Origin of the sequence: Hymenobacter montanus, assembly GCF_014699115.1 — a bacterium.
Lineage (GTDB): Bacteria > Bacteroidota > Bacteroidia > Cytophagales > Hymenobacteraceae > Hymenobacter > Hymenobacter montanus.
In genome coordinates, this window is sequence record NZ_JACXAD010000008.1 from 57,672 (window position 1) to 115,342 (window position 57,671).

The 57,671-nt window shown below is 59.4% G+C and carries 43 protein-coding genes (2 of these 43 cut by a window edge); 28 read left to right on the forward strand and 15 right to left on the reverse strand.

The window, feature by feature from the left end; all coding sequences use genetic code 11:
- The 3 genes from IC235_RS08900 to IC235_RS08910 all read left to right on the forward strand — a co-directional run.
- Nucleotides 1-7, forward strand: partial view of a transposase gene (locus tag IC235_RS08900; RefSeq protein ID WP_191004822.1) — the 3' end only. 170 nt of this gene lie to the left of the window's left edge; the window shows 7 of its 177 coding nt (coding positions 171-177); its start codon lies off the left edge, out of view; it ends in the stop codon at nt 5-7.
- Between the two features lie 578 nt (nt 8-585).
- Nucleotides 586-2,619 carry a right-handed parallel beta-helix repeat-containing protein gene (locus tag IC235_RS08905; RefSeq protein ID WP_191004823.1) on the forward strand — a complete coding sequence of 678 codons (2,034 nt, stop codon included), beginning with the start codon at nt 586-588 and terminating at the stop codon, nt 2,617-2,619.
- 1,046 nt (nt 2,620-3,665) lie between these two features.
- Nucleotides 3,666-6,206 carry an outer membrane beta-barrel protein gene (locus IC235_RS08910; protein ID WP_191004824.1) on the forward strand — a complete coding sequence of 847 codons (2,541 nt, stop codon included), beginning with the start codon at nt 3,666-3,668 and terminating at the stop codon, nt 6,204-6,206.
- 415 nt (nt 6,207-6,621) lie between these two features.
- Here the strand turns inward: IC235_RS08910 and IC235_RS08915 are convergent, their stop codons facing one another.
- The 5 genes from IC235_RS08915 to IC235_RS08935 all read right to left on the reverse strand — a co-directional run bounded on the left by IC235_RS08915 (nt 6,622) and on the right by IC235_RS08935 (nt 17,775).
- Entirely contained in the window at nt 6,622-7,224 is a 603-nt protein-coding gene (locus IC235_RS08915) for a T9SS type A sorting domain-containing protein (RefSeq protein ID WP_191004825.1), read from the reverse strand.
- Nucleotides 7,225-7,249: 25 nt separating this feature from the next.
- Nucleotides 7,250-9,445: a beta propeller repeat protein gene (locus IC235_RS08920; protein ID WP_191004826.1), complete on the reverse strand. Its 2,196-nt coding sequence runs from the start codon at nt 9,443-9,445 to the stop codon at nt 7,250-7,252.
- A gap of 1,345 nt (nt 9,446-10,790) precedes the next feature.
- Nucleotides 10,791-13,274, reverse strand: coding sequence for a T9SS type A sorting domain-containing protein (locus IC235_RS08925; protein WP_191004827.1), 2,484 nt, complete (start codon nt 13,272-13,274; stop codon nt 10,791-10,793).
- Between the two features lie 605 nt (nt 13,275-13,879).
- A complete protein-coding gene (locus tag IC235_RS08930; RefSeq protein ID WP_191004828.1) occupies nt 13,880-14,602 on the reverse strand; it encodes a WD40/YVTN/BNR-like repeat-containing protein in 723 nt (240 codons plus the stop codon).
- 635 nt (nt 14,603-15,237) lie between these two features.
- On the reverse strand, nt 15,238-17,775 hold the full coding sequence (locus tag IC235_RS08935; RefSeq protein ID WP_191004829.1) for a T9SS type A sorting domain-containing protein: 2,538 nt from the start codon (nt 17,773-17,775) through the stop codon (nt 15,238-15,240).
- A 766-nt stretch (nt 17,776-18,541) separates the two neighbouring features.
- Between IC235_RS08935 and hisS the strand changes: the two genes are divergently transcribed.
- The 5 genes from hisS to IC235_RS08960 all read left to right on the forward strand — a co-directional run bounded on the left by hisS (nt 18,542) and on the right by IC235_RS08960 (nt 25,356).
- Entirely contained in the window at nt 18,542-19,963 is a 1,422-nt protein-coding gene (gene hisS, locus IC235_RS08940; protein ID WP_191004830.1) for a histidine--tRNA ligase, read from the forward strand.
- A gap of 158 nt (nt 19,964-20,121) precedes the next feature.
- On the forward strand, nt 20,122-21,615 hold the full coding sequence (gene hutH / locus IC235_RS08945; RefSeq protein WP_191004831.1) for a histidine ammonia-lyase: 1,494 nt from the start codon (nt 20,122-20,124) through the stop codon (nt 21,613-21,615).
- Between the two features lie 372 nt (nt 21,616-21,987).
- Nucleotides 21,988-23,709: a T9SS type B sorting domain-containing protein gene (locus tag IC235_RS08950; RefSeq protein WP_191004832.1), complete on the forward strand. Its 1,722-nt coding sequence runs from the start codon at nt 21,988-21,990 to the stop codon at nt 23,707-23,709.
- 156 nt (nt 23,710-23,865) lie between these two features.
- Entirely contained in the window at nt 23,866-24,204 is a 339-nt protein-coding gene (locus IC235_RS08955) for a YbaB/EbfC family nucleoid-associated protein (RefSeq protein WP_191004833.1), read from the forward strand.
- A 21-nt stretch (nt 24,205-24,225) separates the two neighbouring features.
- The gene (locus IC235_RS08960) at nt 24,226-25,356 is read left to right on the forward strand and encodes a glycosyltransferase family 2 protein (RefSeq protein WP_191004834.1); all 1,131 of its coding nucleotides are present in this window, start codon (nt 24,226-24,228) and stop codon (nt 25,354-25,356) included.
- Nucleotides 25,357-25,803: 447 nt separating this feature from the next.
- Here the strand turns inward: IC235_RS08960 and IC235_RS08965 are convergent, their stop codons facing one another.
- Nucleotides 25,804-26,022, reverse strand: a complete 219-nt coding sequence (locus IC235_RS08965; protein WP_191004835.1) for a PspC family transcriptional regulator — start codon at nt 26,020-26,022, stop codon at nt 25,804-25,806.
- 244 nt (nt 26,023-26,266) lie between these two features.
- On the opposite strand from IC235_RS08965, the gene IC235_RS08970 reads away from it, so the two are divergent.
- From IC235_RS08970 to IC235_RS08980, 3 genes are all read left to right on the forward strand, one after another.
- On the forward strand, nt 26,267-27,994 hold the full coding sequence (locus IC235_RS08970) for a tetratricopeptide repeat protein (protein WP_191004836.1): 1,728 nt from the start codon (nt 26,267-26,269) through the stop codon (nt 27,992-27,994).
- A gap of 72 nt (nt 27,995-28,066) precedes the next feature.
- A complete protein-coding gene (locus IC235_RS08975; protein WP_191004837.1) occupies nt 28,067-29,050 on the forward strand; it encodes a pyruvate dehydrogenase complex E1 component subunit beta in 984 nt (327 codons plus the stop codon).
- A gap of 333 nt (nt 29,051-29,383) precedes the next feature.
- Complete coding sequence (locus IC235_RS08980) at nt 29,384-29,950, forward strand: DinB family protein (protein ID WP_191004838.1); 567 nt, start codon at nt 29,384-29,386, stop codon at nt 29,948-29,950.
- Between the two features lies 1 nt (nt 29,951).
- Here IC235_RS08980 and IC235_RS08985 read toward each other — a convergent pair whose 3' ends face one another.
- Together IC235_RS08985 and IC235_RS08990 are read right to left on the reverse strand one after the other, a co-directional pair.
- Nucleotides 29,952-30,380: an acyl-CoA thioesterase gene (locus IC235_RS08985; protein ID WP_191004839.1), complete on the reverse strand. Its 429-nt coding sequence runs from the start codon at nt 30,378-30,380 to the stop codon at nt 29,952-29,954.
- Nucleotides 30,381-30,464: 84 nt separating this feature from the next.
- Nucleotides 30,465-31,199, reverse strand: coding sequence for a class I SAM-dependent methyltransferase (locus IC235_RS08990; protein WP_191004840.1), 735 nt, complete (start codon nt 31,197-31,199; stop codon nt 30,465-30,467).
- 288 nt (nt 31,200-31,487) lie between these two features.
- Between IC235_RS08990 and IC235_RS08995 the strand changes: the two genes are divergently transcribed.
- Nucleotides 31,488-31,670: a DUF2256 domain-containing protein gene (locus IC235_RS08995; protein ID WP_191004841.1), complete on the forward strand. Its 183-nt coding sequence runs from the start codon at nt 31,488-31,490 to the stop codon at nt 31,668-31,670.
- 98 nt (nt 31,671-31,768) lie between these two features.
- The gene (locus IC235_RS09000; protein WP_191004842.1) at nt 31,769-32,161 is read left to right on the forward strand and encodes a hypothetical protein; all 393 of its coding nucleotides are present in this window, start codon (nt 31,769-31,771) and stop codon (nt 32,159-32,161) included.
- A gap of 471 nt (nt 32,162-32,632) precedes the next feature.
- On the opposite strand, the gene ffh is transcribed toward IC235_RS09000, so the two are convergent.
- Nucleotides 32,633-33,997, reverse strand: a complete 1,365-nt coding sequence (ffh, locus tag IC235_RS09005) for a signal recognition particle protein (protein WP_191004843.1) — start codon at nt 33,995-33,997, stop codon at nt 32,633-32,635.
- Nucleotides 33,998-34,043: 46 nt separating this feature from the next.
- Entirely contained in the window at nt 34,044-34,688 is a 645-nt protein-coding gene (locus tag IC235_RS09010; protein WP_191004844.1) for a hypothetical protein, read from the reverse strand.
- Nucleotides 34,689-34,721: 33 nt separating this feature from the next.
- Here IC235_RS09010 and IC235_RS09015 point away from each other — a divergent pair, with 33 nt between their 5' ends.
- Nucleotides 34,722-36,032 (forward strand): glycosyltransferase family 4 protein, encoded by a 1,311-nt coding sequence (locus tag IC235_RS09015; protein WP_317173549.1) that lies wholly within the window; start codon nt 34,722-34,724, stop codon nt 36,030-36,032.
- Nucleotides 36,033-36,227: 195 nt separating this feature from the next.
- Here the strand turns inward: IC235_RS09015 and IC235_RS09020 are convergent, their stop codons facing one another.
- Both IC235_RS09020 and IC235_RS09025 read right to left on the reverse strand, forming a co-directional pair.
- Nucleotides 36,228-37,127, reverse strand: a complete 900-nt coding sequence (locus tag IC235_RS09020) for a hypothetical protein (RefSeq protein ID WP_191004845.1) — start codon at nt 37,125-37,127, stop codon at nt 36,228-36,230.
- Nucleotides 37,128-37,172: 45 nt separating this feature from the next.
- Nucleotides 37,173-38,645 (reverse strand): MBOAT family O-acyltransferase, encoded by a 1,473-nt coding sequence (locus IC235_RS09025; protein WP_191004846.1) that lies wholly within the window; start codon nt 38,643-38,645, stop codon nt 37,173-37,175.
- A 184-nt stretch (nt 38,646-38,829) separates the two neighbouring features.
- Between IC235_RS09025 and pseB the strand changes: the two genes are divergently transcribed.
- The 13 genes from pseB (at nt 38,830) to IC235_RS09090 (ending at nt 54,238) form a co-directional block, all read left to right on the forward strand.
- Complete coding sequence (gene pseB, locus IC235_RS09030) at nt 38,830-39,849, forward strand: UDP-N-acetylglucosamine 4,6-dehydratase (inverting) (RefSeq protein ID WP_191004847.1); 1,020 nt, start codon at nt 38,830-38,832, stop codon at nt 39,847-39,849.
- A gap of 17 nt (nt 39,850-39,866) precedes the next feature.
- A complete protein-coding gene (gene pseC, locus IC235_RS09035) occupies nt 39,867-41,075 on the forward strand; it encodes a UDP-4-amino-4,6-dideoxy-N-acetyl-beta-L-altrosamine transaminase (protein WP_191004848.1) in 1,209 nt (402 codons plus the stop codon).
- 227 nt (nt 41,076-41,302) lie between these two features.
- Nucleotides 41,303-41,509 carry a class I SAM-dependent methyltransferase gene (locus IC235_RS09040; protein WP_191004849.1) on the forward strand — a complete coding sequence of 69 codons (207 nt, stop codon included), beginning with the start codon at nt 41,303-41,305 and terminating at the stop codon, nt 41,507-41,509.
- Nucleotides 41,509-42,243: a cytidylyltransferase domain-containing protein gene (locus tag IC235_RS09045; protein ID WP_191004850.1), complete on the forward strand. Its 735-nt coding sequence runs from the start codon at nt 41,509-41,511 to the stop codon at nt 42,241-42,243. The genes IC235_RS09040 and IC235_RS09045 overlap by 1 nt, the downstream gene beginning before the upstream one ends.
- The gene (locus tag IC235_RS09050) at nt 42,240-43,157 is read left to right on the forward strand and encodes a class I SAM-dependent methyltransferase (protein WP_191004851.1); all 918 of its coding nucleotides are present in this window, start codon (nt 42,240-42,242) and stop codon (nt 43,155-43,157) included. The genes IC235_RS09045 and IC235_RS09050 overlap by 4 nt, the downstream gene beginning before the upstream one ends.
- 95 nt (nt 43,158-43,252) lie before the next feature.
- A complete protein-coding gene (locus IC235_RS09055) occupies nt 43,253-43,996 on the forward strand; it encodes a crotonobetainyl-CoA--carnitine CoA-transferase (RefSeq protein ID WP_191004852.1) in 744 nt (247 codons plus the stop codon).
- Between the two features lie 207 nt (nt 43,997-44,203).
- The gene (locus tag IC235_RS09060) at nt 44,204-45,793 is read left to right on the forward strand and encodes a GNAT family N-acetyltransferase (protein WP_191004853.1); all 1,590 of its coding nucleotides are present in this window, start codon (nt 44,204-44,206) and stop codon (nt 45,791-45,793) included.
- A gap of 12 nt (nt 45,794-45,805) precedes the next feature.
- Complete coding sequence (locus IC235_RS09065) at nt 45,806-46,483, forward strand: HAD family hydrolase (protein ID WP_191004854.1); 678 nt, start codon at nt 45,806-45,808, stop codon at nt 46,481-46,483.
- A 121-nt stretch (nt 46,484-46,604) separates the two neighbouring features.
- The gene (pseI, locus tag IC235_RS09070) at nt 46,605-47,648 is read left to right on the forward strand and encodes a pseudaminic acid synthase (RefSeq protein WP_191004855.1); all 1,044 of its coding nucleotides are present in this window, start codon (nt 46,605-46,607) and stop codon (nt 47,646-47,648) included.
- Nucleotides 47,648-48,955: a glycosyltransferase family protein gene (locus tag IC235_RS09075; protein WP_223847164.1), complete on the forward strand. Its 1,308-nt coding sequence runs from the start codon at nt 47,648-47,650 to the stop codon at nt 48,953-48,955. Before pseI ends, IC235_RS09075 begins: the two co-directional genes overlap by 1 nt.
- 75 nt (nt 48,956-49,030) lie before the next feature.
- A complete protein-coding gene (locus tag IC235_RS09080; protein ID WP_223847176.1) occupies nt 49,031-51,235 on the forward strand; it encodes a LamG-like jellyroll fold domain-containing protein in 2,205 nt (734 codons plus the stop codon).
- Between the two features lie 27 nt (nt 51,236-51,262).
- On the forward strand, nt 51,263-52,660 hold the full coding sequence (locus IC235_RS09085; protein ID WP_191004857.1) for a DUF7033 domain-containing protein: 1,398 nt from the start codon (nt 51,263-51,265) through the stop codon (nt 52,658-52,660).
- Nucleotides 52,661-52,747: 87 nt separating this feature from the next.
- On the forward strand, nt 52,748-54,238 hold the full coding sequence (locus IC235_RS09090; RefSeq protein ID WP_191004858.1) for an oligosaccharide flippase family protein: 1,491 nt from the start codon (nt 52,748-52,750) through the stop codon (nt 54,236-54,238).
- 89 nt (nt 54,239-54,327) lie between these two features.
- On the opposite strand, the gene IC235_RS09095 is transcribed toward IC235_RS09090, so the two are convergent.
- The 3 genes from IC235_RS09095 to IC235_RS09105 form a co-directional block, all read right to left on the reverse strand.
- On the reverse strand, nt 54,328-55,368 hold the full coding sequence (locus IC235_RS09095) for a methyltransferase domain-containing protein (RefSeq protein WP_191004859.1): 1,041 nt from the start codon (nt 55,366-55,368) through the stop codon (nt 54,328-54,330).
- Nucleotides 55,369-55,585: 217 nt separating this feature from the next.
- Entirely contained in the window at nt 55,586-56,269 is a 684-nt protein-coding gene (locus IC235_RS09100) for a DUF937 domain-containing protein (protein ID WP_191004860.1), read from the reverse strand.
- Nucleotides 56,270-56,736: 467 nt separating this feature from the next.
- On the reverse strand, nt 56,737-57,075 hold the full coding sequence (locus IC235_RS09105) for a tetratricopeptide repeat protein (protein WP_191004861.1): 339 nt from the start codon (nt 57,073-57,075) through the stop codon (nt 56,737-56,739).
- A gap of 83 nt (nt 57,076-57,158) precedes the next feature.
- On the opposite strand from IC235_RS09105, the gene IC235_RS09110 reads away from it, so the two are divergent.
- On the forward strand, nt 57,159-57,671 hold the 5' portion of the coding sequence (locus IC235_RS09110) for an electron transfer flavoprotein subunit beta/FixA family protein (RefSeq protein WP_191004862.1). 228 nt of this gene lie beyond the right edge of the window; the window shows 513 of its 741 coding nt (coding positions 1-513); its start codon is at nt 57,159-57,161; its stop codon lies off the right edge, out of view.

The window sequence follows — 57,671 nt, forward strand, 5'->3', positions numbered from 1 at the left end:
CACCTGACGGTCAAGACTCTGAACAACCACCGCCTGGCTTATTCTGAACTACGCAGGCCAACAATACACCGTGCCATTCGCCTTACTTAAAGGGGCAGAAAATATCGGCTGGAGATTTTTGGGCTCCTTTAGCAAATGGGCCACCTTGGTAACGGAGTGCATGTACGTTAAGCATATAATTCTTTGATTGATAATTAGTTGCAAATTTATAAAGGGGCGACTCTTAGCCTTTGGGTAGATAAGTTAACAACATGTTCTCTAGTGAGCTAGTCGGAATAAGGGTAACCTTAGAAAGGCATCGGGATTTATGCTATTCGAATCACCTGATGTACAATTATCCCGTTGCCACGGTGGCCCATTTACTAAAGCCCCCATTGATATTCGGTGGTTATCTTTAAAAAACCACATCCATCGCCGGCGACACGGCGAAGATGAAAGGCAATATAGATGACGTGATCAGGATTTTTACGGCTTTTAGGTTGCAATAATTATACATACTCGTAAACTTACCAGGCAAGCAGTATGGTTATTCCAATTTTATCGCTTTTATTTATGCTTATCTATCTTCTTAACTAGCCTTAATTTATGAAAATATATACTTCATCCCTCTTTCTTGGTATTGCTGTTACCAGGCTGGGCTTTGGCCAGTCCGCCTCAAGTACCCATTCCGATGATACGGCATTGGCCAATGGCAAGGCTTTCGCCCGTTTTGGATTTATTGTACTACTTATACTAACCACGTTTAGCAGTTATGGGACAAAGATTGTACTTGATGCTCAAGTTTTTAATAGCACCGATGTTACTACTATTGTGAGAAATGCAATAAATTCAAGCGCTGACACCATAGTGGTTAAAAATACTGGAAGCCCTTGGATAGTGCAGCCAATAACTATTTTTAATAAGTCTAACAAGACAATTATATTTGACTATGGTGTAACCTTGAAAGCCAAGAGCGGCGCGTTTGCCGACACCTATGCCACCTTGCTGAAACTCAATACTTGTGCTAACTTTAAAATTATAGGCTATGGTGCTACCTTCGAAATGATTAAGTCCGAATACTTAGATGGCGAATTTCGCCATGCTATAGATTTAACTGACTGCAACAATATTTCCATATCAGGCCTGTTAGTGAAAGATAGTGGAGGAGATGGCCTAATCCTGATGGGCTGGGAGGGTGGACAATACTTCTGCAACAATGTCAGAATCACCGATTGTGTTTTTGATAATAATAAAAGGCAGGGTTGTAGCATCATATCTGCCAAAAATGTATTCATAGAAAACTGCACATTTAGCAATACCAAGGGCACTCCCCCTGGGAGTGGTATCGACATTGAACCAGATAGTGAAGATGAATTTGTTGAAAACATTCAAATAAGAAAATGCAAATTCACCAATAACTTCGGTCCGGGCCTTAGTTTCGGTTTTTATAAACTTACATCAGCAAGTAGAATATCTGTTTCTGTGGATGACTGTTATTTTTCATATAATTGTGATCCATTGGCTGAGATTTATCAAGGGGCAGAGATCTCTTATACTGAACCCAAAAATGAGAACTTAACCGGGCTCATCACCTTTAATCGATGTTTTGTAGATGGTAGCTACCGGCCAGCCTTTGCAGCGAGTAAATCCGCACATAATATGCCCTTAATTTTTAACGACTGCGTATTCAAGAACGTATCTCAAAGCACGAATCTACCTTACAATTACCCTATCTGGCTTGAAGTACAGGATTACAGGGACCCTATCCAATATCTGGGAGGAATCACCTTTGCTAGAAGCACTTTGGAGTACAGGACCAATTACAAGTTTGCTTGGATAAATGGTTGGAACAACTCGCCCGGAGCCAAGGATATCAATATCGATTTAACAGTTATTCATCCCACGTTAAACACAGTGGCGAATAACAGCGCGGTATTTTCCAACGTACTTTCTCAAGTAAACGTGAATTTAAATATTAGGTATCTGAGTTCTATGCCTAGTAAAAGCCTCACGTTAACAAATACAGATAATGATACCATCTCTAAAAGGATTTGTACCAAGAAAAGCATTTCATTGTCAAGCCCTACCGCTAGCTCACTTCCTATTGCGTTAAATTACACAGTCACGGGGACAGCTTCTAATAGAATAGATTATCATCAATTGAAGGGTTTTATGCTTTTAAAGCAAAATACTACCCAAAGCTCAGATACTTTACAAGCCATAAACCCGCAATTAAATAGCAGCAATTTATCTGCTATACTTAGCCCGGTTAATAATAATGGCAACACAATAGCCACGAATGCTCAATTTATAGCCAAAATATCACCTACACGCTGCAATCCAACAACTATAACCAACACCAAGGTAGAAAGCAGCCAGCCGACTGAAGCGCTAATGCTCAAACTGCATCCCAATCCGGCCAGCCGGGAGGTGACCATCAGCCTGGAAGGCTTCAAAGGAGAGTCTGCCGTGCAGGTGAAGATGAGCGACATGGCCGGCAAGCCATTCCTGCGCCAGCAAGTACAACCGGGTGCGCCGGAGGTGACGCTGTCAGTAGGCCACCTGCCTCAGGGATTGTTCATCGTGACCGTACAGGGCAGCAAAACCGCCAAATCGGCTAAGTTGGTTATTACTAAATAGGTCTCTATTCAGGGACGATCAACGGTGCCAACCGCCTGACTCTAACGCAGGGTCAGGCGGTTGGGCTTAAATACAGCTAACCGAGTGGTAGGGATGGCTCCACAGAATGAGCTACACAACCCTACGGGTCTGAAAGGCTGCAAAAAAGCTGTGCTGGTCAAGTAACCGGTCGGCTTTGAGTCTTGAGAAGAATAGCCTCATCGGCAAGGCTTTCTCGTGCCCGGTTGCCCCATGCTGGCGGACGACTCCACCCGGTATGGAACCCGGGCTGATGCAATCAAAGACAAGTAGGCCCTATATATACGCTGAGTGCTTAGCGTATACATAGGGCCATTTACTAAAGTTTAGCCATTGCGGAGCAGCTTTCTGGCGTCTACTTGTTTGCTATCTAATGAGTAGCCGATAGACGTAGACGCCCTCAAGCAGGTTCGTGGCATTCATCGAGGCCTGTCTTTCCCCTCGTTGGGTGAGGGGAAGCTTGGCAGCATTTCTCCTTTGAGCGAGTAGAGGTTGATCTGCGCCGGGTGGGCCCGCTATGGGATGCGGTAACGAATCAGGGTGGTGCTACTGGTGGGGTTGGGCACATTCTGCCGGAGCGACCCACCGTCAACGCTTTCGGGGAAAGTTGGGGAGGAAGCGGTGCCCGGCTGCTGGAGGACACAACGCAGCCCCTAGCTCAGGCAACGGAGAAGAACCAGACAGCATCCGGTTTTAGAGCCTAAGCTTCTCGAAGCAGAAGAATGGCGAGGGTTGCTAAAATTTCTCATAATTTTTTCTGTCTGATAATCAGGCAATAATGAAACAACGAAGCCCACTTGGAGCATATTTTTGTAACAGTACCTTGCTTTACAAAGTACCTGCCCTACATTTGTTCTGTTGTTAGCCCAGTAGCTGACGTTAGCGTGTACCAAAGACCACCCGCTACCTCGCTACTACCCCTCACTCACCGGGGCCGGGCGCTGGGGTTAGCTCTCTCCGCCGCGGAACCGCGGCCGCGGCCGGACCAGAGCTCCACCCCCGCCCCAACCACATTACCCTCCTGCACCATGAAACCCTTCACTATTGCCCTCACATTGTCTCATTTTGGCCATTCTCTGCGCGGATTGGCCCTGGCTTCTTTACTACTGCCGCTGGGGGCCGCCGCCCAGACTACCGGTCCCGGCAGCGTAAGTGGTAGCCTGGTAGAAGAAGGCACGAGCCAGCCCGTGCCGTTCTCCGACGTGCTGCTGCTGCGCGCGGCCGATTCCACGTTTGTGGCCGTAGCTCAAACCTCTGAGCAAGGCACCTTCAAGGCTGCTTCGCTGCCCCTGGGCACTTACTTGCTGCGGGTGCAAGACCTGAACTACAAACCGTTGCGGCGGCGCTTTACCCTAACGGAGGCCGCGCCGGCCCTGCAGCTGCCCGGGCTGAAGATGAGCGCGGCCACCGCCACGAAGCTGGGTGAGGTGCTGGTTACCGGCACGAAAGCTACCGTGGTGGAGGAGTTGGGCAAGCGCGTGATTAACGTGGAAAAGGACCTGGGCAGCGTGGGCGGCACCGCGGCCAACGTGCTGCAAAACGTGCCCTCGGTCAGCGTAGACGTGAACGGAACCGTGAGCATGCGCGGCTCCTCCAACCTCACCATCCTGATCGACGGCAAGCCCGCTGGCACGGGCAACGGCGGCGCGGGCGGCCCACGCCTCGACCAGATTCCCGCCTCGCGCATTGCTCAGGTTGAAGTTATCACGAACCCTTCGGCGAAGTACGATGCCTCGGGCGGCGGCGGGGTGATCAACCTCATCACCAAAAAAGAAGCTAAGAACGGGACCAACGGCACCGCCACCCTGCTCGTGGGTACGCGGGACAAATACAGTGGCAACCTGAGCTTGAGCCGTAAGGTGGGCAAAGCCACCTGGTCGGCGAGCTATAACGGCCGCGACGTAACCTTCGGGAGCCGCGGCCGCTCGGAGCAAACCGCGCTCCTGAGCCTTGGCGAGCAGCCTCAAACCGTGCGCACTACGCAAGCAGGAACTGGTCGGGAGACTCATCGCAACCATTCCGTGGAAGTGGGCGTGCAGCTGGAATTACCGAAAGACCAAAGCCTGAGCTTGAGCGTGTCGCCGGGTACCGAGCAAAACCTCGAAGGCGAAGGCCAGGACCTGACCCAGCAAACCGGCAGCGCTCCCGTGCAGCGCGTCCGCGGCCAGCAGGACCTGGACGTGAAGGTGAATATCCTGGAATACAGCAGCGACTACCGCCGCACTTGGGCCGCGCACAAAGGCCGCGAGCTGACGGCCAACCTGGGCGGCGTGCGAATTGATGCCACCGCCCCCGTGGTTCAGCGGCAGTACGCGGAGCCCGGCTCGGTGCAAGTTCCGCAGCCCGGCGCCCGCCAGTTGCTCGCCGTGGTGGCCGACATCCAATACGGCAAAGTAGACTACACCCACCCGTTCGCCGAGGGCAAAGGCCGCCTGGAAGTGGGCGCGAAGTTCGAGCGCCAAGCCAACAAAGGCTCCAATAAATTCGGGTATGCCAGCGAAAGCCGCCCCGACGAATTTCAGGACGACCCCACCCGCTCGCTTACCTACACCTCGGAGCAGCTGGTGCCCGCGGCTTACGTAACGGTGCAGCGGCCCCTGGGAGCTAAGTGGAGCACTCAGGTAGGGCTGCGCTCGGAGTACACCCGCATGAGTGGCACCGTGGAAGGTGGCGTCGGCATCACCCAGCGCGGCAGCCTCAACCAGGACTACCTCAACTTCTTTCCCTCCGCCAACATCAGCCGGGAGTTGGGCCAGGAGCCCGGCCAGAACCGCTTGCAGCTGAGCTACGCCCGCCGTCTTAACCGCCCCAACTTCATGCAGCAACTGCCGCTCGACATCTACCAGGACCCGCGCAGCTACCGCCGCGGCAACGCCCGCTTACAGGCCGAGTTCAGCCACAACGTGGAGCTGGGTCACCAAATGAACTTAGGCCAGGCCACGATTACCAGCACCGTCTTCACCCGCATCACTACCAATTCCATCCAGCGCTTACGCTACGTCGACACCGTTGCCACCCGCCTCGCCGGCCCCGGCGCGGGCCTCGTGACGGCCGAAACCTACCTCAACTTCGGCACCACCACCAACATCGGCGCCGAGTTTAGCCTGAACCAGCCCCTGACCAAGTGGTGGCGCCTGAATGCCAGCACGTCCATCTACCGCGCCCAGATTGCCGCCAACAGCTTCGGCAACAACCGCCAGACCTTAGTGGGCACCGTGCGCCTGAACAACAGCTTCACCATCCGCCGGACCCTGGACATCCAGCTGAGTGGCAACCTGCGCTCCGCCTCGCTCACGGCCCAGGGTCGGCAACTGGCCCAGGGGCAAATGGACCTCGCCCTGCGCCAGCGCTTGTTCTCGGACCGGGCGGCCCTGACGCTGCGGGTGTCGGACCTATTCAACACCTTGGAGTACCGCAGCGAAATCGAAACCGACGCCCTCCGCAGCTACCGCTACGCCAAAGACGAAACCCGGGTGGGCTGGCTGGGCTTCACCTGGTACGTCGGGGCCAGCAAGCCGGGCAAGAAGATTGAGGCCGCGCCCCAGGGCGGGGGTGGCTTCGGCGGCTGAGTTAACGCTCTGACTACCCCTTGCTTTTCTCTCCTTCTTTCTGCAAAAGCCCCGCTGCCCAGATTAAGGGCAGCGGGGTTATTTTTTGAGCTAAGGCCTCTTGACTTGGTTATTTCGACCCCACGACCACCATTACTGCTTGGCTTAGATTTAGGCAACTTTGGCCTTGTCGGCACCACCGCAGCCGGCTTGGCCAACTACTATAAAGCACTGGTTACGGGCGCCTAACCGCACCACCCTGGCCGACGTTGCTTAAGTACCGCTTGGAATTGACGTACCCCTCTGCCGTTCGGGGCAACGTGCAGAACTACGGGCTCCTCAAATCCCTGTTGTAGCCGGTGCAACTGCTGTCGCAGGTCCTCTACTCGGCCGAAGAATTGGTTTGCTTCGACGCTCACTACGTCGAGCGGGCGGCTTATTCAACCTGCAGCTTCACCGCCAGCTGGCCGGCGCGTACCACGTATATTCCGGCGGGCAGCTGGCCCGCGGCCAAGGGTAGTACGGCCTGCCCTTGGGCGTCGGTGCGGGCGGTGAGCCGGACGCGCCCGACCGCATCTACGACCGTCACGGGCACCAGCGGGGCGGCACCAGTGAGTTGCACATCCTGGGCGCCCTGGGCTGGGTTGGGGGAAAGGGCTACTCCTCCGTCCGATGGGACGGTGATGGTGCGCACCGGGGAGTAGGTGGCCGTGCCGTCGAAGTCTTCCTGGCGCAGCCGGTAGTAGAGCACCTGGGCTCCGACATTGGCCGGTTCCGGGTCGGTAAACTCGTAGTTAACTGCTTGGGTGCTGTGGCCCCGCGCGGCGACTTGCCCGACCCGAGCGAACGTGCGCCCGTCGGGGCTGCGCTCCACAACGAAGAAAGCGCTGTTTTGCTCGCTGGCCGTGGTCCAGCGCAACCGGGCGCCCCGGCCCTGCCGCTCGGCGGTGAAGGCGGTTAGGGTAACGGGCAGCGGCACGATAGGATTCACGACGGTGACGGAGTTCCAGCTCACCCACACCTTGCCGTTGCGATCCACGGTAATCCCTTACACCCCGTGGAAGTTATAATTCGGGCTGGTCAGCGCTCGAAAGGTCACCCCATCGTCGTCGGAATAGTACAGGCGCGGTTGGGCGTCGCCGGCTTTGTAACCGAATACGGCGATCTTGCCGTCGCAGGAAGATACCAAGCGGGCGTTTATGTATTGGGCCGTGGGCGTCCAGCTCTGGCCCCCGTCCCGCGAGACTTTCACCCCGGCATAATCGCCGGCCGCCCACAGGTTCTCCCCGCGCACCGGGTCGGCGTGCAGGTCCCAGGCCCACACGTTCAGCGCGAAGGGATGGGTGCGCGCGGTCCAGTTCGTGCCCCCGTTGGTGGAGCGGTAGAAGGGCGCGTCCCGGGCAATGAAATACCGCACGTCGGGCTGCACGGCGTCGCGCTCGATGAAGCAGTCCGAGGGGCCGTAGCGAAACCCGGTCTGCAGGCCAGTAGTGGGCAGATCCTGCACTTGCGTGAACGACGCCCCGCCGTTGGTGGTGCGCCAGACCCCGGGATTGATCGAGCCCGGGGGGAATCGGGTCGCTATGAGCCGTGCCGGAGGCGAGCACGACCAGGAAGTCGTTGGCGTCGGTGAAGGACATGACCGACTTGGTGATGCCGTCGAGCGAGCGTGGCAGCCCGTTGCCGGTCTGGCTCACCACGTCCCAGCTCGCGCCCCCGTTGCTCGACTTCAGGATCAGGGTGGCACTGGCTCCTTGGTCGAGGCCGGCCAGCACCAGGTTCTGCGTGTTCGGGCCTTCCAGCACCCGGAAGGTGCCGTGCAGGCCATTATAGCTCTTGTTCGAACAGAACGTGGCTTGGCCGCTGCTGCCCCCGTCGGTGATGATGGCCGAGCCGATATCGCTGCCCGGCACGTAGATACGGTTGACATCGTAGCGGCTGACGCTGGCCAGGTAGGTTTTGACCCCGGCCAGGCCGCTGCCGTTGGGGAAGTATTGCCAGGACAGCCCCTTGTCCAGGCTATACATTGGGGCGAAGCCGCCGGTGATGATCCATTTGTTGGGGTTGCCCACCGCTTCGATGACCTGGTCGCTGCCGTAGTCGGGCGTGTTTCGGGCCGCCAGCGCGGCGGCCGTGGTCCAGATGGGCACGACCGATGTATTGAGCGTGGTCGGGCGCACGGTGAAGAGCTGGCCCCCGTTACCGGCTGGGCTAAAGCCATGCCGATCCGCGCTGGTGTTCCACGCGCTGGCTGAGCCGTCGGAGAAGATCTGCAGCCCGGTGGGGTAACCGAAATAGATGTTGTTGGTCGCCGCATCAGTTACCGAGTAGGTGGCGGCGTTGCCATAGTCGGTAGCTGTAATACGAGAGATGCCCCCACCACCACCGTTCGAGCGAGTCACCAGGCCGACACCGGCGAAAGTGCCGGTGGTGAAGCGGGCGATCATGCCCACCTCGCTCAGGCGACCCGAGCCGCCAACCAGATTAAAGTTATCGCCCCCGTCGGTGGAAACGTAAAGCCCATTGTCGGAACCCACCCAGATCTGGTTGGCAAAAGCCGCCACGTTGTGCAGGGTGCGCGCCCGATTGCTGTCGAAGTTATTCCCCCCAGCTTTGACCCAGTGGTCCCCGCCGTCGGAAGACTTCCACAGCCAGCCCTGCTGTCCCTTGCGCGGGCCAGCGAACCAGATCTCGTTGGGGTCATTCGAGCGAATCAGGATCGGCGAGGTGCCCCGGAAGCGCGGGGTCCCTTGGTAGATGTCATTGCTATCACCGAGGTCGGAGAGCAGCGCGTTCCAGCTACCACCACCATTGGTAGACTTCCAGAGCGCACTACCGGTGCAGTAGTATACCACGTCGGCGTTGTTCTTCTGCACGGCCATGCCCGTGCCGGCGATGTCGCCGCCGGGGATGCTCCAGTTCAGGTAGCTCCAGGTGGTGCCCCCGTTGTCGCTGCGCCAGGCCCCGTAGACGTCACCATAGCCATAGAGGCGCCCGTTGTCGGCCTGGGCAAAGCCACTAAACCACCCCCCGCAGTCCAGCGGGACGGCTTTGAACGTCTGCCCCCGGCTCGGCAAGCAGAGAAGCACGGCAGCCGTAGCCAAGATGAGCGCTGCTCTAACCTGCTCTTTTTTCGGCATCAGGCAACGCCAGAGGTGGCTGAGGCCGGCAAAAGTGGGGCTTATCAGCAGCAAACTTATCAGGGAAGAAGCCCATTCGGTAGACTGCTTGCCGATGAATAAATTTAAAAAAAGATGCATACAATATGTTTAAATAGCGAATGCATTTAGGGCGCTGAGGTATTAAGGAGACGCCTTTTTTGACTGGAGTAAGCACCAGCTATTGAACCTTGGGATTGTTTGGGAGAAGCGTAGCCCATTGAAGGCGACGAAATTAATAGGTTTTTTCTCATTTTATTTAGTTCCAATTTTTAGTTTATCAAAAAATCAGGCTGATATAGTGCAATCATTTGATAAATTTACCAGTATGCCTTCATATTATATTATAATATAAATATTATTTAGCAAATAATGTTTTTTCAGATAATTCACAGGAATAAACTACAAGCTTGCTATTCTTCATGGCGAGGGTTCTTAAGCAGGTATTGAGTCTTTTGGCTGGGAAGCCGTGGGGGACTAGATCATACCCCGCAGCACCTGATTCACCACCGATTCAGGTGCCCGCGCTAAGGCAGGCAGTGTTGACCAAAAGCCGCCCCAACCCATGCGCAGCAGCTTCTTGCGGCTTCGAAGAGAGCAAATGTTCCTTTCTGTGCTGGAAAAGACTTACCCCGGAACTAGCAACATTTTTCCACGCGCGTAAGACTGCTGCCGCAACTGAACAAGACCTTTCGAGCGCCTGACCGGTTTTTATCGACCCCGGGAGAGTCTTGTTCACCTCTGGTAGAAGCCTCACCACAACCAGGCAGGATGCGGCACACTCTTATTATAACTTTACCAGTATCAACAATAAATATTTATTTCCCGAATGAGGCCGGCCGCGTGATCGAAATCTAACAACATCCCATGTTTTTAGGCAGCCTAAATGCGTTTAGCAATGAAGGTATCAGCTCCCCTAAATAATTGTTATTCCAGCCTGAATGCGTTCGTTTGCTTTTTAGGCTGACACGGCCGGCATCACCTCGCAATAGGTTCAGAGCCATTTCGCGCGCCAGCACCAGGTTTCCGCCGCTTGTTAGTCACGCAGTCGATGCGCATCCTGCCTGACCCAGGGTCACGCCCAGGCGCCAATGGAGCTAATTCTCGACCGTTTAGTGCCCGCCCACAATGACCAGCATGTGGGTGGCACCCGGTTCCGGCGAGTTGATGAGGTAACAGCGTGTGGCCGGCAGAAGACCGGTGCCGGATAGCGCGTCGTGTCGACCCGCACCGGCACGGCCAGCCCCGGCCAACGCCCGGCCTGGTCTACCCAGCGCAGATCGGGCTGCAAGGTCACCCACCAGCGCGCGGACCTATTGTGGCTGATCCAGGCCGTAGCCGGGCGCCGGGGGCCATCTGCTCAAAGGCCCGGCCGGTCTCGATATGGTTATACAAAAAAGGGTCACCCACTCATTTGGGTGACCCTTTTAAATAAATGGCGCTGGCCTTATTTGGCGATCACCAATTTCTTAACGGTTGTTTCGGCGCCAGCTTGTACCTGGATAAAGTACATACCAGCCGGCCAGCTACCCGCATCGATCGTGGTCAGCTGGCTGTTCGCCTTCACCGTGCTCATCAGCTTGCCGGCCAGCGTCCTGACCGTGATCATGGCCCCCTCCTTTCCGGTGGTAACGCTGAAACTGCCTGCGGCCGGGTTCGGGTAAACCTGAACGGCCGAAGCGGTGGGGGCAATTGCGGCCTGCGCACTGGTCAACGTAGAAGGCGTCACGACCGTGACGGAGTTCCAACTCACCCACACCTTGCCGCTGCGGTCCACGGCCAGGCCTTGCACACTGTGGAAGTTATAACTCGGGCTGGTGAGCGCGGTAAAGGTCGCCCCGTCATCGCTGGAGTAATAGAGACGGGGTTGGGCGTCGCCAGCCATGGAGCCGAACACGGCAATCTTACCATTGCACGAAGAAACCAAACGGGCATTCATATACTGGGCGGTAGGGTTCCAAGTCTGTCCGCCATCACGCGATACCTTTACGCCCGCAAAGTCGCCGGCCGCCCACAGGTTACCCCCGCGAACAGGATCGGCGTGAAAGTCCCAGGCCCAGAAGGCGCCACCGTCTGGCTTGGCGAAGGGATGCGTGCGCGGGGTCCAGTTGGTGCCCCCATTGGTGGAGCGATAGAAGGGAGCGTCCCGGGAAACGAAGTACCGCACGTCGGGCTGCACGGCGTCGCGCTCAATGAAACAGCTTTGCGGATCGTAACGATGCCCGGTACTCAGGCCCGTCCTGGGCAGATCCTGCACTTGCGTGAAAGACGCCCCGCCGTTGGTGGTGCGCCAGACCCCGGGATTGATCGTGCCAGGAGTAATCGGCCCGCCTTGGCCCGTTCCGGAGGCGAGCACGACCAGGAAATCGTTGGCGTCGGTGAACGACATAACGGCCTTGGTCACGCCGTCGCGGGAAGGCGGTAGGCCGTTGCCGCTCTGGGGCACCACATCCCAGTTCGAACCACCGTTGGTGGAGCGCAGGAGCAAGGTTGAATTGGTGCCCTGATCGACGCCGGCCAGCACCAGATTCTGCGTGTCCGGTCCTTCCAGAATGCGGAAGGCGCTATGCAGGCTGGTGAAACTCTTGTGCGAACTCAGAGTAGCTTGGCCGCTGTTGCCGCCATCGGTGACGATGGCCGAGCCGATATCGCTGGCGGGGACGTAGACGCGATTGGCATCGTGGCGACTGATGCCAGGGAAATACGCCTTAACCGCGGCTAAGCCGCTACCGTTGGGAAAGTACTGCCAGGACAGGCCCTTATCCAGGCTGTACATCGGGGCGCCGCCCCCGGTGATCATCCATTTGTTGGGGTTGCCCACCGCTTCGATCACTTGATCCGTGCCGTAGTCGGGATGATTTTTGGCGGCCATCTCAGCAGCCGTGGTCCAGATAGGCACGACGGAGGTGTTGAGCGTGGTGGAGCGCACGGTGAAGAGTTGGCCGCCGTTACCCGCCGGGCTGAAGCCGTGCCGATCCGCGCTGGTGTTCCACGCGCTGGACGAGCCGTCGGAGAAGATCTGCAGGCCCGTGGGGTAGCCGAAATAGATGCTGTTGGTGGCCGCATCGCTCACCGCGTAAGTGGTGGCGTCGTTGTAGTTGCTGGCCGTGATGCGCGAAATGCCCCCGCCCCCGCCATTGCTGCGCGTGACCAGGCCCACGCCGGCGAAAGTGCCAGTGGTGAAGCGCGCAATCATGCCCACCTCGCTCAGGCGCCCCGACCCGCCGACCAGGCTGAAATTGTTGCCCCCATCAGTTGAGACGTACAGTCCGTTGTCGGAGCCCACCCAGATCTGGTTGGCAAAGGCGGACACGTTGTGTAGGGTGCGCGCCCGGTTGCTGTCGAAGTTACTCCCCCCGGCCTTGACCCAGTCGGTCCCGCCGTTAGATGACTTCCACAGCCAGCCCTGCTTGTTCTTGCGCGGGCCGGCGAACCAGATCTCGTTGGGGTCATTCGAGCGAATCAGGATCGGGGAGGTACCGCGGAAGCGCGGGGTGTTGTCGCCGATGTCGCTGAGTAGTACGGTCCAGTTAGTGCCGCCGTTGGTAGACTTATAGAGTTTGTCGCCAGTGGAGTAGTAGACGACGTCGGCGTTGTTCTTCTGCACGGCCATGCCCAGGCCCCCTACGTCGCCGCCGGGGATGCTCCAGTTCAGGTAGCTCCAGCTCGTGCCCCCGTTGTCGCTGCGCCAGGCCCCGAACACATCACCGTAGCCGTAGAGGCGCCCGTTGTCGGCCTGGGCAAAGCCACTAAACCACCCCCCGCAGTCCAGCGGGACGGCTTTGAACGTCTGCCCCCGGCTCGGCAAGCCCAGCAAGAGGACACTCACCGTTAGCGCCAGAATGGCCCCACCCTGAGCCTTATTCGGCGTTAATGAACGCCACAAGCGGGTGAAGATGGCAAAAGTGGTGCTTGCCTGCAGCCAACCCATCGGGGAAGAAACTAGATTAAAAGATTGTTTGCCAGTGGATAGTTTCAAGAATGGATGCATAGTAAATGTGGTTAAAGTGATGAAAGTAAAGAGGCGTCTTAGTTGAGCGGGGCAGGTGCCAATTTGGAGAACTGCTTGCCGATGAAATAAATTAATTCAAGAATTGCTGCATAGTAAATGTGGTTAAAGTGATAAGAATATGCTTTTTTTTGAGCAGCTGCCGTGATCAATTCATGGGATTGTCCGGGGTGTGCAGGTCACTGAAAGCGGTAAAAGTGAGTGTTTGTCATTTATTTTAATTGGTTATAGTTAATAATAAGTTGATTGCTGAAGGCAATATAGTGCAACTATTGTGATGTTTTCACGATTATGTCCGAATATTTTATCTTAATAGTATGATACATGGCCTAATAGTTAAATTTCAAATCCCATCTATATATGGGCAAATTATAATTGTATATTACCATCATTTAGGTCAAACCGAGCAAGCTCAGAGATCCTTTCTAGCTTGAATAAGCCCACTACTTCATGGCTTAGTAGGGCTATGCAAAAAAGCCACCCTCTCATTTAGACACCCTTTTTATCTACTGAGCGCTCCCCTTATTCTAAAGCCCGTTGTCGGAGCCGACCCAGATCTGGTTGGCAAAGGCAAAAGCCGCCACGTTGTGCAGAGTACGGGCCCGGTTGCTATCAAAGTTGCTGCCGCCAGCCTTGACCCAATCGGGGCCCCCGTTAGATGACTTCCAGAGCCAGCCCGTCAGGTTCTTGCGTGGGCCGGCGAACCAGATCTCGTTGGGGTTATTCGACCGGATCAGGATTGGTGAGGCACCGCGGAAGCGCGGGGTGTAATAGTCGCCCACCTCGAGCAGGCTCCAGGTGGCGCCGCCGTTGGTAGACTTCTGGAGCGCGTCGCTGGTGCAGTACACAATGTCAGCATTGTTCTTCTGCACGGCCATGCCCGTACCGTATATGCCGCCGTCGGGAATGCTCCAGTTCAGGTAGTTCCAGGTAGTGCCCCCGTTGTCGCTGCACCAGGCCCCGAACACGTCGCCGTAACCATAGAGGCGCCCATTTTCGGCCTGGGCAAAGCCACTACCCCCACAGTCCAGCGGTACAGCTTTGAACGTCTGCCCCCGGCTGGGAAAGGAGAAAAAGATAGCACTCGCCACCAGCGCCAAACTGGTCCTCAGCGGCCTTATTTTCGGCCTCAGTGCATCCCAGAGGCGGGTGAGGGTAGCCAAAGCGTTGCTTACCAGCAGCAAACCCACTAGGGAAGAAGGTAAGCTGCCGGATTGCTTGTCCGTGAATAGATGGAAAAATGGATGCATAATAAATGTAATTAAAGCGATGAGTATCTTGATAAGATATAGGCAGGTGCCTTTGTTGAGCGGGATAAGAGCCCCTGATTAAGCCTTAGAATTATCCGAGTAGAGCGTATGCTACTGAAAGCGGTGAAAGCAAGCGTTTGTTTCTCATACTAATTGATTTTAATTGCAAATTAGGTAATGGGCACAACGGCACAGGAGTAAAGATGGTTAATTGCTGAAGGCAGTTTAATGCAAGCTTCCTGATTTTCGCCAGTATGGATACATCTTGTAAATTAGCATTAACACTCATTGATCATAATTGAATTACTCTCACTTAGTAGCAATAAATTATACCATTACACTAACGCCAGTTAAACCCAAACAAGCAAGCTCTAAAAGAGTGGTCGGGATGCGTCTTGAACATCCTGCTGAGCTTGTCGAAGCAGCTTTACCGCGCAACTACTCAGATTCAATATTGCAATACATCTACTTCGATAAGCTCAGCAGGACCGTTCGGAGACTTTCCCTATACGCTCGCTCTAAGATTTTTTTTACGCTGTATCAGCACCTCATTCATTCCATAGTATAGCAGGGTTGTACAAAAAAAGGGTCACCCTACTTAGTGGGTGACCCTTTTTGAATAAATAGCGATCCCCTTATTTGGCGATTACCAGTTTCTTAACGGTTGTTTCGGTGCCCGCCTGTACTTGTACCAGGTACATACCCGACGGCCAGTTGCCTGCATCGATCCTCGTCAGCGTGCCCGTCGCCGGCCGGGTGCTGATCACCTTGCCGGCCAACGTCCTCACCGTGATCGTGGCCCCCTCCTTTCCGGTGCTCACGCTGAAACTGCCCGCGGCCGGGTTCGGGTAAACCTGAACAGCCGACGAGGGTTGTGCGCTCGGTGCCGGCGTGCCGGTCACGGTCGTGGCAGGGTTCACAACGGTGACGGAGTTCCAGCTCACCCACACCTTGCCGGTACGGTCCACCGTAATGCCTTGCACCCCGTGGAAGTTATAATTCGGGCTGGTCAGGGCGCGAAAGCTCACCCCATCGTCGTCGGAGTAATAGAGGCGGGGGTTGGCGTCGCCGGTCTTGGAACCGAACACGGCGATCTTGCCGTCGCAGGAAGATACCAAGCGGGCGTTTATGTATTGGGCCGTAGCGTTCCAACTCTGGCCCCCGTCCCGCGAGACTTTCACCCCGGCATAGTCGCCGGCCGCCCACAGATTGCCCCCGCGGACCGGGTCGGCATGCAGGTCCCAGGCCCAAGCGGCCCCATTGTAGGGATGGGTGCGCGGGGTCCAGTTGGTGCCCCCGTTGGTGGAGCGATAGAAAGGGGCGTCCCGGGCAATGAAGTACCGCACGTCGGGCTGCACGGCGTCGCGCTCGATGAAGCAGTCCGAGGGGCCGTAGCGAAACCCGGTCTTCAGCCCGGTGGTGGGCAGATCCTGCACTTGCGTGAACGACGCCCCGCCGTTGGTGGTGCGCCAGACCCCGGGATTGATCGAGCCCGGGGGAATCGGGTCGCTATGAGCCGTGCCGGAGGCGAGCACGACCAGGAAGTCGTTGGCGTCGGTGAAGGACATGACCGACTTGGTGATGCCGTCGAGCGAGCGCGGCAGCCCGTTGCCGGTCTGGCTCACCACGTTCCAGCTCGCGCCGCCGTTGCTCGACTTCAGAATCAGCGTGGCACTAGCGCCCTGATCGACGCCGGCCAGCACTAGGTTCTGGGTGTTGGGCCCTTCCAGCACGCGGAAGGTGCTGTGCAGGCCATTGTAGCTCCTATACGAAGAGAACGTGGCTTGGCCGCTGTTGCCCCCGTCGGTGATGATGGCCGAGCCGATATCGCTGCCCGGCACATAGATGCGGTTGACATCGTAGCGGCTGACGCCGGCCAGGTACGTTTTCACCGCGGCCAGCCCGCTGCCGTTAGGAAAGTATTGCCAGGACAGGCCCTTGTCCAGGCTATACATCGGGGCCCCGCCCCCAGTGATCATCCACTTGTTGGGGTTGCCCACCGCTTCGATCACTTGGTCCGTGCCGTAGTCGGGCGTGTTGCGGGCCGCCAGCGCGGCGGCCGTCGTCCAGATTGGAACCACGCTAGTGTTGAGCGTGGTGGCGCGCTTGGTGAAGAGCTGCCCCCCGTTGCCGGCCGCGCTGAAGGCGTGGATATCGGCGCCTGTATTCCACGCGCTGGCCGAGCCGTCGGAGAAGATCTGCAGGCCGGAGGGGTAACCGAGGAAGAAGGGGCCGGTCGCCGCCGCGCTCACCGAGTAAGTGGTGGCATCATTGTAGTTAGTGGCCGTGATGCGCGAAATGCCCCCGGCGTAGCCCCCGTCGCTGCGGGTGACCAGGCCCACGCCGGCAAAGGAGCCGGTGGTGAAGCGCGCGATCATGCCCACCTCGCGCAGGCTCCCCGAACCGCCGACCAGACTAAAATTATTGCCCCCGTCGGTGGAAACGTAGAGCCCATCGTCGGAACCCACCCAGATCTGGTTGGCAAAAGCCGCCACGTTGTGCAGAGTACGGGCTCGGTTGCTATCAAAGTTGCTGCCGCCAGCCTTGACCCAATCAACTCCGCCGTTGGACGACTTCCACAGCCAGCCCGTCATGTTCTTGCGCGGGCCGGCGAACCAGATCTCGTTGGGGTTGTTCGACCGGATCAGGATCGGCGAGGAGCCGCGGAAGCGCGGAGTGTCGTATTCGCCGACGTCGAGCAGCAGGCTCCAGGTGGCGCCGCCGTTGGTAGACTTCCGGAGCGCGTAGCTGGTGCAGTAATACACCACGTCGGCGTTGTTCTTCTGCACGGCCATGCCCGTGCCGTAGAAGTCACCGCCAGGGATGCTCCAGTTCAGGTAGTTCCAGCTCGAGCCCCCGTCGTCGCTGCGCCAAGCCCCAAACACGTCGCCGTAGCCGTAGAGGCGCCCGTTGTCGGCCTGGGCAAAGCCACTAAACCACCCCCCGCAGTCCAGCGGCACAGCTTTGAACGTCTGCGCCGCGCTCGTGAAGGAGAGCAAGACTGCACTCGCCACCAGCGCCAGACCGGCCCGCAACGGAATCAGGGGCTGCGGCAGGGAACCCCATAAGCGGGTGAGCAGGGCCAAAGCGGGGCGGGCCAGCCGCAAACTTATCCGGGAAGAAGCCCATTTAACGGGCTGCTTGCCGATGAATAGGTTTAAGAATAGATGCATAGTGAATGTGGTTAAATAGTGAGCGGATTTAAGGTGGTGATGGTTAAGCTGATGATATTTAACTTAATAAATTAGGCAGTGAATATGGTTAAATCAATGAACTGACGAAGACGCCTTTGCTGAGCGGGGCAAGCACCCGTACCCGTAATTGGGCCCTGGGATTGTTCGCAGGCATCGCAGGCCACTAAAAGCAGTTAAAGTAAGCGTTTGTTTCTCATTTTAATTGGTTTTAGGTAAAAATTAGTTAAATATTAAAAGCGGTATAATGCAACGATTTCAATGTTTTTAGCAATATGCCCACATATCATAATTGAATCTTACTACAAGCCGTCCGGAATCATATAGTTGACTATTTCTAAGGTCGAGCATCAGTATAATATTCTTGCAGTTCTTAACAACGAGGATTCTCAAGCCTCTATCGAAATCCTCGGCCGGGAAACCCAAGCGGGGCTGACGCCCTGCAACACTTGACTCGTTGCAACGACTACTGATTCAGGTGCCCGCACTCAAGCAGGTCAGCCGTGACCAAAATCTGCCCCAGCGCATTTGGAGTAACTTTTCACTTCCTGGTGAGAAATTTGGCGCCCTGCTCACTATGGGCCATAAACACCCTATCAAGTAGAGGAGTACGAGCGGTGCGGCGTGCGCGAGGGCGAGTGCAAGAAGACTGGCCCAAAACTTAAATCACCCAACACCTGACTCCACTGCCCTCCTTTTATAAGCGGGAGGGTTTGTCGTTCGGCCGGCTCCTACCTTTGCGCCCGTTATGCAAAAACCCAGTATTCCGAAAGGTACCCGCGACTTTGGTCCCGCCCAGGTGGCGCGCCGCCAGCACATTTTCAACGTTATTCGCCGCACGTTCGAGTCGTTTGGGTTCGCGCCGCTCGAAACGCCGACACTGGAGAATCTGTCGGTGCTCACCGGCAAGTACGGCGACGAGGGCGACCAACTCCTATTTAAGGTGTTGAACTCCGGGGACTTCGCCAAGGACGTGACGGCGGCGGATTTGACGGTTGGCAGCAAGGCCCTGCTGCCCAAAGTGGCCGAGAAAGGGCTGCGCTACGACCTCACCGTACCCTTCGCCCGCTACGTGGCTATGAACCGGGGTACGCTCACCTTCCCCTTCAAGCGCTACCAGATGCAGCCGGTGTGGCGCGCCGACCGGCCCCAGCGGGGCCGCTACCGCGAGTTCTACCAGTGCGACGCCGACGTGGTGGGCACTGACTCACTGCTTTGTGAGGCCGAAATCGTGTTGATGATAGCGCAGGTCCTGAATGGGCTGAGGCTGGACAAGTTCACCATCAAAATCAACCACCGCGGGGTGCTGCGCAACATTTATGAATCGCTATATGCAGCGGACAGTTACCTAGGCGAAAAAGGACGCGAAAATGATTTATTCGTGGCCCTCGACAAACTCGATAAAATCGGGAAAGACGGTGTAACTAAGGAGTTGCTCGAGCGTGGCTTTTTTGGTAATGCCACCGACAGATTATTTGAAGCGTTAGAAGTAAGTGGTTCATTTGAAGAAAAGCTGAAACAACTGGGAGCGTTTTTTAGAAAGGAAGGTGTAGTTCCTGATGGCATGGGTGATGGCTCCGAAGATTATCGAAGCTTATTTGAATTGAATCAAGTGCGTGAGCTGCTCGCCGCCTCGGGTTTCCAGCACTTCGACCGGCTGGAGTTCGACCCAACGCTGGCCCGGGGCCTCTCCTACTACACCGGCTGCATTTTCGAGGTCAAAATCAACAACGTGCAGATGGGCAGCGTGAGCGGCGGCGGGCGCTACGACAACCTCACGGGCTCGTTTGGGCTGCCGGGCGTGTCGGGCGTGGGCTTCTCGTTTGGCGTCGACCGGCTGTACGACTGCCTGGAGGCCCTGGACTTGTTTACGGTTACGGCCGAAACCCCCACCCGCTGCCTCATTACGCACTTCGACCAGGCCAGCGGCCGGGCCGCCCTGCCGCTGCTGGCGGAGCTGCGGGCAGCCGGCATTCCGAGCGAGTTATACCCCGACGCGAGCAAGCTGCAAAAGCAGTTTAAGTACGCCGACGCCAAGGGCATTCCGCTGGTGGTCATCATGGGCCCCGAGGAAGTAGCGGCCCGCGTCGTGAAAATCAAAATTATGGCCTCGGGCACGGAGCGGGTGCTACCAATAGGTGAAGTAGTAAAGGCGCTAACCGTGGAATAGCCTACGAAGAGGCTTTCTCCTTAGCGCTAGGGCGGGGCGTTTTACGCGGCGGCAATGGCGGTGGTAAACCCGCGCAGCCGCCCCCGCCCGGGCCCCTGGCTCGAACACCTCCTCCCCCACCGAGGAGCATATTCTGTACTCGTTTCTCCTTACCCCGGATGCCCACCCACATCATTTCGCCCGACCAGCCCCTCACCCTGGCGGACCTGGCCACCGTGCTGGCCGAGGGCCGGCCCGTGGTGCTCGGCGACGACGCCAAGGCCCGCCTGGGCGCCTGCTACGACTACCTGCACCAGCGCCTAGCCCACGACAACTCGCCGATTTATGGCATCAACACCGGTTTTGGCTCGCTCTATAACGTGAGCATAGCCCCCGAGGCCCGGACCCAGCTGCAAGTCAACCTAATGATGTCGCACGCCTGCGGCACCGGGGCCGAGGTGCCGGGCAACCTCGTGCGCCTCATGCTGCTGCTCAAGGCCCAAAGCCTGAGTTACGGCCACAGTGGCGTGCAGGTGGCCACGGCCCAACGCCTGCTCGACATGTACAACCGCGAGATGCTGCCCGTGGTATACGAGCAGGGCTCCCTGGGGGCGAGCGGTGACCTGGCCCCCTTGGCTCACCTGTGCCTGCCGCTGCTGGGCCTGGGGGAAGTACGCTACCAGGGCTACCGCCTGAGCGCCGCCGATGCCATGAGCCTGTTCAGCTGGTCTCCCCTGGCACTGCAAGCCAAAGAAGGGCTGGCCTTGCTCAACGGCACCCAGTTTATGCTGGCCTACGCCGTGGATGGGGTGCTGCGCGCCCAGCGCCTGGCCGCGGCGGCCGACGTGATTGGCGCCCTCTCCACCGAAGCCTTCGGGGGCGGGACCGACCCGTTTAGCGAGGGGCTACACCGCATCCGGCCCCACGCCGGGCAGGTGCTGGTAGCCCGCCGCCTGCGCGAGCTGCTGGCCGGCTCGGAGCTGCAGACTTACCCCCGCCTGGCCGTGCAGGACCCCTACTCCTTCCGCTGCCAGCCCCAGGTGCACGGCGCCAGCCGCGACGCCCTAGCCTACGTGGCCCAGGTGGTCGAAACCGAGTGCAACTCCGTAACCGACAACCCCAACATCTTTCCCGACGACGATCAGATTCTCAGCGGCGGCAACTTCCACGGCCAACCCCTGGCCCTGGCCCTCGACCACCTCGCCCTGGCCGTGGCGGAGCTGGGGAGCATTTCGGAGCGCCGGACCTTCCAGCTCATTTCCGGCCAGCGGGGCCTGCCCACCTACCTGGTGGTGGAGCCTGGCCTGAACTCGGGCCTGATGATTCCGCAGTACACGGCCGCCAGCATCGTGAGCCAGAACAAGCAGCTGTGCACCCCCGCTTCGGCGGACAGCATCGTGAGCAGCAACGGCCAGGAAGACCACGTGAGCATGGGGGCCAATGCCGCCACCAAGGCCCGGCGCGTGGTCGAGAACGTGGAGCAGGTATTGGGCATCGAGCTGCTGACGGCCGTGCAAGCCCTGGCCTTCCGCCGCCCCGGCCGGACTTCGGCCGCCCTGGAGCAGGTGGTGGAAGCCTTCCGAGCAGAAGTGCCGTTCGTGGGTCCGGACCGGCTGCTGTACCCCGACCTGCACCGGGCGGCGGCCTTTGTCCGTAAATTTGACTGGCCCTAAGACTGAGGGCCGCGCAATAAAAAACAATCCAGCCTGGTTTGGTTTAAAAGTCCTGCCTGAATTTTGCGGCCGGTGGAGCCTTGCTGCCCGGCACTACGAGTGCTGCTTATGAAGTTGGTGAATTGCTGTTTATTGTTACTACTTACGCTTGGCGCGGGGAGGGTCCGGGCACAAGAGTGCCCCCCCACGCTGCCGATGCCCAGCTGCACGTTTCAGGCCATCGACCCTATGGGCCGGGAGGTTAATTCTCTATGCGTAGGCCAGACTGTGAGGTTCAGGCCCTGCCCCGACCGCGGTATTCGGTTAACACTGGTATATTACGGCTTACTGCTCAAGAATAGCACCGGGTCTGATAAGTGCGTACGGGACAGCTTGTCTAGGCTGCTTAGTTGGTCGTACACTCCCGCGCCCGGCGTGGATACGGTGACCGTGTGGGAATTGGTCAACGAGGCGGGTAGGCGCACGTACTACATCCGCAAATTTCGAGTCTACGACACTCCGGCACCAGCTTTCACCCTGGTACCTTGCGTCGGTAATTTGGTTCAGGTGACGGTGACGGACGCGACCTATGACAGCTATGAGGTGCAAGTAGGCACCGGAGCCTTCCAACGCATTGACCGGAACCTACCCACCACGCTGTCCGGGCCCGCCGGAAGCCCCGTCACGGTGCTGGGTAGCTACTCGACCAATGGGGCTTGCAAGGGTAGCAATCGCCTGACCATTCCCACGCTGGCCCCGCCTCAAACGCCCTTGTTCACCAGCCTTGCCTTGGCGGCGCCACTGCCGGGCAGTCCGGCCACGCTGGAGGTGGGCCAACTACCACCTGGCTACCGCTACACCCTGCAGGCCGCGGAAGCTAACGCCCCGGGGGGCTACCGGGACGTAGCTAACGTGCCCGCCGGCACTTCCTCATTCAGCCTCCCATCAACCCAGAAAGGCTGTTACCGACTGCTCCGCAGCGACTTTTGTGAGAACAGCAAGGAGTTTTCATCTTCTATCTGCACGCTCAGCCTCACAGGGAGCTCGGCGGGCGGGCGCAACCAGCTGCAGCTCGACGACGCGGGTGTCGGAGCGACTTACAGCGTCACCCGCGACAACGTCACGCTCCCCAATGCCAGCCTCATCCCCATTTCCGGCGGGCTGGAAGACCCTAACGTGGAATGCGGCACTACCTACACCTACCGGGTGACGGCTACCCAGACGGGCGGGGGCACCGCCATTTCCAATCCGGTTTCCATTACCACGCGGTCGACCATCCCCCCGCCCCGGCCGCTGCTGGTGGCGAGCTTTAACCTGCGGAACGTCTTGGAGCTCACGGCCCTAACTTCCTCCGGGGTCCCCTTGCCCAAAGGCGGTACTCTACGCTACCGCCGGGCGGCGGGCGGGCAGCCGCCGGTCGACTTTGGCACCGTGGCCAGCACGAGGGTTCGGCGCGATTCGGCAGACCTGGCCGGGCTCCTGGCTCAGCCTCCTTGCTACACCATGGTGCTGACCGACTTGTGCGGCAACGCCGCGCCCGAAAGCTCAGCGGCTTGCCCGGCCCTGCTCACGGCCCGCGCCGCCGACGCCGAGGGCACCACCGTCGCCCTCAGCTGGACGCCCTTTACTGGCCCCGCACCCAACGCCACCACCTATACCTTGCAGCGCCTGGCCCGCGATGGCAGCGTGCTCAGCACCGTACCGATAGGCAGCGGCACTACCTACACCGACTTCACCCCGCCTGCCGACCAGCAGCGACTGCGCTACCGCCTACTTATTCAGGGGGCCGGGCTGCCGGCCGGTAGGGTTAGCTACTCCAACCTGGCCACCGTTACGCGGCGCATTACGCTCGCCATCCCCACGGCCTTCACGCCCAATGGCGACGGGCTCAACGACTTGCTCGAAGTGAAAGGCCGCTACCTGCGCAACTACCTCTTTGTGGTTGTCGATCGCAATGGCCAGGAAGTATTTCGCAGCACCCAGCGCGACCAAGTATGGGACGGCACCATCAGAGGGCAGCCGCCGGTGCTGGGGGCGTACGCCTGGCGGTTTCAGCAAGAGAGCGAAGAGGGACCTCCCTTTACGGCTACCGGCTCGGTCACGATTTTAAAGTAGAGCAGCGACGACTACGGGCCGGCTATTTTGAGCCTGAACTCGTACGCTACCCCTAGCGGTCCGGGTTTTCGGCAGCTTCCCGCTGAAGCTGGGCGCACTTTCCGGCCGTTTAGTTGTTCCTTGCTCACTATTAACCGAAACCCGATAACTAAACTTATGGCATTCGACCTCACCGGCATGATGGGCAAAGTAAAAGAGCTGCAGGACAAGATGCAGCAGGCCCAGCAAGAACTCGAACACCTCACCGCGACCGGGGAAGCCGGCGGTGGCCTCGTGCGCGCCACGGCCAACGGCCACCGTAAAATCCTCAAGCTCAGCATCGACGAGAGCCTGCTCACGCCGCAGGACCGCGACATGCTGGCCGACCTCGTGGTCGCCGCCGTAAACAAGGCCCTCGACGAAGCCGCCGAGCTGGCCCGTCAGGAGCTGCAACGCAAAACCAGCGGCCTGATGCCCAACGTGCCCGGCCTCGACCTGACCGGCTTTGGAGCCTAGTTTAACGAAGCGCGAAGAAGAATGAAATTGAAGTATGAGGAAGCAGCGGCCGGGCACGGGAAGGACCAACCAGATGATGACCATTCCGCCGGGCTCACTTCTACCGCCTCATTAAGCCCACGCCCGGGCGCCTGCGCCGACGTCGCCATTGTTATCCTGAACTGGAATGGCGCCGGCTTCCTGCGCCGCTTCCTGCCCGGCGTGCTCACCCACGCCGACGGCGCTCGCGTGGTGGTAGCCGACAATGCCTCGACTGATGACTCGGTGGAACTGCTGGCCCGCGACTTTCCCGCGGTGGAGCTGCTGCTACTCGACCGCAACTTTGGTTTCTGCGAAGGCTACAACCAGGCCCTGGCCCAAGTCGACAGCGACTTTTTCGTGCTGCTCAACTCCGATGTGGAAGTGAACCTGGGCTGGCTGCGCCCCCTGCGCAGGTTGCTGGAAGTCAACCCGCTCATCGCGGCGGTTCAGCCCAAGCTGCTGGCCCACGCCGACCCCACCTACTTTGAATACGCGGGCGCGGGTGGCGGCTACCTCGACCGGCTGGCTTACCCCTTCTGCCGCGGTCGCCTCTTCGACACCCTCGAGAAAGACCGCGGCCAGTACGACGACCCCCGCCCCGTGGCCTGGGCCAGCGGCGCCTGCCTGCTGGTACGCCGCAGCGCCTGGCAAGCCCTCGGCGGCCTGGAGCCGGCCTTCTTCGCCCACATGGAAGAGATCGACTTCTGCTGGCGCCTCTGGAACGCCGGGCACGAAGTGTGGTACCACGGCGGCAGCGCCGTGCAGCACGTGGGCGGCGGCACCCTGCCCAAAACCAACCCGCGCAAAACCTACCTTAATTTTCGCAACGGGCTCGCCTTGCTCTACAAAAACGCGGCGCCCGGCGAGCTGCTGCCCGCCCTGCTGCAACGGTTGCTGCTCGATGGCGTAGCCGGCCTGCGGTTCCTGGCCAGCGGCCAGTTGGCCAACTGCTGGGCCGTTGTGCGCGCTCACTTCAGCTTTTATGGGCAGTTAGGCTACTGGCGCAAACGGCGCCGCCTGGCTCAGCCACATTTGCGGGTTGCCGAGCGCCCCGGAGTATACAATGGCAGCTTGGTGTGGGCCTACTTCGGGCGCAGCAAGCGAAAGTTCAGCGAATTAGGTTTGAAGTAGCAGGACCAGGCCGCCCGCGGTCGTGAGCAGGCAGCAGCGAGAAGAACTGACTTCCCGGTTAAAACTACTTTGATTTCAAAAATCAAAAAGGAAAGCTCGGTCTCTGTCCAAGGCACCTAGAGAAAGGTTAGTCCTATAGGTAAGAAGGCAGTGCCAGCGCGCATTGAGGCTGTGTTACCGCTGGTTTCGCATCTGCGAGGCGGGCCTGGCAAGAGACCAGGTGCTGCCAACGGGGCATTACCGACGTGCAGCAGCGCCGGCTAGCCGCTATCTGCGGGCTTCGCCCAAGGCCGGAAGGCCTGGGCGGGGCGTCATAAACGCCAAGCCAAGTGGCAGTACGGCAAGACTTGCGCCTCCGCCACCTATACCTTGCTTAAGAACTGGGTTTTAGCTTATCTAACTTGATAATTCAGCCCGAAAAGATGGCTGGGCTTGGTAGGACAAGCCTTACAAATCCCACACGGTGCTGCGCTGCTGGCGCATGGCCCGGCGCACGTTCAGCCAAAAAGCCCCGGCGAAATAGAGCACGATGGGCGAGCCAAACGTGAAAAACGACGCGTACACGAATGAGAGGCGCACGCTGCGCGTACTAAAGCCCCACTTCTGAGCCAGGACCGAACACAAACCAAAAGACTGCGTTTCGAGGTAGTCAGTGAAGCGTTTCATGGATGGGTAGCGGCGAGGAAAATACAGATTGTCTGGGCTAAGATAAGGCACTGAACGGGCTAGGCCAAGCGTAACAACGTAATTTTGCCCGCACGGTTCCGGCTACTTCCGGGGCTTCTACGTTTGAGGACTTGGTTTTTGTTTTCCTGCGCCGCGCTTCTTGATGGTAAATTTTTTGCGCCCTACGGCCCCTGGGCTCCTGGCAGCCACCCTGTTATTATCGGCTTGCTCCTTACCGCGGGTCTTGAAAGAGGCCGAAGCCGGGCGCACGGTGGTAGCGCGTCCCGCCCTGCTCACCGCCTCGGGTGAGACCGTGCCTTTTGAGGTAATGACCCGCGTGCCGGCTCGGCACCTGCGCAAGGGTGTAGCCTACGAGCTGCTGCTGCGCTACCGCTACGAGCACGGCCTGCGTGAGGACACTCTGGGCCGCATTACCTTCACAGTTGGCAACTACGTGTACGATGAGGAAAACAAAGGGCAGCTCCTGGCCACCCAGAAGTTCACCTTGCCCAACACGCCCAACCGCAACCCCGGCGAGTTACTAGCCCACGCCCAGGTGCGGGAGCTCAAAGCCAATGGGCGCGTGCTCCGGGCGGCCGACGACGTCCGCGTGGCCCGCGGCATCGGCGACCCCACCCGCCTCGTCACCCGCGAAGACACGGTGCTGAGCCTGTTGCCCGAGCACGCCAGCAATTCGATGAGTGGCACCCGGGTGTTGCCCTTCTTTTTCGATGAAGGCCAGTGGTTTGTGCGCGGCTACCTCGGCACCAACGTGGCCGCCCTGGAAGACCTCATCGATGCCAACCAGCAAACCACCCAGGTGCTCATCATCGCCGGACACTCGCCCGACTCAGTTGATGCCCATAACCGCGCCCTGGCCAGCAAGCGCGTGCGCATGCTGCTGTATTACTACAAGGAACGGGTGAAGATGTTCTCCTATCTCAATAAGGTTCAGAACATTAAATTCGACACCCTGGCGTACACCCGGCGCTGGGACACCTTTCTGAGCAAGGTCATGACCTCGGCCCTGAAATCGGAGCAGATGGATTCCGTAGTAAGCATCATCAACGACGCCCAGGGTACGTTCGAAGACAAGGAGAAGGCCCTGCACCAGCTTTCGTACTTCGACTACATTCAACAGTACATCTACCCGGTGCTGCGTTTCGGCACCGTGGCCGTAACGTATACCGCACCCAAGCGCTACGACTCCGAAGTATACCTGCTCTCGAAAAAAATCCTGGACAAGCAGGCCGAGACCGAAGCGCTCACGCCCGAGGAGCTGCGCTACTCGGCCACGCTTACGCCGCTGCTGGCCGAGAAGCAGCGCATCTACGAAATGGCGGCGGCGAACACCAACAGCTGGGAAGCCTTTCACAACCTGGGGGTAATTCTGCTGCAGCGCGCCGAGAAGGAGTTGACCGAAAAAATGCGTAATACCTACCGCCGCCGGGCGGCCGTCAACTTTACCATGGCGGCCCATCGTAACCCCACGGCGGAGTCCTTCTACTACGCCGCCATTGCCTACCACCGGGCCGGCGACCGTCCCGAAGCCCTGCAGAACTACGACTACGCCATCAAGCTGGGCGGCCAACGAACGCTGCTGCGCAAGATTTTCTCGGACCGGGCCGCCCTGGAGATTGAGCTAGGGCAGCCCGACCAAGCCCTGCGCAGCCTGCAATATGCTGGTCCCTCCTACCAAAATGCCCTGAACCGGGGGTTAGTACTGCTGGGCCGTGAGGGGTATGACCTGGCGTTGCAGCAGTACCTCCTGGCCCATCACTTACGCCCCCAGGCGGCAGCTCCGCTCTACGGCATGGCGGTAGTGGCCGCACGCCGAAAAAACGAGCCCGCCATGGGTAAGCTGCTGAAGCAGGCCGTGGCGCTCGACCGCAGCTACGCCCAGCGGGCCGTCGAAGACCTGGAATTTCTGGATTATTCCCAGAGTAAGGTATTTCAGGAAGCGCTACGCTAATCATTGCCCATCCGCCCGGCTCATCGTAGCTTTGCCAGCCGGCTCAAAACCGCTGTTTACCTAAAGAAAATCATGCGTCAGATTCAATTTCGTGAGGCCTTGCGCGAGGCCATGTCCGAGGAAATGCGCCGCGACCCGCGGGTGTTCCTCATGGGCGAAGAAGTAGCCGAATACAACGGGGCCTACAAAGTGAGCCAAGGCATGCTCGACGAATTCGGCCCGGAGCGGGTGATTGACACCCCTATTGCCGAGCTGGGTTTTGCCGGCATCGGCGTCGGGGCCGCCGCCAACGGGCTGATTCCGGTCATTGAATTCATGACCTTTAACTTCTCGCTCGTGGCCATCGACCAAGTTATCAACTCGGCCGCGAAGCTGTATTCCATGTCGGGCGGCCAGTACTCCTGCCCCATCGTGTTCCGGGGCCCCACCGGCAACGCCGGCATGCTCTCGTCGCAGCACTCGCAGAACTTCGAAAACTGGTACGCCAACACTCCCGGCCTCAAAGTGGTGGTTCCCAGCAACCCCTACGACGCCAAAGGCCTGCTGAAAGCAGCAATCCGCGACCCCGACCCGGTGATTTTTATGGAGTCGGAGCTGATGTACGGCGACAAGGGCGACGTGCCCGAGGAAGAATATCTGCTCGAGATCGGCAAGGCCAATGTGGTGCGCCCCGGCCAGCACGTGACCCTGGTGAGCTTCGGCAAGATGATGAAGATTGCCTACGCCGCCGCCGATGAGTTGGTTAAGGAAGGCATCGAAGCCGAAGTAATCGACCTGCGCTCGGTGCGCCCGATTGATTACGACACCCTGGTTAACTCGGTGAAGAAAACCAATCGCCTGGTCGTGATAGAAGAAGCCTGGCCCCTGGCCAGCATCTCGGGCGAGCTGGCCTACATCGTGCAACGACGGGCCTTCGACTACCTCGACGCGCCCGTTATCCGCATCACCTGCGCCGACGTCCCCCTGCCCTACGCGCCCACCCTTATCGAAGCCTCGCTGCCCAACGTAGCCCGCGTCGTAAAAGCCGTGAAAGAAGTGACGTACGCCAAGGCATAAGCGTCTGACCTGTAACGTAAAGAAAGCCTCGTGAGCTGGTGCTGACGAGGCTTTCTTATATTCTGGCGAAAGGCGCACTATCCCAACGCTGCACTGAGCGGGTGCAGTTACCGGGCCGTGCGGCAGCGGACTAGCCACCCCAAACAACAAACCCGGCCCGCCCCAAGCCCCGGCGAATATTGCCAGTCCGTAAAATGGCAGCGCAGCCGGCTGTTGGCGTGGCACCCCACGGGGGCTCGGCTTCATCCGAGCCCCCGTGGGGTGCAGTCGGATTGTTGCCGTACCTTTTGGGCCCCGCTGCCCTTCGAGCCACTTTTTCGCCATCCCACCGCAATGAATCACCGCCTCCACCTCAAGTTTGAGCAACTGGAACGGGCCACCGAACGCTTGCTGACCACCGCCGAAGCCCTGGGGCCAGCCAGCGGCACGGCGCCCGCACCCGGCGAGTGGTCAGCCGCTCAAGTAGTACACCACCTGCTGTTTATCGAAGGCAACATTATTCAGTACGTGCAGAAGAAGCTCTTGGCCGACGAGTACCTGCCCAAAGTGGGGCTCTTCACCCGCCTGCGGGCCCGGACGGTGCGCTTCCTGCTGCGCCTGCCCGGCCTTAGGTTTAAGGCTCCGCGCGGGGTGGCCACCCTCACCGAGGCCGGCAATCTGCCATCCCTGCCCGAGCTGCGCCATACGTGGGAAGCCTCGCGCCGCCAGCTCGAGCGGCTGCTCAATGAGTTTCCGAGCCAGCTGCTGAACCGGGCGGTTTTTCCTCATCCCCGTTCAGGTAGAATAACCATTTACCAAGTGATGGAATTTCTGTTGGACCACCTCTTGCACCATCAGCAGCAACTGGACCGCATCACGAGGGCGCTGCGGCCAGTGGCGCCCTCGTTGACCGAGAATTAAATCAGCAGGGTTGAGCCTCGTAGACCGCCATGGTTTTGAAGGCCGCGGTGAGGTCGGCGGGCGGCACGGCCAGCTTGCGGCGGTCGAGGTCGAGCCAGGCTCCTTCGACCGTAACCGTGGCCGCTGCCCGGCCATCGGCCTTGTAAATCGTGTGCAGGATGGTCCACCGCGAGCCATCGTCGCGGACGGACACCAACTGGGTATCGACCCGAATCTCTTCGCCGATGTGCACCTCTTTTATAAACTTGGTTTCTTCGCGAAACAAAATGGGGCCCAGCCGCAGCTTCGCCAGCCGGGCGGCATCGTAGCCCCACTGGGTTAGCAGAACGATGCGTTGGTCGGCGGCATAGTCGGCGTAAGCCGAGTGACGCATGTGGCCGTTAGGGTCCATATCGGCCCAACGGGTACGGTAGACGAGGGAGTTAGACATAGCTACGTAGAAAAGGGAATGTAGTGGAAAGAGAAACTGGTGGTACGGGGTAGGACTTGGGAATTACGCTCGGGCAGCCCTACCTCAATGATTCGTGGGAGTAAGCCGGACCAGGTACTGGCCTTGCTCGTCTTCGTCGAGGAAATCGGCAGCGTAGCCGGCAGCTTCGGCGGCATCCTGCAGCAAGGCTGCCTCCACGAACAACCACGGGAAGGGAGAGCCCGTGCGGCCGGCGTAGCTTAGGGAATACTCCACTTCGCCATAGTATGGACCGTTGAGATTGAGCAGCAAGGCCCCCTCCTCGTCTTCGTAGAGATACCGCACGTCGGAGGACGTGGCCAGTATCTGGCCCCCCGGGGCCAGCAGCGTGCGGGCATGCGCCAAAAAGGTAGCCAGGCCCTCCAGCGTGCCAGTAAGACCGATACCGTTCATGAGCAGCAAAATCGTGTCGTAGGGCAGCTCATTGGCCGGTAGTGGGGCGAACAAATCATGGCGCGCCACGGTGCGGACGCCCCGCTCGGCCATTACTTGCACCGCCCCGGCCGAAACGTCGACGGCTTTCACCTCAAATCCACGGCTTTGCAGCTCCAGGCTGTGGCAGCCGGCCCCGGCGCCCAGGTCGAGCACGCGGCCCCGGCTTTCGTCGAGGGCCAGGCGCTCCAAGGCGGGCATGAGCAAGAGCGTACGAAAGAAGTACGCGGCGGGCAGCGGCTCGTCGTCGGCTACGTTGCAGTGCACCAGGAGGCTGGCCGTGGCGTTGCCATGGTGATAATCCAGGAGGGCCTGGCCTAGAATATCGGGAGCGGTGGTAGTCGTCAAAGGTGGAAAGCGGGTGATGGATGACGCAGGCAACGGGTACCCGGTGGGCCTAGCGGTTTTCGGCGGGTCGTTCTACGCGTTAAGCAGAGCCGAGAGCAGCTAGCCCGGACAACATTATCGGGATGGTTGTACGTACTTGAGTTCCTGCGGCTCGCGAGCGGCCGCCTGGGCCGGCTGAGTTGAATGGGTTTGCTGGTTGGGGTCTACTGGTTTCGGAGCCGAAAATTACCCAAAACTTCGCGGTGGGAACCAGGGTTTGGGTACTGACTGCTTGCCTCACCCGCTACTATGCCCCTCCCAAAACTCCGTAAAGGCCAGTTGCCCAGCAAAATCTGCCTTACTTGCGGCCGGCCGTTTGAGTACCGTAAAAAATGGCGAGCCAACTGGAACGAGGTGAAATACTGCGGCGAGCGATGCCAGCGCAACCGCGCCCCGGATGGAGCGGCCCGGCCCCCGGGCCGAAAGCCCTAACTTCCTGGCGCGTATCCTTTCCCTGGGAAAACCCGTTTTCAAAGCCGTTCCTTATCCCGAAGCGTCCCGCGTCCTTTTCGTACTCACCTCCTACTTGCATGGCCTCTAACCTCGATTACCTCGACCCCGCATTACTTCCGCTGGAAGAAAAAGTAAAGGCCTACCTGGAAGCAGAGAAGGCCTTGCACCGGGCAACCGAGGCCTTGCACAACGAACCGCTGCGGGAGCGGGAACGAGCGCAGTCAGGTGCTCAATTTGAGCAACGCCCCCCCGCGGGCAGCTTCAACCAGGAGGAAGACGAGCTGATCCAAACTGCCGCTAACCTCCGCGCCAACCTGGCCCACTTAGAGCAGGAGATTATCGCCCTGCTCCCCACCCGCGACGAATGGGTGAAAGTTAACCTGGGCTACGGCCCCAGCCGCGTGGGGGCCTGGCACGTACCCGCCCTCAACGGCGCGCCCGAGCGCTACGAGCTACGGGTAGTACACTAGCCGGCCTGAGCAGTGCCAGGGAAAAAGCCTCGGTTGGGAATCTCGGCACAAGGTAGTACACTAGCCGGCCTGAGCAGTGCCCCGGATTCTGGGTAAATTAACCCATTTGCATGAAAGGCAAGCGCGAAATGAACCCGGACTTTGCGCGCCGCTACATGCCATCTTACACACCCCCGCAGAGGTAGTTCTTCACTCTGCATAGATACTACACCGTATTACCTACGGGCTGAGGCAATAAATAACCCACAGGCTTCTACTTCCATCATACTGATTGTAAGGCAATAAAAAAAGGACGTCCCAAGGGGGCGTCCTTTTCCATACCAAAACACCTTAAAAAACTATTCTTTCACGAATAGATTAACAAGAACTGAACCAAAAAATTCCAGTTTCCTGCTTTTTTCAAGATATTTGATAATATTTTTTACTGGCGCTGGTAGCCCACCCCTGGCTCGTCTCCGGGGCGGATCTTTCTTAGCGCATCATGCCGCCGGGGCCGCCTTTCATGCCGCCCATCATTTTAGCCATTTGAGCCATGCCGCCCTTGGTCTGGCTCATTTTATTCATGGTGCGCATCATCTTGCGCATGTCATCAAATTGCTTCATCAGCGCGTTCACTTGCTGAATGTCAGTGCCAGAGCCTTTGGCGAGGCGGCGTTTGCGCGAGCCATTTAGAATGTCGGGGTTGGCCCGCTCCTGCTTGGTCATGCTCCTGATGATGGCCTCGACCGGCTTGAAGGCGTTGTCGTCGATCTCCACGTCCTTCATGGCCTTGCTCATGCCCGGAATCATGCCCATCAGGTCCTTGATGTTGCCCATCTTCTTGATTTGCTCCAGCTGAGAGAGAAAGTCGTCGAAGTTGAACTGGTTTTTGCGGATTTTGGCGTTGATGCGCTTGGCTTCTTCCTCGTCAAACTGCTGCTGGGCCCGCTCAACCAGCGAGATTACGTCGCCCATTCCCAGAATACGCTGGGCCATGCGGTCGGGGTAGAACAGGTCCAGGGCATCCATCTTCTCGCCGGTCGAGATGAACTTGATGGGTTTTTCGACCACGGCCCGGATGCTGAGGGCCGCCCCCCCGCGCGAATCACCATCGAGCTTGGTGAGCACCACCCCGTCGAAGTTCAGGCGCTCGTTGAAGGTTTTGGCGGTGTTCACCGCGTCTTGGCCAGTCATGGAGTCCACCACGAACAGCGTTTCCGAGGGGTTAATGGCCAGCTTCACGGCCTCAATCTCGCGCATCATCTGCTCGTCGACGGCCAGGCGGCCGGCGGTGTCGATGATGACCACCTTCTTGTTGTTCTTCTTGGCGTAATCGATGGCGTTGCGCGAGATTTCGACCGGGTTCTTGTTCTCGACTTCGGCGTACACTTCCACCCCGATCTGCTCGCCCAGCACCTTAAGCTGGTCGATGGCCGCGGGGCGATACACGTCGCAGGCCACCAGCAGCACGGTGCGGTTTTGCCGCTTGATGTAGCTGGCCAGCTTGCCCGCAAACGTGGTTTTGCCCGAACCCTGCAGGCCTGAGAGCAGCACCACGGCGGGGTCACCCTTGATGGTGATGTCCTTCTTTTCGCCGCCCATGAGCTGGGTCAGCTCGTCGTACACAATTTTGACCATGAGCTGGCCCGGCGACACGGCCGTGAGCACGTCCCGGCCCATGGCCGCATCCTTAATTTTGTCGGTTACCTCTTTGGCGACCTTGTAGTTAACGTCGGCATCGACCAGGGCCCGGCGGATTTCCTTGATGGTGGCCGCGACGTTGATTTCGGAAATACTGCCCTGCCCTTTGAGGGTTTTAATAGCCCGGTCGAGCTTGGTGGAGAGATTATCAAACACGGTGTTGATGTGCTAATGAGATGAATGTGTTATAGTGCGATGCCAGCTACGAGGCACTGCGGAGCTGGGCTTCAACAGCTTTGAGGCGCGCGTCGAGCTCGGCGTTGGTAGGTTGCAGGGAGGTTTCGACCCGACTTAGGCGCAGGCCGGCGGCGTGCGTGGTTTCGGTCAATTGGCCGGTGTGCTCGAAAATGTTGCCGAGGCGGCGGTTGGTTTCCTGGCTTTGCTCTTTGACTTCGCGCATGTCTGTTTTCAGCTCCGTGACTTCGTCAGTCAGGTGGTCCACTCGCTCCGTGAGGTAATCTACTCGACCCGTCAGATGGTCTACCCGGTCGGTGAGGTGGTCTACTCGACCCGTTAGGTTGTCTACCCGGTCAGTGAGGTGGTCCACTCGACCTGTTAGGTTGTCTACTCGATCAGTTAGATGGTCTACCCGGTCGGTGAGATGGTCCACTCTGGCGGCGACGTTGTCGATTCGTTCCCCGAGCTTGTCCTCCAAACGTAGGAAGCCGTTGACCATCACCTCGGTCAACTGTTCGAAGCGGCGGTTAGTTTCCACGCGCAACTCGGCATTTTCCTTGATTTGCTGGCCCATGAGGGACAGCAGCTCGTTGATTTGGTCGTTGTTCATGAGGCGTAGCGCAAGAGCGGGGCAGTGCAAAGTTACGGCAACGGCGAGCGTGTCGTTCACGTAGCTTTGCGGTTGTTTTTCTTATTCCCTTCCGTGCCCTCCCCCCGCCCGCTGCGTCTGCTCGTCATTACCTACTACTGGCCACCGTCGGGCGGAGCCGGCGTGCAACGCTGCCTGAAATTCGTGAAGCACCTCGGCCACTTTGGCGTCGAGCCCACCGTGATTACCGTGGATCCGGCGCAGGCCACCTACCCCGTACTAGATGAGAGCCTACTGGCCGAGGTACCGGCGGGCCTGCGCATCGTTCGAACGCCCACCACCGAGCCCTTTGAGTCCTACAAAAAGCTGACCGGCCGGGCCGCTCCCCACGGCGGCTTCGCCAACGAAGGCAAGCCTGGGCTGCTGCAAAAAGCCCTGCGCTTCGTGCGCGGCAACTTCTTCATTCCCGACCCGCGCCGGGGCTGGAACCACCACGCCCTGGCGGCGGTACAGCAGCTATTGGCCGCCGGCGAGACGTTCGATGCCGTACTCACCTCCTCGCCTCCCCATTCCACCCAGCTCATCGGCCTGGCCCTCCAGAAGCGCCACGGGCTCCGCTGGTTGGCCGACCTGCGCGACCCCTGGACAGACATCTACTACTATAAAGGGCTGCACCACACGCCCCTGGCTGCCTGGCTCGACGCTGAATATGAGCGCCGCGTGCTCACCCACGCCGATGCCGTGCTGGTGACCTCACCCGAAACCAAGCGCCTGTTTCTGGCTAAGCTGCCGGATTTGCCGTCCTCAAAATTCCACGTGCTGCCTAACGGATACGACGAGTCGGATTTTCGGCAGCCCTCGCAGCCCCCAACCGACTGCCTGCGCATCACGCACACCGGCACCATCACGGAGCTGTACCACATCGGCCGCTTGCTCGAGGCGGTGGCACACTGCGCCGCCCTGCACCCCGACGTACCGCTACGGTTACGCTTCGTAGGCCAGGTATCGGCCGGGCTGCGCGAACAAATTGAACGGGCAGGGCTACTACCCGCCACGGAATTCATCGATTTCGTGCCGCACGATGAGTCGGTTAACTACCTGCTGAGCGCCTCAGCACTGCTGATGGCCATTCCCGACGTGCCCCGCAACTTCGGCATCTTACCGGGCAAAATATTCGAGTATCTGGCTGCCAACAAGCCCATTCTGTGCATTGGCCCCAGCGGCTCCGATGCCGATAACCTTTTGCAGGAGTGCGCCGCGGGCCATGCGCTGCCCTACGAAGATTCTGCCCTGATGCGGGAGGCGGTGGAGAGCTTGATTAGGCAGTGGCGCCTCAACCCCAACCTGGACTTGCCCGCGGTGAGCCACAAACGGTACTCCCGCGCAGCCCTGACGCAGCGGCTCGCGGCACTGGTGCGCGCCTGAACCAAGTGGCAGGGTGGCGGAGTGGTGCCACGAACCGTAGGTCAGCGTAGCTAATGGCCCGCAGGGCTTCGTGGTACCACTGCTCGTTGAACAACCCTGGCGAGCATCGTTCTGGGAGTAGTGGTACCACGAACCGCTCCGCGGAATTCGTGGCACCACCCCACTACCCCGTGTCGTCCACCAGATTTCGATTACCTACAACCGCTGTAAATCCGCAGCCAGCTGTTGGCTGAAGGCCCGACTGGCGGCCCGCTCAAGGTGGTTGCCATCGGTGGTGGCATAGGGCTGGGTGCTGTAATCGAGATAAGGCACGGCCAGCGTAGCGGCGGTTTCCCGCATGAGTAGATTGAAGTCCGGCTGGTAGGCTTGCTCTAGCTGGAACAGCGGCGCGCCCATCGGCAGGCGAACCAGATACACCCGGCCGTGCCGACGAAGAAACCGGATGGTTTGACGTAAGGCCGCCAGGCGCCCCGCCGAAAGGTGGTGGGTGGCAGCCAGGCGACGGTAGTCCTGCACTTTGCGGGCAGTACGGGCCCGCACCTGAGCGCTATCGGTGCCGATGTTGACTTCGAGCCAGCCGTCGGGGTGCAGGCGCTCGGCGGCCGTGGCATAGTCGAGCAGCAGGCGGTAGAGCGGCTTGGTTTGGTAACGAATGAGATAGTCCAGGTTGGGCTTCTGGCTGACTTGCTGGAGCTGGCCAATAAACGAATTGGTTTCGGGAAAGTGGCCTTCGGGGCCGGCGAGCGAGAGCGACCACGGGTCGACGGCCACGATAAACAGGCCGTTGGTAACGTCGGGCCGGAGCTTCCGCTGAATGCTGCGCAGGTAAGCCGGGCCGTAGGGTGAATGCGTGAGGGTGAAGGCGTAATTCAACAGCGGCCCCGCCCAGGTCTGGCCCAGCTGCGCCGTGAGCACCGCCGGCTGAATGCCCTGGGCCGCCCGCGAAGTGCCCAGTATCAAGCTGCCCGCGGGTGGGCTGATAAACCGGCCGTAGAAGGCATCGACCCGGCCTTTTAGCACGACCGGGCCCAGCGCCAGGGCACCGACCAATACCGCACTGGCCAGTAGCAACAGGCGCCCAAGCAAACGAGACACGGCGGACTTATCCAATTAGCGACGAGGAATGGATAGTGAACAACATCAAAATTGAAAGTAGATAAAGCTGGTGCTGTTGAAAATGCCCAGGTACAGAATCAGCAGCGTGAGGCCCACGTAGCCCGACCACCGCACGGCGAACGGCTGGGCCGCTACCCACGCCTGCGGGCTGCGGTGGCGCCCCAGGTATTCGACAAGCAGCATGGTGAAGACGCTGAAGGCCGCCAGCGCCAGCTCCGGACGATAGTGCTGGGAAAAGTCCAGCAGCAGAATGCCCAGTTGCCGGCCCGTCAGGGAGCTCCAGCCGCTGAGCAGGTGCTCGGTGATGAAAACCGCGTCGCTGAGGGTGTTGGCGCGGAAGAATATCCAGGCGTAAGCCACCAGGATGAAGGTAACCATCATTCCCAGCCCCCGCCGCAACCGGGGGTGCGCCGCCAGGCCGATTAGCTGCGCCAGCCGTTCGCGCCCGGGCCGGGCCCAGGTGCTGATAACCAAGTACAAGCCATGCAGGCCGCCCCAGGCCAGAAAGGTCCAGTTAGCCCCGTGCCAGAGACCGCTGATGAGAAACACGGCCAGCAGGTTGCCGTAAGCCCGCGCCGGGCCGACGCGGCTGCCACCCAGCGGAATGTACAAGTAGTCGCGAAACCAGCTCGACAGCGAGATGTGCCAGCGCCGCCAGAATTCAGGCACCGAGGCCGACAAGTAAGGCTGCCGGAAGTTGAGGTTGAAATCGAAGCCCAGCACCCGGGCTGCCCCCCGGGCCAGGTCGGTATACCCTGAGAAGTCACCGTAAATCTGAAAGGTGAAGGCCAGCGCGGCCAACACCAGCAGCGGCCCTTCCGGGTGCTGCCGTGGGTTGTTGAACACCGGGTTGGCGAGCAGCGCCAGGCGGTCGGCCACCACGACTTTCTTGAACAAGCCCCAGGCCATCAGGCGCAGACCACTCACCACGCGGGCATAATCCAGCTCGTGGGTGCGCCGGAACTGCGGCAGCATGTGCCCGCCGCGCTCGATGGGCCCGGCTACGAGCTGCGGAAAAAACGCTACGAACAACGCAAACCGCCCAAAATTTCGCTCGGCTTCCAGACGGCCCTGGTACACGTCGATGATGTAGCCCACCGACTGAAACGTGTAGAACGACACCCCCACCGGCAGCAGCAGCCCAAACGCCGGCAGGGCTGCCGCCGGCAGGTGCAGGCCGCTGGCCAACTGCCCGGCCGCCGCACGAAAGAAGTTAAAGTACTTGAAGATAAACAGGGTACCCAAGTTGCTGGCCAGACTGAGGTAGAGGTAGGGCCGACGCGCGCGCTTACTGGGCAGCTGGCTCATGCGGTAGCCGCTGTAGTAGTCGAGCAGCGTAGTAGCGAGCAGCAGCAGAGCGTAGGCCGCCCGCCAGCTCATGTAGAAATAGTAGCTGGCCAGCAAGAGCAACAGCTCTCGCCACCGGGGCGGCAGGCCAAAATACAGCCCGACTACTGCTGGGAAAAAGACTAAGAAGTGCAGGGAATTGAATAGCATTCGCAACGCGGCAGAAGCTCCGCCGGCCAAAGGTCGGGAATGTAGCGTGGACTCTGCGAGTCCGCGCGTGGGCATTCTGGGACGCTCGGGAACGTTTGGGTCTGGTCCGGGCGCGGACTCGCAGAGTCCACGCTACATTCCTGCGAACTACTTTTGTGGTCCTGTTTCGGCCTAGCTTTAGTTCATGCCTCTCGACCTCAACCATAAATCCATCCTTGTTACGGGGGGCACCGGCTCATTCGGCAAGCAATTCGTGCGTACGGTATTTAGTAAGTTTCCGCACGTGCGGCGCCTCGTGGTGTTCTCGCGCGACGAGCTGAAGCAGTACGAGATGAGCCAGGAATTTAGCCTGGCCAAGTTCCCGGCCATTCGCTATTTCATTGGCGACGTGCGCGATGGCCAGCGCTTGCACCGCGCCTGCGAAGGCATCGACATCGTGATTCACGCCGCCGCCCTCAAGCAGGTGCCCGCGGCCGAGTACAACCCGATGGAATGCATCAAAACCAATATCTTCGGCGCCGAAAACGTCATTAATGCCGCCCTCGACTGCGGGGTCAAGGAAGTGGTGGCCCTGAGCACCGACAAAGCCGCCGCGCCCATTAATCTTTACGGGGCTACCAAGCTGTGCTCGGATAAGCTGTTCGTGGCGGCTAACAACATGAAGGGTGCCCGCGACCTGCGCTTTTCGGTGGTGCGCTACGGTAACGTAATCGGCTCGCGCGGCTCGGTGGTGCCGTTCTTTTTGCAGCAGCGCCACACGGGCGTGCTCCCCATCACCCACCCCGACATGACGCGCTTCAACATTTCGCTCGAAGAAGGCGTCGACCTAGTGCTCTACGCGCTGGAAAACGCCTGGGGCGGGGAGATTTTCGTACCCAAGATTCCTTCCTATAAAATTACCGAGGTAGCCCGCGCCATTGGCCCGGAGTGCGAGCAGAGAATTGTCGGCATTCGCCCGGGCGAGAAGCTGCACGAGGCCATGATTACCGAAACCGACGCCTTGAGCACCATCGAGCTGGACCGCTACTACGTTATCCTGCCCTCGCTGCCAACCTGGAGTGTGGATAAATTCGTGGAGAGATTTAACGGCCGGCGGGTACCGTTGGGCTTCCAATACGATTCGGCTAATAACAACGACTGGCTGAGTATCGAGCAGATCCGGGAGGAAATCCGGGTGCACGTAGATGCTAGCTTCGCGGTCTGATATTACCCGCTCGCCCCATGTCTGAACCGACCTCGACCTTCCGCCCCACCCGCGCCCTGCCCTACGGGCGCCAGCACATCACCGCGGCTGATGTAGCGGCCGTAACGGACGCTTTACAACACGACTTTCTGACCCAGGGGCCCACCGTGGCCGAGTTCGAGCGGCAGTTTGCGGCGTACGTGGGGGCTAGCTATGCCGTGGCCGTCAGCAATGGTACCGCGGCCCTGCACCTGTGCGCATTGGCGCTGCGGGTGCAGCCCGGCCAGCGCGTTATCACTTCGCCCCTCACCTTCGCGGCTTCGGCTAACTGCGTGCGCTACTGCGGCGGGGAGGTGCATTTTGCCGATATCGACCCAGCCACGGGATTATTGGACCTGGCATTGGTGCGCCGCCTGCTGGAAGCGCACCCTAAGGGCTACTTCACGGGCCTGATCCCGGTAGATTTCGCCGGGCTGGCCGTCAACCTGGAAGCGGCCCGCCAGTTGGCCGATGAGTTTGGGCTGTGGATAATCGAAGACTCCTGCCACGCGCCGGGCGGCTTTTTCGTTGATTCGCGGGGCCAGGAGCAGCGCTGCGGCAATGGCCGCTTTGCCGACCTCGCCATCTTCAGCTTCCACCCCGTGAAGCACATTGCCACTGGCGAGGGCGGCATGATTACCACCAACAGTGAGGAGCTGTTTCACCGCCTGCTGCGCCTGCGCACCCACGGCATCACCCGCGAGCCGGCCGACCTGGTGCGCGAGCCCGACGGCGGCTGGTACATGGAAATGCAGGAGCTCGGCTATAACTACCGCCTGCCCGACCTCAACTGCGCCCTTGGCCTGAGCCAGCTCGCCCGCGCCGACGCGGGGCTGGCCCGCCGCCGCCAGCTCGCCGCGCGCTACGATGCCGCCTTCGGCCCGGTGGCCGGGGTGCGCGTGCTGGCCCCGGCCCACCCCGGCCACGCTTACCACCTCTACATTATTCAGGTGGCCGACCGCAAAGGGCTTTACGACTTCCTCAAAACCCGACAGATTTTCACCCAGGTACACTACATCCCGGTGCACCGCATGCCCTACTACGAAGGCTTGGGCTGGCGGGCCGGGGACTTCCCACGGGTGGAAGAATACTACGCGCACTGCCTCAGCATCCCGCTTTTTCCGACCCTCACTGACGAGGAGCAGGACTACGTGGTGGCGTGCATTGTTGAATTTTTACAGACGGGCAGAGAAATTAAAATCATATAGCAGAGTGTCCTGATAATCTGGCATCCACACCACTGAAGCAGGATGTTCACGCATATTAAAATTGCTTAGAAATATCTTTTGCCTCTGCACAGCCTAGTCATCTTGCATTCGCACAGAGGGATTTTAAGCGACTGCCTCAACAGCTTTAATATTTACATTAACAGATAATTAATTTTGCCGCACATCCGACAGGATTTTTTTTGGTTCGATGACTTTGGCCGGGAATCATGGGCCACGAGTACTACGCGCCCAAAACTACGGCCATCAACTACCATGGCAACGAGGGTTCTTTGTGGGAAACTACCTTCGATCAGCTCTTTCTGGATAATTTTCTGGAATTGCGCCCCGTGAAACAGCAGCTCTATTCGTACATCAACGACGCAGAGCACAGCAACCAGGATGCTGTGTACCTGCTCGAAAAAACTACTGCCTGATGCAGCACGCTGGTATTATTTCGCAGGTACGCATGGGCAGTACCCGGCTGCCGAACAAGGTGTTGTTGCCCGCAGACAGTCGGCCGCTGCTCGATTACCACGTGGCCCGGCTGCGGCAGAGCGGCCTGCCCATCTTCCTGGCCACCACTACCGAGCCGGCCGACGACGTGCTGGCCGCCTATGCCAAAGCCCACGACCTCCCCTACCACCGAGGCAGCGAAACCGACGTGCTGGCTCGCTACTACGAAACCGCTCAGCGTTATGGCCTCGACACCATTGTGCGGGTTACAAGTGACTGCCCGCTGGTGGATGGCCCGCTGATTGGGGATGCCGTGGCCCGCTATCTAGCCGAGAACAATCCGCTAGTTTACCGCTCTAATTCTGTCGTACGCACCTACCCGCGAGGCTTAGACTTTGAGATTTTTTCGATGGAGTTACTGGCTGAAGCCTACGCCCACGCCACCCTGCCCTACGAGCGGGAGCATGTGACACCTTACCTCAAAACTAACCCGGCTACGGCGGGCCGCGTGATTCAGCGCAACGAAGTGTGGCCGGGCGGCGACTTCAGCCGATTCCGCATTACGCTTGACACGCCCGAAGATTACGAGGTATTGCGCGCTCTTATTGAGCGACATAACGCGGCTGACTTGCCCGTGACCGACTTGCTCGCCCTGCTCGTTGCTCATCCCGAAATCATGGCCTTGAATGCCCACATTGAGCAAAAAACTACATGAACCTGCCCGACACCCTGCGCCTGAACGAGTTTGGCTTTCACGAAATCAAGCACAAGCCCTCGCCTGAGGAGTTGCGCCACTACTACGCCCAGCGCTACTACCAGGAAGAACGGACAGCTTACCCGACTAGTTACCCACCCGAGGAGTTGGAGCATATCGAAGGCAAGCTGCGCCTGCGCTACTGGGTACTGACGCAGTTACGCCAGCCGGACGTCGGCTCTGACACCCTTTCAGCATCCACGAGTGGGGGCTCGTTCCTCGACATTGGCTGCGGTGAAGGGTGGGCATTGGAGTACTTCCAGCGCCAGAATTGGGAGGTACTGGGGCTGGATTTCAGCAGCTTCAGCCTGGAGAAATTTCAGCCAGCCTTGCGCGCCCATCTGCGCACAGGTGACCTGTACGAAGAGTTGGATAAACTCGTGGAAGCCGGCACACAGTTCGACGTGCTGTGGCTGGACAATGTGCTCGAACACGTACTGGAACCAGCCGAGCTATTGCGCCAATGCCGGGCGCTAGTGAAGCCTCAAGGAGTGTTGATGGTTGACGTGCCCAATGATTTTTCGGCCCTGCAGCAGCATCTGCTCGACACTGGGAAAATCGACCGGCCGTTTTGGGTAGTGCTACCCGACCACTTGTCGTACTTCAATCACAACGGCTTGCGCAATCTGGCTGCGGCCACGGGCTGGCACGTAGCCAAAGTACTAGCTGACCAGCCCATTGACCTCAACTTGCTCAATCCAGCCACCAACTACATAATGAACCGTGAGTTGGGCAAAGCGGCCCACCAAGCCCGGCTGGAACAAGACAACTTCCTGCTGCAAACCGCGCCGCTGGTGGCCGTTGCTACCTACTACGAAGGCCTAGCAGGTGTGGGCTTGGGCCGCAGCATTGTCGCTTTTTTGCAGCCTGCTTAGTTGTTAGTTAGCTCGACCTCTGGTTTTCGAAGACAATCAACCAGCACCAGAGGACCGAGCACTAACTCCTGACAATTATCAACCGACAACTAAAGATGTCCACCATTTCCGTCCTTAGCGGGGCCACGGCGCCCGAAACGGCCCGCCGCGAGAGCTTTGCCCAGACCCTGCGCGAGTCGCCCCTGCCCAACGCGGAGCTGCTGAGCAACCTCGGCCTCTACCTAAACCGCCAAACGCTGTCGCGGCTGCTGTTTCTTACTGAGTTGTACCAGCAAATCATTCCGGTGCACGGCGTGGCCATGGAGTTTGGCGTGCGCTGGGGCCAGAACCTGGCCTTGCTGCACGCCCTGCGTGGCATTTACGAGCCGTTCAACTACAATCGCAAAATTATTGGCTTCGACACCTTTAGCGGGTTTCCGTCGGTAGACGTCAAAGATGGCCACCAGGTGAAAGCCGGCGACTACGGTGTAACGGCCAACTACCAGGACTACCTTACCCAAATCCTGGCGCTGCACGAGGCCGACAGCCCCATCCCGCACAAGCGCAAGTTTGAGCTCGTAGCCGGCGATGCCACTGAAACTGTGCCCCGCTACCTGCGCGACCACCCCGAAACGATTATCGCCTTCGCCTACTTCGATTTCGATATTTACGCGCCCACCAAAGCCTGCCTCGAAGCCATCCGCCCCCGCCTAACCAAAGGGGCCATCCTGGCATTCGATGAGCTGAACTGCCCCGAATTTCCGGGCGAAACCCTGGCGTTCGACGAAGTATTTGGCGTAGCCAACTACGCCCTACGCCGTAGCCCCCTAAACCCGCTTATCTCTTACGTAGTGATTTGATAGCAGCCAGGGAAGAACAATTAATACTTTGGTAATCAAAATATTATGCTCGTCCGGCGTCCGCGCAGCCAAAGCATGACGTCCTTTCTGCTGGCTGTTTTTTATCATCACGTTCTTTTAGCGCGAAACGCTGTTTATCAGCACACTACTTTCTCCTGCTCGCGCAGGTCGTAATCCTAACCTCCTTCCATTCAACCCTCTGCTCCTTTGTCTTCCTACCGAATTCTTCGCCTGAACGACTACCACTACGGCGCTTACCGCCTGGTGCCCATCCGGCTGAGCGACCAGGAAGCCATCCGGCAGTGGCGCAACGCGCAGCTCGACATTTTACGACAGGCCGCGCCCCTCACCGTGGAGGCGCAGGAGCGGTATTTTCGCGAGGTGGTCGCCCCCTTATTCACAGCCGAGCAGCCCGGGCAACTGCTTTTTTCGCTGTTGAAAGACGAGGAGCTCATCGGTTACGGCGGGCTGGTGCACATCGACTGGCTAGCCCAGCGGGCCGAGATTTCCTTCCTGCTCGAAACCGGCCGTAATGCCCATATCCCCACTTTCCAGGCCGATTTCGCGGCCTACCTCCACCTGTTGCGGCAAGTAGCGTTCGAGGATTTAGCGCTGCAAAAAATCAACACCGAAGCCTACGACGTGCGCCCCTACCTCACTCAGGTGCTCGAGGCCGAAGGTTTCACCGAAGAGGCCCGGCTACCCCGCCACGTGCGCGTAGCCGGGCAGTTGGTCGACACCGTGTTTCACAGCTGCTTTCGGCCCCTGGGCGCCTTCCGGGGCCACGTGCTCGTGACGAGCCTGGCCGCGAAAGTGCCGCTGTTGCGGGCCGTGCAGGATGCCGCCCGGCGCGTGCATTACGCCACCCGGGTTATTGGGGCTGACCTCAACCCTGATGCCCTGGCGCGTCCGCTGGCCGACGACTTCTGGGCTATGCCCGCGCTGAGCGACGCCGCGCTCCCCGAAATAGTGGCCGGCTGTCGGGCCCGGGGCATCGCTTTTCTGGTGCCCACCCGCGACGGCGAGCTGGCTTACTGGAGCCGACACCGCGCCGCCCTGGCCGCGGCCGGCGTAACCGTGCTGGTGAGCGACCCGGCCGCCGTGCAACGCTGCCTCGACAAGCTCGAATTTGCTCGGTTCGGCCAGCAGGAGGGCTTGCCCGTCATTCCCACCAGCCTGACTCTGGACGACCTGGCAACGGCCCGGATGCCGCAACCGCCCAACGCGGCGTTCGTGGTGAAGGAACGGCACGGCGCCGGCTCGCTTAGCCTGGGGCTCAACCTACCGTACGCGGCGGCGGCGGCCCACGCTCATGCCCTGCAGAATCCTGTCTTCCAGCCCTTTATTTCGGGCCAGGAAATCAGCGTGGATGCTTACGTGGACCGCCAGGGCCGGGTCCGGGGCCTCGTGCCGCGCACCCGCGACGTGGTGGTGCGCGGCGAATCGCAGGTAACCACCACCCTCACCGACCCGGGCCTGGTGGCCCGCCTCACCAGCCTGGTGGAAAAACTGGGTCTGTACGGTCCCCTGGTGCTGCAAGCGCTGCTTACGGCCGATGGCGAACTGCACCTCATCGAGTGCAACTGCCGTTTTGGCGGGGCCTCCACGCTGGGCATTACCGCGGGTGTGGATTCCTTCTTTTGGTTTTTGCAGGAAGCGGCCGGGGCTGATTTAAACCACTTCCCCTTCCTGCCCTCCCCGGAACCATTGCGCCAAGTGCGCGCTGCCGCCGATGTAACGCGGCGGTTAACAACGAGCGGGGCAGGAGGCACGAGGAAAGAGCAGCAACTCCACTAAGCCCCAGCGCCCATGCCCGTTCTTGTTTTTGACCTCGACGATACCCTGTACCCCGAGCTGAGCTACGTGCACGGCGGGTTTGGGGCGGTGGCCGCATTTTTGAGCCCACTGCTGGCCGTGCCCGCGGCGGCGCTGGCAGCGGACATGGTGGCCGAGGAAGCTACCCACGGGCGGGGCCAGGTATTCGACACTGTGCTGCGCCGGCACGGCTGCTGGTCCAAATCCTTGGTGACTAGCTGCCTGCGCACCTACCGTCAGCACCAGCCCGAGCTGGTGCTCTATCCCGATGCGGAGCGCTGCCTGACTCGGTTTGCCGCTCGGCCTCTCTACCTGGTTACCGACGGCCACAAGGAGGTGCAGGCCCGGAAGGTGGCGGCCCTGCACCTGAACGCCCGCGTACGGCACGCCTACCTCACCAACCGCTACGGCCGGCACCGGGCCAAACCCGACCCACACGTGTTTGAGTTGATCTGCCGCCGCGAGCGGGTGGGGCCCGGTGAGGTGATTTACGTAGGTGACAACCCCCGTAAGGATTTTGTGGGCATCAAGCCGCGGGGCTTCCGCACGGTACGCATCCTGCGCGGCAACTACGCTCACCTCGAAGCCGATGCCGCGCACGAGGCGCACGAGCGAATTCATTCACTCGATGAGTTAACGGAAGAATTAGTGGCGAACCTGCTGGCAGTGTAGCACCCAGCAGCGCACCGCCTCCGTTGCACGCTCTGGCAGCACACCCGAGCGACGTGGCAGCGCACAGCAAAGGCTGCGCCCCACTCCTACCTTTGCAACTCAGCATTCGCCACTCCAATACATGACCGAAATCAGCATCGGCGGCCGGCCCGTGGGTCCGGCGCACAAGCCGTTTATCATTGCCGAAATGTCGGGCAATCACAACCAGAGCCTGGACCGGGCCCTGGCCCTGGTAGATGCCGCGGCCGCGGCCGGCGTCGACGCCCTCAAACTCCAGACCTACACCGCCGACACCATCACGATGGATACCGGCTTCACCATCGACGAGGACGGGCAGTCGCTCTGGGAAGGCAAAAGCCTGTATCAGCTCTACCAGGAAGCCTACACGCCCTGGGAGTGGCACGCCGAGCTTTTCGCCCGCGCCCAGCAACACGGCCTGCTGGCGTTCAGCTCGCCCTTCGATGAAACGGCAGTCGACTTTTTAGAAAGCCTCGAAGTGCCGGCCTATAAGATTGCCTCGTTTGAAAACGCCCACTGGCCGCTGCTCCGCAAGGTGGCGGCCACCGGCAAGCCCGTGATTATAAGCACCGGCGCCGCGACCCTGGCAGAAGTAGACGAGGCGGTGCAAGTGCTGCGCGCCGCCGGCTGCCGCGAGCTGGTGCTGCTCAAATGCACCAGCACCTACCCCGCTTCACCGGCCAACACCAACCTGCGCACCATCCCGGTGCTGGCCGAGACCTTCGGCTGCCCCATCGGCTTGAGCGACCACACCATGGGCGTGGGCGCGAGCGTCGCCGCGGTGGCCCTGGGCGCCTGCGTTATTGAGAAGCACTTCACCCTTAGCCGTGCCGAGGGCGGCGTTGATTCGGCCTTTTCGCTGGAGCCGCACGAGCTGGCAAGCCTAGTGGCCGAAACCGAGCGGGCGCATCAAGCCTTGGGCGCGGTGCAGCTCGGCATTCAGCCCGCCGAGGAAAAAAGCCGGCGCTACAAGCGCAGCATCTACGTGGCCCGACCCATCACGGCGGGCGAAGCCTTCACGCCGGATAACCTGAAAATCATCCGTCCCGGCGACGGCCTCTGGCCTCGGCATTGGGAACTGGTACTGGGCCGCCGGGCTACCCGCGACCTCCAGCCCGGCACCGCGCTCACGTGGGAGGCGCTGTAATGCCACCCCAAACGCTGCCCCTCATTTCGCGGCTGCGCGACATTCTGCAACTGCGGTTTACGGCTGTGTTTGCCGCGCTGCCGCCGGCGGTGCTGGCCAACATTTCGCCAGCTAACCCGTTCAAGCGTCTGGCGCGGGTGCTGGGCTACGCGGCCCTGCGACTGGTGGGTAACGTTTTTCGACCCATTCGCAACCCCGATGAGTTGCGCGAAGCCGTGTGGCTTTATGTAGTGAGTGCCAACAACTACGAGGCGCTGGAATTCATCCGGCAAGGCCGGCCCGACGCCGTGCTGGTGGCGGGGCAAGCCAAGAACATCGGCCGCTACAACGCGCTCGTCAACCGGTTGCCATTGCGGTGCAAGCTGTTGTATTACTGGCAGTTTCCTTTGGCTTTTGTTGGTTTACTGCGAACCGAGGGCCGCCGGGCTTGGCGGTTCTTTGACTTTATTTTTTACGCCATCGGCTACTACGAGGTATACCGCCGGGCTCTGCGCCACTACCGGCCCCGGGCCGTCGTTTTTTCCAACGACCACAACGACGATACCCGCTCGCTGCTGCTGGCCTGTCGGGCCGAAGGCGTGCCCACCGCTTACGTGCAGCACGCCAGCGTCAGCACTTATTTCCCTCCTTTGGGCTTTGATCTTAACTTATTAGAAGGCCAGGATGCCTTGGACAAATACCGACTCTGCGGCCCGGTGCACGGCCGCGTGGAGCTGGTGGGCATGCCCAAGGCCGATGCTTACCTAAGCATGAAGAATATCCATCCTTTTATCAGCCGAGTAGGATTGGCGTGTAACATTCACGACCCGCTGCCAGCCATCGCCGACGTGCTGGTACACTTAGTGCGCGAATTGCCCGATTTAACTTTCACGCTTCGTCCCCACCCCAGCGATGAGCGCGACTTTGAGTCCTTACGCCAGTTGCTACCGAACTTGCAATGGTCGAGTGCCCGGTCGGAAAACGTATTTAACTTCTTGCTACGCCAAGATGCCTTAGTGGCAGCCGATACTTCTACCCACCTCGAAGCCACCCTGCTGAATGTGGCTAGTATCTACTATCGCTTCGGCACCAACCCACTAACCAAGGATTATTACGGCTACGCTGCCCGGGGTTTGGTAGATCAAGCCGAAAACTTAAGACAACTCGTCGATCTACTGCGCGGGTATGCGCGCACCAAGCCCGGCGACCTGTACCAGCGCGCGGCCTATTACAATGCCACCCTGGGTACGATTAATGAAGGGCACAGCCAAGCACTTACCTTGGCTATATTCGCAGATTGGCTCAACAAGCATCAATCACCAACTTAAAAATTCTGCTCTCGAATGCATCACTCCTACTCCTTATGGCGCCTTGGTGTATACTTGGTTGCGTACCTTGTTATGATGCTTATTCTGCCCAACAAGACTATTGGCCAATCGTTGCCTGGCTCCGGCAACTGCCTTACGTTTAATGGGTCCAGCACTTACATTAATTGTGGTACCGCTGATCGGGGAATTATTTCAGACCTCACGGTAGAAGCTTGGATAAAAACCACCTCGTCAGTCGGGCAATTTGCTGTCACTAAGTACTCTAACTCTTTTTTCTCGGAAAGCGGGTTTGAATTCGGTACCAACAACGGCCGGGCTGTACTATTTGGCCGGGTCAGAGTAGGAGAGTACTTAAGCTCTGGCTTTTCATCAACGCTCGTCAACGATGGACGCTGGCACCACATTGCGGGCCAAGTGGCTGGTAATGTATGGAGGATTTATGTGGATGGTGTTTTAGAAAATAGCACCACCTATAATAATTATGTAGTGGGTGACTTGCGCACGCCTGAACCTCTGACCATTGGGACGTACACTTACCTGAACAATCTTTACTTCGCTGGCGAAATCGACGAGGTTAGAGTCTGGCGCACGGCGCGCACCGAAGCTCAAATCCGCGACAACATGTGCCAGAAGTTTGCGACCGTTCCAGCTGACTTAGTAGCCTACTATCAGTTCGACCAAGCCAATGGAAACGTGGCGGTCGACCGTGGCAGTGTGCCGACCCCCGGTACGCTGCTTAACTTTCCGGCCGCCGCCAACTGGCACCTCTCCGGCGCGCCGCTTGGCGATGTCAGCGCCAGCTTGTACCAAAATACCTGGCCCGCCAGCAGCCGAATTAGGTTGATTACTTCCACCGGCGACTCGGCCATTGTGAGCAACCTTCCCGCCCAGACACGCGGCGTCCACCTCTACGCCGTGAACACTGCTCCTACTATCGCTCCGGCAGACGCGGCAATCCCTTCTTACGTTGGTGTGTTCACCACTGCCAGCAGCACTCCCGACGTTACCTTTTCGCTTAGACTACGCCCTGCCACCGGTCCGGCTTGCCGCAATGCTTTCCGCCGGACCAGCAACGAGTTGCCCTGGACGCTGCCCGCCCAGCCACCAATTACCGCTACTTCCCTGCTGGTGCAGAATACTTCGTATCGTAGCGAACACATCCTAACGGCGGGTACAACCATTGCGGCCGCCATTGAAGGCGACTCCGTGCTTTGTGCCGGAACTAGCACCGAACTCCGTGTGGTGGCGCCCAGCGGAGTTAATTTTTTGTGGAACACCGGCGCTACCACTGCGAACTTGCCAAACGTGGGGCCAGGCACGTACACCGTTACGGTCAGTGCCAGCTCTGGCTGCTCCCGTGTGCTGCGTCGAACGGTGCGCACCATCTCGCTGCCCGTGCTAGCTATCACCGGCGACTCGCTGATATGCGCGGGCGCCAGCACCAGCCTGACAGCCAACGCCACCGGCGCCACCGCCTATCGCTGGAACACCGGCGCTACTACCGCGACCATACGTATCAACCAAGTCGGCACCTACTCCGTGACGGCAACTTACGGCACGGGCTGCACCATCTCGGCACGCCGAACGGTGCGCGCCATCTCGCTGCCTATGCTGGCTATCACCGGCGACTCGCTGATATGTGCGGGCGCCAGCACCAGCCTGACGGCCAACGCTCCCGGTGCCACCGCCTATCGCTGGAGCACTGGCGCCACCACCGCGACCGTGCTCATCGGCCAAGCCGGCACCTACTCCGTGACGGCAACTTACGGCACGGGCTGCACCATCTCGGCACGCCGAACAGTGCGCGAGAATGCCGTTGCTGCGCCCCGCGCCTTTACCCTGGGGGCCGACACCACCCTTTGCGAGGGTGACCAACTACGCCTGCAAGGCCCGGTAGGACCAGATCTGCGTTACCAATGGTCGGATGGCACAACCAGCCGGCAGTTGGTTGTGCAGACGGCGGGACGCTACACCTTGCGGGTGCTCACGGCGTGCGGCGAGCAAAGCGCCGCTCGTTCGGTGGCCGTTCGTTCCTGTCTGCAAATTCCCAACATCGTCACGGCCAATGCCGACGGGCACAACGACTTTTTTGCCGTGCAAGGGCTACAGGGAGAGGGCTGGGCCTTGGATGTTTACAATCGTTGGGGCCGGGCGGTTTGGCAAACCGCTAACTACCACAACGACTGGGGCAACAATGCCGCGCCGGGACTCTACTACGTGCTGCTCCGACGCCCTGCCACCGGCTACCTCTACAAAGGGTGGGTAGAGGTAGTACTTTGATTCATAAAGCATTCTGTACTTGTGGCCATGGCCGCCCCCGTTACTGCTGAGCTATTGTTTCCAGTTACCGTTACGCCGGCTATCCGGCTCGACTACGTGCTGCAGCATTTTCAGCAAGCGTATGAGCCCGTGCCCTTGGTGGCAATTGGCTACGAGCCGACCGAAGCGGCGGTAACGGTGGCCGAGGGAGCCGGCCGCTTCTTCACGGAAACGGCTCCGTGCCCCGCGGCGCCGAACTGGCGCGAGTGGCAAGGCCAGCGGGTGCCGTTCTTCTTCGATGACAACCCCGAGGGGGAACTACTGACCCTGACTCCGGGCCAGGCCCGCATCAACACCGATGTGGTGGCCGCGGCCTTCTACCTGCTCAGCGGCTGGCAGGAGTACTTCTCAGCGGTGCGCGACCGGCACGGCCGCTTTCCTTATGCGGCCAGCGTCCAGAAGCAGTACGAATTTGTGGCAGTGCCCGTGGTGAACTACTATTTCGACGTGCTGAAAGCTGCCATTGAGCACGTTAGTGGCGTACCGTTACAGCCCCGCCGCTGGAGCGGAGCCCCGTTTGCCGCCTTCATCAGCCACGACATCGACAGCCTGCACGGCGGCTGGGGCACGGCGGCCCGCTACCAGCTGCGGCACTTTCGGCTCGGCGGCTTCGCAAAGCTTCTCGCGCGCAAAGCCATCGGCCAACCCGCACCCTGGAACAACTTAGAGCACGTGCAGCAGGCCACCACCCGGCTTGGTGCTCCCTCTACATTCTTTATCCTGGGTGACAACCGCCCCGCGCCCAACGGTACCCTCAATGCCGATTACGCCGTTAACACCGCAGCTTTTCGGGCGCGACTGGGCCGGCTGGCTGCCCAGGGGACCGAGATTGCCAGCCACGGCAGCTACGGCACGGCTACTGACGCGGGGAAGCTCCGGGCGGAAATTCACGGGCTTGAGCCGGCCGCAGCCCGCGGCAACCGCTTCCATTATCTCTGTTGGGAGCCCACGCGTACCCCCACCACCCTGGCCCAGGCCGGGGTGGCCTACGATTCGACGCTGGGCTTCGCCGAGCATTTTGGCTTTCGCAATTCCTACTGTCGGCCGTTTTTTCCGTTTGACTTCGCCCGCGGGCGGGCCCACGACTTCCTCGAAATTCCACTGAACGTGATGGATGCCACGCTGCATCACCCCGAGTATCTGCAGTTGCGCGGGGAGGAAGTGCTGCCCGCGCTGCGCCCGATGCTGGTGGAGATTGAGCGGTTTGGCGGGGTGGCCACGGTGCTGTGGCACAACAATAACTTCGACCCCGCCAACGAGCTAAACGGCCCGCGCCAATTTACCGAGCTGCTGAATTATTTACGGCAGCAGGGGGCCGCTTTCCGCACGGGAAGCCAGATTGTGGCCGAACTTTGCCCGCGGGGGAAAGACCACCGGGCTGACTGAGTGGTGGAATGACGCTGGTTGATTCCTCCGCTCCGCCAGGTGCGCCTTGGCCTCGTTCCCCATTCACTCACTCCCTCCTTCCCTTCCTTGGGCATTGTTCAACGCCAGGGCATTCGCAACACCCTGATTTCTTATGTTGGCCTGGCCATCGGCTTTGTCAATACCACTCTGGTGCTGCCGCGGCTGCTCTCACCGGCCCAGATCGGGCTCACGGCCGGGGTGCTGGTGCCGCTGGCGACCATTGGTGCGCAGGTGGCGGCCTTCGGCTTCGCCAGCGCCGGAATGCGCTACTTTCCCTTTTTTCGCAACCAGGGCCGCAATCATGCCGGCTTTTTTCCGCTGCTGCTGGGGCCGCCGCTGCTGGGGTTTATGGTGGTGGCCCTGCTGCTCTGGGTGGGCAAGCCGCTGGTGCTCCAGTGGTACGTGCGGGGCACCGACGCGGCCCTGCTGGCTCCGCACTACCTGATGGTTATTGGCCTGGCCGGCTGCATTATGCTGGGCTCGTTGCAGGATGCGTACCTGAAATCGCTGTTTCACACGTCCTTTTCCTCTTTTGCGCAGGAGATCTTGCTGCGGCTTCTCCTGGTTGGGGCCGCCGTGGCCTACAGCCAGCACTACCTCAGCTTTCGCGGTTTTGTGCTGGCCTACACCGGGGCCTACGCGGTGGTGGCCGTGCTGCTGGCCATTTACCTGGCGGCCATTGGCGAGCTGCACCTGCGACCGACGCGGGCGGCCTTGCGCGTTAAGCCCCTGCGCGAGATGCTGGGCTTCGGCGGGTTTATGCTGCTGAGCAACATTTCGGGCACAGTGCTGCTGAACGTGGATACCATGCTGGTGGGCACCAAGCTCAGTTTAGCCGCCGCCGGTATCTACATCATTGCCACCAACGTGAGCACGGCTCTGATTCTGCCTTTTCGGGCCCTGTACAAAACGGCTTTTTCGCTTATTGCCGAGTATTGGAAGGAAGGTGACCTGGCTAGGATGGCCGATTTCTACCGGCGCAGCACCCGCATCAACACCCTGCTGGGCTGCTACCTGGCCCTGGGCATCGGCTTGAATCTGGACTTCATCTACGGGCTGATTCACCGGCCCGAATACGCGGTGGGCACCTCGGCCGTGCTGCTCCTGCTGGCGGGCCGGCTGGTTGATGGCATCGCGGGCGTCAACGGCATCATCGTGGCTACGTCGCCGCGCTACCGGTTCGACCTGCTCTTCAACACCTCGCTCGCGGCGGCCGTGGTCGTCCTCAACTGGGTGCTGATTCCCCGCTTTGGGTTGGCCGGGGCCGCGCTGGCGTATTGCGTGGCCCTGGTGAGCATCAACGTGGCCCGCACGTGGTTTGTGTGGCGCACCTACGGCCTGCAGCCGTTCGATGGGCGCATTGCCCGTATTCTGCTGGTAGCAGCCGGGGCGGGCGTAGCGGCCTGGCTCATGCCGAACCTGGGTAATGCCTGGCTTACCCTCTTGCTTCGCGGCGGAATGCTCACCCTGGTTTATACCACCGGAGTCCTGCTCACGCGCACTGCTCCCGAGCTAAGGGCCTTGTTAATCAGCATATGGACCCGGGTATTGAAATAAGTGAGCAACTAAGCAATACAATAATCAATCAGTTCTCTACCAATATTTTACCTGTATAAAGCCTGGCGGCATGCCGGGCTTCACCAGCGTTAGCAGCAGCTCCCGCTGGCTTCTGCTGATGCTGGGGCGCTTACGGGACCGCAGTCGAACAAGCCAAAGTGGCGGCTCCGGTCGCCCACTACCCGGAAGTAGGGCGCGTACCGCGTTTCGCTCAGCATGGCGGCGGTATTGCCACAAACCAACATGGGCCGGCCCGTTTCGAAGGTATGGTGGTCGTCGAGCACAAACTGGCTGGGCTGGCCCGGTATGGTGCCGAGGTAGGTAGCAACCTGGCCGTGGTCTTCGCAGCGGTCCTCCAGGTCGAGTTTAAAGGCGCGAACCGTGAACGAGTAGAAGCCAATATTACCCACTTTAGCCTCAATTTCAGGGTTGTTGATGGTCAGGCGCCGGCTAGCGTGGATGCGGTAGTCATGCACACCCAAGCGCAGCAGCAGACGCCGAAAATCTTCGGTGTACAACGCTCCGCCCAAGCACTCGCCGTAAAGAACCGGGTCTTGTCGCAGGGTTTCGGGTACGCGGCGGTCGGCAAAAACATCGGCAATGAACAGTTCTCCCCCGGGCTTCAGCACCCGGAAAATCTCGCGGTAGGTGGCCTCCTTGTCGGTGCTCAGGTTGAGTACGCAGTTGCTCACCACGAGGTCGACGCTGTTGTCGGGCAGGCCGGCGGCTCCCAAGTCCTCGATGTAGCCGTGGCGGAATTCCACGTTGGGCTGGGCATAACCGAACTTTTGGGTGTGGTCCTCGATGTGGCGGCGAGCCACCACGAGCTGCTCTTCCGTCATATCCACGCCGATGACGTGGCCCTTCTCCCCCACCAATTTAGAGAGCAGAAATGCGTCGCGCCCCGAGCCGCTACCCAAATCCAGCACGGTAATTCCTTCGAGGGCTTCGGGAATGCACACCCCGCAGCCGTAGTACTTCGCCAACACCTCCGGCGCTAACTGCGCTAAGATGCGGCGGTGGGCCGGCGGGATGTCGTCGGTACAGCAGGCGTTGGTGAGCAAATCCTGGCTCGATTGCAGTTGCGTGCCGTAGTAATCCTGAATTTGGGCGTGAGTGGTGGTAGACATGGTCGAGGTTTTTTACGGGCCTAAAGTAATCAGCCTTTCCTTGTTCACGGTGCCCTCTCCTATTTTTATGTCGGATGTAGCACGTCGCCACCCACCTAGCGCGGTTCTCCAGTCAGGGTACCGTTTTTTAGGAATTAAAAATTAAAATGAAGAATTAAAAATTTGATCAGCCGATTTTTAATTTTTAATTCTTTTTCGAAAACTACTCTAATTCTGGCTAAGCGAACCGCACTAGCGTCAACAAGCCCTGCCACCAGTGCACAACCGAATGAATTACGGTAGCGACTTCTAATCGTACCGTCGCTACCCTTGCCCCACGCTCATTCTTGGCCACCGGAATTGCGGTGATACCACCCAACCACGCCAGGCACGTAAGGCCGTACAGCCCGGGCGGCAGCATGGTACGCACCTTGCCTTTCAAAGCCAGGAGCGTTTCCATGACCCCACGGGCCTTCAGGTTATAGGTGGCAGCGTACTGGCCCAATACCGCGGGCAACACCGCGCTCACCATGCTCAGCAAGGTGGCCGCTGAATTTACCTTAATGCAGGCGTAGTCGCTAATGGAGTTAGCCATCCCCTGCCGGGCCGTACCAAAGAGCGTTATTAGCAGGCTTTCGCCCCGCTGCAGACCGCTTCCCGGCGCGGTGCCGCTGCCCAAAATTCCCAGTATTCCCGTTACGGAGCTCAGGCTGGCATTGGTAGATCGATAGGCGTTCTGGCTCAGTTCAAAGATGGCCTCCGACCCACCGGCCGCCGCTTTGTTGATGAGGCCACCCAGCACCAGCGGCACTATGCCAGCCAGGGCATTTGTGATTCCTTTTTCGCATTCTCCTAAGCGAGCGGCAATGTGCCCGACCAGTCTTGAGGAGAAAGTAGTTCTGATAGTAAAGAGTATATCCATCACTTAACGTAGTAGCCGTTATAGTTTTAATAATCGTTTTTAGCCTAGCCACGCCTAACGAAATAGATGAATCGCCAATCGGTAATACGAGAGTCTCGGCCAACGCGCTATTCGCCTGGGCCAATGCACGGCTGGACTAGCTGAATGCTCAGTAGTCAACTAATTCCTATTCCCAACTATCATTAGCAGATTGCTCCCCCAGGGGCGGCCTACTGACTCATTTTCGCGTAGCCGATTATATTCTCTTATCCCAAACCACTCCTACTGTTTTAAGCAGACCAGGCAATCAGAGGATTTTCGAGGTTAAGGGCCTCTTCGATGAATTCCACGAGCACCTCTGCTGTCGCCCGGTAATATGTCAGGTCGGCCTGGTAGACCAAATGCACCGCCGGATGATTGTGCTTGTTGATGCCAGGAATGGCGGCAACAACTTTTAGGGGCGAGGATATGGGTTGGCCGGCTACGAATCAGTCGTCCTCGTAGTCCAGTCCCAAGCACTTGTTCAGGGCCTGGAGTAATTCGCTGGCCGCGTGCTGCTGCCCGGCGGCCCGGGCCACTTTCAGGCCGTCGCGGTAAACCTTTTCCGCTTCGTTTTTCTTATCAAACTGCTCCAGCAGCTTGCCCGCGTGGTAATACGTGCCCACGTAGTCGGGGTGCTCGGTCAGTAACTTCTGGTAGAATTCCCAGGCCCGTTCCGGTTCCTGCGCCCGGTACTCAGTGGCGAGCGCGTAAATGGTGAAGGCGTCGGTCGGGTCTTCTTCGTAAAAGGCCAGGAGTTGCTGCAAACGGGTGGATGGCGTATTCATTCGGGGCGGTTTCAGGTTATCTTTGCGCCAAAATTGCGGTTTTTCCGCTCGACATCTCATTTTCCTGGTTTCAGCCCGCCTGCATGAAATTTCTCGTTTGCATTAGTAACGTGCCCGACACGACTACCAAAATCGCTTTCACGCCCGACAACAAGGAGTTCAACAAAGCGGGGGTGCAGTTTGTCATCAACCCCTGGGATGAATACGCCCTCACCCGCGCCATCGAGCTGAAAGAGGCCGCGGGCAGCGGTACCGTCACGGTACTCAACGTGGGCGAAGCCGATACCGAACCCAACATCCGCAAGGCCCTCGCTATTGGGGCCGACGACGCCATCCGCGTTAACGCGGCCCCGCAGGATGCATATTTCGTGGCCGAGCAAATCGCCGCCGTGGCCAAAGAAGGCGGCTACGACGTGATTCTGATGGGCAAGGAAAGCATCGACTACAACGGCTTCCAAGTGCACGGCATGGTGGGCGAGATGCTGGGCATCCCCACAGTGGCCCCGGCCATGAAGCTCGACCTGAGCGGCAATACCGCCACGCTGGAGCGCGAAATCGAGGGCGGTAAGGAGATTGTAACCGTCAACACCCCCTTT

Coding starts and splice junctions, on each gene's coding strand:
- IC235_RS08905 (WP_191004823.1), top strand. CDS start 586: ATGAAAATATATACTTCATCCCTCTTTCTTGGTATTGCTGTTACCAGG.
- IC235_RS08910 (WP_191004824.1), top strand. CDS start 3,666: ATGAAACCCTTCACTATTGCCCTCACATTGTCTCATTTTGGCCATTCT.
- IC235_RS08920 (WP_191004826.1), bottom strand. CDS start 9,445: ATGCATCTTTTTTTAAATTTATTCATCGGCAAGCAGTCTACCGAATGG.
- IC235_RS08925 (WP_191004827.1), bottom strand. CDS start 13,274: ATGGGTTGGCTGCAGGCAAGCACCACTTTTGCCATCTTCACCCGCTTG.
- IC235_RS08930 (WP_191004828.1), bottom strand. CDS start 14,602: ATGCATCCATTTTTCCATCTATTCACGGACAAGCAATCCGGCAGCTTA.
- IC235_RS08935 (WP_191004829.1), bottom strand. CDS start 17,775: ATGCATCTATTCTTAAACCTATTCATCGGCAAGCAGCCCGTTAAATGG.
- hisS (WP_191004830.1), top strand. CDS start 18,542: ATGCAAAAACCCAGTATTCCGAAAGGTACCCGCGACTTTGGTCCCGCC.
- hutH (WP_191004831.1), top strand. CDS start 20,122: ATGCCCACCCACATCATTTCGCCCGACCAGCCCCTCACCCTGGCGGAC.
- IC235_RS08955 (WP_191004833.1), top strand. CDS start 23,866: ATGGCATTCGACCTCACCGGCATGATGGGCAAAGTAAAAGAGCTGCAG.
- IC235_RS08960 (WP_191004834.1), top strand. CDS start 24,226: ATGAAATTGAAGTATGAGGAAGCAGCGGCCGGGCACGGGAAGGACCAA.
- IC235_RS08965 (WP_191004835.1), bottom strand. CDS start 26,022: ATGAAACGCTTCACTGACTACCTCGAAACGCAGTCTTTTGGTTTGTGT.
- IC235_RS08975 (WP_191004837.1), top strand. CDS start 28,067: ATGCGTCAGATTCAATTTCGTGAGGCCTTGCGCGAGGCCATGTCCGAG.
- IC235_RS08980 (WP_191004838.1), top strand. CDS start 29,384: ATGAATCACCGCCTCCACCTCAAGTTTGAGCAACTGGAACGGGCCACC.
- IC235_RS08985 (WP_191004839.1), bottom strand. CDS start 30,380: ATGTCTAACTCCCTCGTCTACCGTACCCGTTGGGCCGATATGGACCCT.
- IC235_RS08995 (WP_191004841.1), top strand. CDS start 31,488: ATGCCCCTCCCAAAACTCCGTAAAGGCCAGTTGCCCAGCAAAATCTGC.
- IC235_RS09000 (WP_191004842.1), top strand. CDS start 31,769: ATGGCCTCTAACCTCGATTACCTCGACCCCGCATTACTTCCGCTGGAA.
- IC235_RS09025 (WP_191004846.1), bottom strand. CDS start 38,645: ATGCTATTCAATTCCCTGCACTTCTTAGTCTTTTTCCCAGCAGTAGTC.
- pseB (WP_191004847.1), top strand. CDS start 38,830: ATGCCTCTCGACCTCAACCATAAATCCATCCTTGTTACGGGGGGCACC.
- pseC (WP_191004848.1), top strand. CDS start 39,867: ATGTCTGAACCGACCTCGACCTTCCGCCCCACCCGCGCCCTGCCCTAC.
- IC235_RS09040 (WP_191004849.1), top strand. CDS start 41,303: ATGGGCCACGAGTACTACGCGCCCAAAACTACGGCCATCAACTACCAT.
- IC235_RS09045 (WP_191004850.1), top strand. CDS start 41,509: ATGCAGCACGCTGGTATTATTTCGCAGGTACGCATGGGCAGTACCCGG.
- IC235_RS09050 (WP_191004851.1), top strand. CDS start 42,240: ATGAACCTGCCCGACACCCTGCGCCTGAACGAGTTTGGCTTTCACGAA.
- IC235_RS09055 (WP_191004852.1), top strand. CDS start 43,253: ATGTCCACCATTTCCGTCCTTAGCGGGGCCACGGCGCCCGAAACGGCC.
- IC235_RS09065 (WP_191004854.1), top strand. CDS start 45,806: ATGCCCGTTCTTGTTTTTGACCTCGACGATACCCTGTACCCCGAGCTG.
- pseI (WP_191004855.1), top strand. CDS start 46,605: ATGACCGAAATCAGCATCGGCGGCCGGCCCGTGGGTCCGGCGCACAAG.
- IC235_RS09075 (WP_223847164.1), top strand. CDS start 47,648: ATGCCACCCCAAACGCTGCCCCTCATTTCGCGGCTGCGCGACATTCTG.
- IC235_RS09080 (WP_223847176.1), top strand. CDS start 49,031: ATGCTTATTCTGCCCAACAAGACTATTGGCCAATCGTTGCCTGGCTCC.
- IC235_RS09085 (WP_191004857.1), top strand. CDS start 51,263: ATGGCCGCCCCCGTTACTGCTGAGCTATTGTTTCCAGTTACCGTTACG.
- IC235_RS09095 (WP_191004859.1), bottom strand. CDS start 55,368: ATGTCTACCACCACTCACGCCCAAATTCAGGATTACTACGGCACGCAA.
- IC235_RS09100 (WP_191004860.1), bottom strand. CDS start 56,269: ATGGATATACTCTTTACTATCAGAACTACTTTCTCCTCAAGACTGGTC.
- IC235_RS09105 (WP_191004861.1), bottom strand. CDS start 57,075: ATGAATACGCCATCCACCCGTTTGCAGCAACTCCTGGCCTTTTACGAA.